Consider the following 57,671-nt stretch of genomic DNA (forward strand, 5'->3'; position numbering starts at 1 on the left):
ACACTAATCAATACGGCTGGAAGTAGCGAAAGGTAGCACAATAATATCAAATCCATTCGGAGACCGATAGGGAAAAGATATCCGTAATTTTCGGTGGCAACCACACGTTCTTTGAATAGAAAAAATAAAACGATTCGACTTAGCATAGTGATGCATAAACCAAGTAACAAAAAGTTTATAATTGGTCGTAAGTGGGCTATTTTTTTCAAGAGAAATTAAAATTTAGTGGCGCAAAAATAAGACAAATCTTAAAGGCTAATGAGTCAACGGTTATTTTTTAAAGTAAGTATCCAAAATATTTTGGGCAGCAGCAAATGGGGAGAGGGTATTTTGCGCTACCGCTTCTTTGTTTTTTTCCAATAGCGGAACAATTTCTGGATGATTATAAAAATGGTTTTTCAAATACTCATTGATAGTCTCCAGCATCCAATATTGGTTTTGTGCAGCTCTTTTTTCAAAAAAATACTGATTGCTTTGAGTGGTTTTTATATAGCTTAAAATGGTTTCCCAAATGGTTGAAATGCCTTCTTTTGTTAGGGCACTACACGTTGAAGTAGTAGGTGTCCAACCCGATTTTTTGGCTGGGAAAAGATGCAAAGCACGGTTGAATTCCACTTTTGCCAAATTTGATTTTCGGATATTGTCGCCATCTGCTTTGTTGATGACTATCGCATCGGCCATTTCCATAATGCCTCGTTTGATGCCTTGTAATTCATCGCCAGCTCCAGCAATTTTTAGCAATAAAAAAAAGTCGACCATACTGTGCACAGCGGTTTCGCTTTGACCTACACCTACAGTTTCAATAATAATGGTGTCAAAGCCAAAAGCTTCGCACAAGGTGATGGTTTCTCTGGTTTTTCGAGCCACACCGCCCAAGGTTTCCCCAGATGCCGAGGGACGAATAAAAGCATTTTTATCTTTAACCAATTCTTCCATTCGGGTTTTGTCGCCCAAAATACTTCCGTGCGAAATGGTGCTGCTAGGGTCGACAGCGAGAACAGCCACTTTTCTACCTAAACTCGTTAAGTGTTTTCCAAAAGCTTCTATAAAAGTACTTTTTCCAACACCGGGAACTCCTGTAATACCTATTCTAACGGATTCTTTTACGTGTAACAAACACGAATTAATGACTTCGTTGGCTTGACTCAAATGCGTAGGGTTAGTGCTTTCCACTAGCGTAATTGCACGGCTCAAAGCGGTAATATTACCAGTCAAAATCCCTTGAACTAATTCCGTAGGAGTTGGTGTTTTTTTTCGAAACGATTGAATGGTGTTAGCCGCTACAGCACTAACACTTTCGGGTGAAGCAATACCCGGAATTTCGTGAAGCGCTGATTTTTTTGGATTCGTATTGGCCAAGATAAAGTTGTTTTGAGAGTAAAATTAAATAAAACTTATGATTTTTATTGTTATTGAATTTTTTTTAATTGTATTTTTGAGAAACTAAAATTAAGTGTCACAATGAATAACAAATTTTATTTAATTTTAATTGCTTCTTTAGTCTTAGGTCTTTTTGTTAAAGGTGCTAGTCAATTGTTTCATTTTGATTGGAATCATTTAAACTCTACAGCATATAATTTAGGAAGTTATACTGGATTGTTTTCGAAAACCTTTATTGGATTAGCACTCCTTGTAAGAATAGTAAATTATAAAGACTAAATATGTTTGTTTGTAAAATCATTTATAAACAAACCCTATGATTAATTTTATTAGCATCGTTGTTTTTTTTATTCTCGGATTAGCACTTCAGCGACTGCCTTCTATCCCAAAAACAACTCCGAAAAAACTCAACTGGATTGTTATTCAAATCTGTCTTCCGGCTTTGGCTTTGTATTACATTCCAAAGATTCAGTGGAATGCTCAATTGTTATACCCAATTCTAGTCGCTTGGATTATTTTTCTCTTATCTTGGTTAGTGTTTGCGCTTCTTGGGAAACATTTCGGTTGGTCCCGAAAACTCACTGGTTGTTTAATCATCTGTAGTGGTCTAAGCAATACGTCCTTTCTCGGATTTCCTATTATTACAGCCCTTTATGGCGAGAGCGGAATGAAAACTGCCATCTTAGTCGATCAGCCGGGTTCCTTTGTGGTGCTATCCACTTTAGGAATATTGGTAGCAACCTTGTATTCCAAAGGGCAAACAAGCGGGCTACAAATTGTAAAAAAAATAGCTTTTTTTCCGCCTTTTATCACCTTTGTCATCGCTTGCTTAATGAATTGCTACGATTATGAATTGCCCGCTTTCTTTCAACAAGGACTCAAAATTATTGGCGCGGGGGTTACGCCTTTGGCATTGGTTTCGGTGGGCTTGCAGTTACAATTTGATAGCAAAAGCAAGCATTGGTCTTTTTTGAGACTAGGACTTTTTTATAAATTACTTATCGCTCCAGCATTTCTTTTTTTGCTGTATGTGGTGTTATTGCAGCAACGTTCAGAGATTATTCAAGTAGCTTTGTTAGAATCCGCTATGGCGCCTATGATTACTGGTTGTATTTTGGCCGCAAGTCACGGATTAAAACCAAAATTATGCAGTATGATGATTGGTTTTGGGATTCCTATTTCCTTTTTCACCCTTCTTTTTTGGTACTTTTTAGTGCAAAATATCTAATGTTTTAGGAGCGAAACAGTTGGCTTTTTCAGGAGGCAGGTTTCCCGCTATCCACTATATCTCCTGCCTTGTTCGGTCACAAGTCAGGAGGATACCGTTCCTATCTGGGCTAGTTAGAAGCAAAGGGCTTTTGAATTAGCAAAATTATTCATTACTATAATCATCAGCCAGCCTTGTTGAATTTGGAATCAGTTGGTTGATTTTGGCATATTGCAAGAGCATAATTGTTTTGGCATCTTTAATTTCCCCAGTTTCAATCATCAAATACGCTTGTTCAAACGGAATTTCAATCACATCAATCTCTTCATGTTCTTGGTCCAATCCACCGCCACTACTTACTCTCATGCTAATATCGTATTCGCCAACAAAAAAATACAAAATTTCAGTCACAGCTCCAGGTGACATATAAGACTCAAATACTTTTCGTACAGACGAAAGACGATAACCTGTTTCCTCTTCGGTTTCACGAATGATACAAGCGACTGGGTCATCTTCGTCAAGTAAACCAGCGCATACCTCGGTTAGCATCCCAGTAGGGTTACCGTTCATATAAGTCGGTAATCGAAATTGTCGGGTCAAGACCACAGTTCCTTTGTGAATGTTGTACAATAAAATGGCGGCTCCGTTGCCTCTGTCGTACACCTCTCGTTTTTGAGTATCCCATGTGCCATCCTTTTTTTGATAATCAACAGTGACCCTGTTCAAAATATACCAATTGTCGGATAGTAATTCGGTCTTTTGGATTTTGTATTTCGGATTTGACATAGCTTTTATGGTTTTCTACTTCTATTGGTTAAGTCTTTGAATGTTGTTCCCCAATTATTATTGTTATTGTCGTTAACTAGTCCATTTTCGGTCAATAAAGCATCTTTATCATTGGCTTCTTTTTTCCAAACCCAAGCACAAACTGATAGTCCTTTTTCATAAACAAGGTCCAGAAAAGGCTTTGGATTCATTAAAACTCCTGCATTCATAGGTGCAGTTTCTCCTATAATTATCGGAATGTTTTTATTTCTCAATTGGTTCAACCGATTTTCAATTGAACTATTGCTATCCAAAAGCCATTTTTCATACGCATGAATATCAAATAAGATATTGGATTTTCCGTTAAGGAATTCATTGCCCTTATTTAATAATACACTTTCGTCTTGCCCTTGTTCCGCACAAGGCACAACGACAATATTTTTATTTCCTGTAGACCGAATTATTGCTACTAATTCATTCATGTCCTGAAGCCAAACTTGGTCGGTATAGCCATCAGTTCTGTCGTATCTGTAGGGTTCATTCCATACTTCAATCCATACATCGGGCTGGTCTTTAAGGTAAGTAGCCCATTCTTTTAATCGGGTCTTGTATTCATTCCACCAATTGGTTTGTTGTGGACTTTTCCCAGTAAAAGCGGTGTTTTGGGTGCCATCCCAACCAAAAGCGCAAATAATAGTAACTCTTTTATTTACCCTATTATCTGCTATGATATTTTCAAGCGAATATAAATAGGCTCCTGTCGCATCTTTTATTGGGCTACCCATAAGTGGTGTCTCTTTTGTATTACCTATAAATTCTCTAATAATATCTAATTTCCAGGTATTCATATCTGTACTTCCTACCCCAAATACATGAAATGCATTCGTGCCAATAAGTTGTATTGGATGCTGGTCCAAAAGAAGCTTAGTTCCCGCAATACTATATTTTGTACTGCTGACTGTAGTTGTTTCTATATCATCTTTTTTGCAAGAAAAAGCAATAAGAACCAGAAGTAGTATTAATTTTTTTTTCTTCATATTGCAAAATAGAGTTGGAATAAAAAACGCTCTGAAAATCTCAGAGCGTTCGTTGTTATTTTAAAATAGTTTGCTTTCTGTCTGGTCCAACAGAAACTATTTTTATCGGTACTTCAACCTCTTTTTCTATAAATTCAATGTATTCTTTCAATTCTTTTGGTAATTCCTCATAAGTAGTCATTCCAGTCAAATCTTGTGCCCATCCTTTGAATTCTTGGTAAACAGGAGTTACATTTTCAGGCTCAATATTGTATGGGAAATGCGCAATTTCTTGTCCTTTGTATTGATATGCAGTACAAACTTTTAAAGTATCAAAACCAGAAAGTACATCACCTTTCATCATCATCAATTGGGTTACACCGTTTACTTGAACGGCATATTTTAATGCTACTAAATCCAACCAACCACAACGTCTTTGTCTTCCAGTTACAGATCCAAATTCATTACCAATTTTTGCCATTGTTGCACCAACTTCGTCAAACAATTCAGTAGGGAATGGTCCACTACCTACACGAGTAACATAAGCTTTGAAAATTCCGTACACTTCTTTGATTTTGTTAGGAGCAATACCTAAACCTGTACAAGCTCCAGCTGCCGTAGTATTAGATGAAGTTACAAATGGATAAGTTCCAAAATCAACATCCAATAGAGAACCTTGAGCACCTTCACACAAAATAGATTTTCCTGCTTTTTGTGCTTGGTGTAAATATTCTTCACTATCAATAAAATCTAATTTTTTTAATTCTTGAATAGCTTCAAAAAATTCAGCCTCCATTTCAGCCAAGTTGTATTGAATAGCTACATCATAGAACTTAATCATTTCTTCGTGTTTGTCAGCTAGCGCTCTGTAACGATCTGCGAAATCTTCTAACTCGATATCTCCAACTCTAAGACCGTTTCTACCTGTTTTGTCCATATATGTTGGACCAATTCCTTTCAAAGTAGAACCAATTTTTGCTTTCCCTTTTGATGCTTCAGATGCTGCATCTAGTAAGCGGTGAGTTGGTAAAATTAAATGTGCTTTTCTAGAAATGATTAACTTAGATTTTATGTCTAAATTAAATTTTTCTAAACCTTCAATTTCTTTTTGAAAAACAACAGGATCAATCACTACACCATTGCCTATAATGTTTACAGAGTTTTTATGAAAAATACCAGAAGGAATAGTTCTCAAAACGTGCTTAATTCCGTCAAATTCTAGTGTGTGTCCAGCATTTGGTCCTCCTTGAAAACGGGCAATGATATCATAATTAGAGGTAAGTACGTCTACGATTTTTCCTTTTCCTTCATCCCCCCATTGTAATCCTAATAATAAATCTACGGTCATTATCTGTATTATTTGTTGTTAATTAAATGTAATTGGACAACTTATAAGTTGCCCAATTTTTTTATTTTTATGTTATTCTGTTTTCTTTTTGTTACCATACAAATACAGCGAATGGTTCGTGATTTCTATGTCAAAAATTTCTTCTATCGTCTTTTTGATTGATTGAATTCTTGGGTCACAAAACTCTATTACTTCTCCTGTATCGGTCATGATGATGTGGTCGTGTTGTTTATCGAAATACGATTTTTCGTAATGCGCTTGATTTTGTCCAAACTGATGTTTGCGCACCAAAGCACAATCTAAAAGTAATTCTATAGTATTGTATAAAGTGGCTCTACTCACACGATAGTTTTTGTTTTTCATTTTGATATACAAGTTTTCGATATCAAAATGTTCTTCACTATCGTAAATTTCCTGAAGGATAGCATAACGTTCAGGTGTTTTTCGGTGTCCTTTATTTTCAAGATACATTGTAAAAACATTTTTTACAATTTCTTGATTTTTATTGTTTTCTGTGGAGATGAGTGTCATATCTGGCAAAGATAAATTATTTTGTTTAAAGATTAAAGGCCCTAGTTTTAAAGTTTGTGATTAATTATAAATCAAAACAGTTTTAGGTATTGTAAACTCTAGTAACTTTTTCTATTCCGTCAATTTTTTTAATGTTATTAATCATTTTTTTCAAAATAGTATTGTTTTGGACCACTACTGCTACTTGACCATGAAACAGCCCTGCATTGGTGCTTAATGAAATACTTTGAATATTGACATGCATATTGTTTGAAATCACTTTTGTAAGTTGATTGGTCAGTCCAAGGACATCCATTCCTGTGATATCCAAAAGTGCTTTGAACTCCTCTTGGGTAGAATCTATCCATTTGGCACTCATGATTCTATAAGCATAGTTGGATTGCATTCCAATAGCATTAGGACAATCTTTTTTATGCACTTTTATTCCTTCATTAATTGTTACAAAACCAAAAACATCGTCACCAGGAATCGGATTACAGCATGGGGCAAGTTTATAGTCTAGTTTGTCATGTTCTGTTCCAAAAACCAATAAATCATAATTGTTGTTAATCTCAGGTTTGTGGATATCAACATCAGCTGTATTTTTTTGATTACGTTTGATTTTGTTCTTGAAGAAATTGATGATGGTATTGCTTTTCTTAGCCGCAAAATCTTTCAATTGTTGATTTTCAATAGCACCTATTCCTACTCTGTAATACAAATCCAAACTCGTTTTGAGCTTGAAGAAATTCACCAACTCGTTAGTAACCGATTCGCTCAGGTTGATTTTTAAATGTTTTAACTTACGGGTAAGAATTTCTTTTCCTTCTTCACCAATTTTTTTAGTGTTTTCGTTGAGAACGTTTTTAATTTTTGTTTTAGCTCTTGAAGTGGTCACATAATCCAACCAGTTGGCAGTTGGTTTTTGATATTGTGAAGTAATGACTTCTATTTGGTCTCCACTTTTTAGTTCGTAATTCAGTGGAACTAGTTTTCCGTTGACACGTGTTCCTCGGGTTCTAATTCCTAATTCTGAGTGAATACTAAAGGCGAAATCCAAAGAAGTAGCACCTTTGGGTAATGATTTGATTTCTCCTTTTGGGGTGAACACAAAAATTTCTTTTGAGTACAAATTCATTTTGAAATCTTCGACAAAATCTACTGCATTCGTCTCAGAATTTTCTAAAGCTTCTCTTAGTAAATTAAGCCAAACGTCTAAACCGCTTTCTTCAGTAGCGCCATTTTTATACTTGTAGTGTGCTGCATATCCTTTTTCTGCAATTTCGTCCATCCTTTCACTTCGCACCTGCACTTCAACCCAGCGCCCTCTTGGTCCCATAACAGTAATGTGTAAAGCTTCATAGCCTGTAGATTTTGGCGATGAAATCCAATCTCTCAAACGGCTTGGGCTTGGTCTGTAATGGTCGGTAACAATCGAATAGATTTTCCATGCCAAAAACTTCTCTTCATTTGGCTCTGATTTGTATACGATTCTGAGTGCAAATTTGTCATAGACTTCATCAAAACTTACATTTTGTGCACGCATTTTTCTACGAATAGAGTAGATAGATTTTGGTCTGCCTTTGATTATATAATCAATTCCTTCTTTGTCTAAGGAATCTTTTAAAATATCTGAGATATCTTTAATGTAAGCATCTTGCTCTTCTTTAGTCTCTTTTATTTTGCTAACAATTTCATTGTAAATCTCGGGTTCGGTATATTTTAAACCCAAATCTTCTAACTTGGTTTTGATGTTGTATAATCCCAAACGGTGAGCCAAAGGAGCGTAAATGTAAAGCGTTTCGGAAGCGATTTTGGTCTGTTTGTCCTCGCGCATTGAGTCCATAGTCTGCATATTGTGCAAACGGTCAGCAAGTTTAATCAAGATTACACGTACGTCATCATTCAAAGTCAGAATCATTTTTCTGAAATTCTCAGCTTGAATAGAGGCGTTTAGGTCTTTTTGAACCAAAGAAATTTTAGTAAGTCCTTCGACCAATTGCGCAACTTTTGGATTAAAAAGTTTTTCAATGTCGTGTACTGTAATGGGAGTATCTTCTACCACATCATGAAGCAATGCAGCAGCAATAGAGGTGGCACCTAAACCAATTTCCGAAGCTACAATTTTGGCCACAGCAATAGGGTGGAAAATATAAGCTTCTCCTGATTTTCTTCTTTGGTCTTTGTGTGCGTCTACGGCTACATCAAAGGCTTTTCGAATCAGTTTTTTATCGGTAGGTGTTAAGGTTTGGTAGCTGATACGCAATAATTCTTTATATTCTTGCGCAATCGCTTTGTTTTCTTTTTCTATTTCTAATTCTGTCATAACGGCATGGTTCAATTTCTAAAACTAAGCAATAAATACCAGATTTGCAAGGCGAAATTGACTAATAAAGTTTATTTAAGAGCTTTTAAAAGTAATTTGTCCGATAAAAAAATACCATCATTTTTTATCGGACAAAAATAAAATATTTGTTGACGACTAATTGACTCTTTTGAAGTCTAAGTCTTGAAAATCATAACTAAAATCCGTTAATTCTGAAATTGGTTTCATTTTGATGCCAATCGTTTTTCCTGAAGCATCATTTTCTAAGAATAAATGGGCATCGGCATTAAAAAAGGCATTGTTCCATTTTACTACCAAATTGCCAGATTTATAAAAGAAAACTTCGCCAGCCAATTGTGGAGAACGTTTCGATTGAAAGTAAATTTTTCCTTTCTTTTCTGAAAGTTCAATAGTGCCAAACCAATTGTCTTTGTAGGTTCCAAGAACAGACTTCCAATCGGTTTTTACTTTGTCTTTCTTGTTCTTTGCTACAGTAGTCCAGACTTCTTCGGTTACTTTGTCGGCAGTAGCAACATTGGCTTTGATTCGATTATGATACAGCGTTACATAGTCTTGAGCAGGAATGCCTAAATAGCTATCTTTAATTGTGTTGGTTATGGCGGTAAATGCGGCACCTTCTTGTTGATTGGTCAAAACTACTATCCCTAATTGCAACTCAGGAAGTAAAGTAACTTGAGTAACATTGCCTTCTAATCCTCCAGTATGAGATGCTTGTTTGTAGCCTTTAACATCATTCAAAAACCAGCCCAATCCGTAACCATTAAAATGGGTGTTGTAGGGCGGGCGAGTTACTGCTGGAATGATGGTTTGCAATTGCCACATTTCATTCTGCTGCGCTTCAGAGAATAATGCTTTGTTTTCTGGTCCGTATTTCCCTTTATTGAGTTGTAAAAGTACCCATTTACTCAAGTCATTTACGCTAGAATAAATACCTGCCGCTCCATCAAATAGTTGGTTGGTATAAGGCTTGATTACTTTTAGTTGGCCATTTACAGGAACGTGAGGAGTAATAACGTTTGTAGTGTCTTTTAACCTTTTGTAGGAGGCTACACTATAGTTCATTTCTAGTGGTTTCATCATACGTTGTTCAACAAAGTCAGCCCAACTCAATTGACTTACTTTGTGAATAATTTCGCCAGCCACGATGTACAAAAGATTGTCATAATCAAATTTGGTTCTAAATCCAGAAACGGGTTTTAAGTACTGCAAATTTTCGATGATATCTTTTGAAGTAAAATCGCTTCCGTCAGGCCAAATCATTAAATCGCCTGCTCCAAGTCCTAAACCGCTTCGATGGGTTACTAAATCTCGAATCGTAAATTCGTTCGTAACATAGTCGTTGTACATTTTAAAATTGGGCAAGTACTGAATTACCTTATCGTCCCATTGTAGCTTTCCTTCTTCAATAAGCATCGCTAATGCAGCTGTGGTAAAGGCTTTACTGTTGGAAGCAATCCCGAATAAGGTGTTGCCATCCACTTTTTCTTTGGTCAAAATCGATTTTACGCCATATCCTTTGGAGTGGATTACTTTGCCATCTTTCACTACTGCCACGGCAATTCCAGGCACATTGAAGGTTTGAATGGCTTTCTCAGTAACTTGGTCAATTTGCTCTGAGGTAATTTGAGCAAAAGTGCTGAAACTAAATACAGAAAGTAAGAGCAGCAAAAAATAATATTTTTTCATGTTGTTAAGTGTTGTGTTGTTCAATAATCAATCAATATTTTTTTTAAAATCCTCTTTGTCGTTTGGCCTCGAAAATCAAAATAGCCGCTGCAACCGAAACGTTCATAGAATCAATTTCACCTTGCATCGGGATAATGATGTTTTGTGTAGCTGCATCACGCCATTCTTGTGTCAATCCTGTAGCTTCTGTTCCCACTACCAAAGCTGTTGGAGTGGTGTAATTTTCAAGATGATAGCTATTGGAGTTTTGTAAAGTAGCGCAATAAAAACTAATATTTCTTTCTTTCAAAAAGGCAATAATTTCAGCGGTACTGCCTGTGGCGATTTGGTTGGTAAACAAACAACCGACGCTCGAACGAACGATATTAGGGTTGTACAAATCACTTTTCGGATTGGCAATGATTACGGCGTCCAAATTAGCAGCATCTGCCGTTCGTAATAATGCGCCAATATTGCCTGGTTTTTCTGGAGCTTCTGCTACCAAAATCAAAGGGTTTTTCGAAAGCTTCAAATCCGATAATAAAGTCGATTTGGTTTTGGCTACAGCCAAGACACCTTCAGTTGAATCTCTGTAAGCTAGTTTTTCATAAACGGCTGAAGTAATTTCTATTAGTTCAGCATTTGGAGCCAATTGTTTGGTTTGGTTTTCTGAACAAATTTCGGGAACAAACAATAAGGTTTCAATTTCGTATCCGCCTTTTATGGCAATGCTAATTTCTCTTTGCCCTTCAATCAAGAAAGTGCCCGTTTGCTTGCGAGCTTTGGCTTTTTCTTGCAATAAAACCAAGGATTTGATATACGGATTCTGTATGGAAGTAATTTGTTTCAAGCTTTTTTTTAATGACAAATATACATAGAGTATTACTTAGATTAAACTTGAATTGGCATATTTAAAGAATACTGCATTTATTTAATAAGTATTTCTTTAATTTTGTTTTCTTCAAAAAGAAACAAGATTGTTTAAGTGATTAACAAATAAAAGAAGCGTGTTTTATTTACTAGATATTATTGGGACTATGGCTTTTGCTTTATCGGGAGCACTTACGGCAATGAACAAAAGATTGGACCCTTTTGGGATATTGATTATTGCCTTTGTCACGGCAGTAGGTGGAGGAACGCTGAGAGATGTTCTTATTGGTAGAACTCCCGTGGGTTGGATGCTCAATCTCAATTATGTTTATGTAATTTTCATTGGCTATATTTTGGCGATTCTTTTCAGAAAAAGATTCGATAAGTTGCGTAAATCATTGTTCCTTTTTGATACTATTGGTTTGGGAGTCTTTACGCTTATTGGTCTAGAAAAAGGAATTAGCATTGGTTTGCATCCTATTATTTGTACCGCTTTGGGAACAATGACGGCTTGTTTTGGTGGGGTCATTCGAGATATTTTGTGTAATGAAATTCCAGTTATTTTCAGAAAAGAGATTTACGCTACGATTTGTATTTTGGGAGGTATTGTTTTTTTTATGCTAAAAAGAGGCAACTTTCCAGATGAATTAATTCAGTTAGTAACATCTTTGGTAATTATCATTGTTCGATTGTTGGTGGTCAAATTCAATTGGTCGTTGCCTACATTGGATTTAAAATTGAAATAAAAGTGAAAAATTATAGTGTAAGGCCTTATCAAGAAAGCGATTATGAGCTTTGGAACACCTTTGTGAGTGCCGCTAAAAATGCTACATTTTTGTTTCATAGGGATTTTATGGAGTACCATAAAGAGAGATTTGACGACTTTTCATTGTTAGTATTTGATAAAGTTAAATTGGTCGCAGTCTTACCCGCCAATAGAGTAGATAACAAGGTATATTCACATCAAGGATTGACATACGGCGGATTGGTGTATGCTTCCAAATTAAAAATAGAAAAGATAGAAACGATTCTGGATTTGTTGTTTGATTTTTTCAAGAGCAAGCGGATAGAACATTTTTATTTACATCCAATTCCAACGTTTTATTTAGGACAAGGCAATGCAGCAATTGACTTTTTTTTGATGAAAAAAGGAGCGCAATTGTACCGAAAAGAAATGAATATGGTCGCACATTTGCCTCAAGAGATTCCAATTTCTAAAAGTAAATTAAAGCATTTTAGACGGACAGAAGTATTAGGATTGAGAGTAGTAGAAGAAACTAATTTTCAGCCTTTTTGGGAAAAAATTCTAGAGCCAAGATTAGTAGAAAAATACGATGCAAAACCAGTTCATAGCTTAGCAGAAATTCAATTGCTTCACGAAAGTTTTCCCAAAAATATCAAACAATTTTCAGCTTATTTAGAGGATAAAATTGTCGCAGGAATCACCATTTTTGAATTTGAAAACGGAGTAAAATCGCAGTACGGTGCCACTTCCAAAAAAGGTGAAAAATACCGCGCCTTGGATTTTTTATTCATTTCTTTACTAGATATTTTTCAAAAAAGAGGTAAACTTTTTTTTGATATGGGAATTGTAAATGACTCTGGCGAAAAAGGATTTCATAGCGGCTTATTACAGCAAAAAGAAGAATTGGGTTGCACGGTATGGAGTCAGGATTTTTATAAAATCACCTTAAAATGATACGATTTTTAGACTTAAAAAAAATAAACGAGCGATATGAAACGGCATTTCAAGACACATTGAAATTGGTTTTGGAGCGTGGTTGGTATATTTTAGGTAAAGAAGTCGAAACCTTCGAGAATAATTTTGCGACCTATTGTAAAGCCCAATATTGTGTGAGTGTGGGCAATGGTTTGGATGCTTTAATTTTGATTTTTAAAGGCTATATCCAATTAGGTAAATTGCAAAAAGGGGATGAGGTTATTGTGCCAGCCAATACTTATATTGCAAGTATTTTAGCTATTCTAGCTGCTGATTTGGTTCCTGTTTTGGTCGAACCCAAATTAGAAACCTACAATATTAACCCTGATTTGATTCCAGAAAAAATAACGCCAAAGACCAAAGCTATTTTGGCGGTTCATTTGTATGGTCAATTGGCTGAAATGGAACGAATTAATGCTATCGCCACAGAACATAGTTTGATTGTTGTGGAAGATGCGGCTCAGGCTCACGGGATTGAAAGAAATTCCAATTTTGAAATTCCAAATTCCAAAACCGAACTATGGGCTGTTGCCTACAGTTTTTATCCGAGTAAAAATTTAGGAGCTTTGGGCGATGGAGGAGCGGTTGTTACCAATGATGCTCAATTGGCGAAAGTGATACAATCCCTTCGTAATTATGGTTCCGAAACAAAATATCAAAACGAGTTTATCGGTGTTAATTCAAGATTGGATGAAATTCAAGCTGCTTTTTTGAACCTGAAATTATCTAATTTAGATACAGATAATGATAAGCGAAGAAGTATTGCCAAACGCTATTTGACCGAAATAAAAAACGATAAAATCATCTTGCCATTTTGGGATTTTTCAAAGAATCATGTTTTTCATCTATTTGTGATTCGAACTTCAAGAAGGGCTGAATTACAAGTCTATTTACAACAACACGGCATCGAAACTGCGATTCATTATCCGATTCCACCACACAAGCAAAAGGCTTTGGAGCAAATGAATGCACTCTCGTTTCCCATCACTGAGAAGATACACGAGGAGGTTTTGAGTATTCCGCTACATCCAGCTCTAGAGGATGAAGAAGTTAGTGCTATTATCAATGCATTAAACCAATATTAATGAGTATTTTTTCTAAAATAAAAGTATTTTGTTTTGTGAACTTACGCATCATTAAGTACAAATTGTTATCGGATTGTAAGAGAGTTTCAGGAAGCCCAGTAAAACATCATCCTTTATTGCTAAAAGGAGAAGGACAGATTTCATTTGGGAAAAATGTGCAAATTGGTGTTTTTTCTTCACCCAATTTTTATTCTCATTACACCTACTTAGAAGCCAGATACAGAGAATCAGAGATTGTAATCGGCTCAAATGTTGCCATAAATAATGCTTTTTCGGTTGTTGCTTACGCAAAAGTAACCATTGGTAATGAGGTGCTAATTGGAGTCAATTGTTCTATTATGGACAATGATGGACATCAATTGGCTTTTGATAAACGAAACGAATCTCCAGTTGGGCATTCTGTTGTTATAGAAAATAATGTTTTTATTGGTTCTAATGTAACAATCCTTAAAGGAGTAACTGTTGGAGAAAATGCAGTGGTAGGAAATGGAACTGTAGTGACTCGGAATGTGCCAAAAAATGCAATTGTTGCGGGTAATCCTGCTCGTATAATAAGAATGTTGCCACATTGAAATTACTAAAAGAAAATACGCTACTCAGAGTGTTAACTCTAAATTCCTTCTCAATGGGAACTACTTTTGTATTGGGATTTATCTCGAACAAGGTGGTTGCGGTTTTTTTAGGACCTTCTGGAATGGCCATATTGGGCAATTTCAGAAATCTGGGTGCGATGCTAAAGTCTGTTGCAACGCTTGGTATTAGTACTTCTTTGGTAAAATTAGTAGCTGAGAACAAAGAAAATAAAAAAGCACTTTCGGAATTGTATGCTACTTTTCTATCCGTTTTTTTTATTATTTCTTCTTTATTAGCCATTGGGGTTTTCTGTTTTGCGGAGACTATCGGACAGCTTTTGTTTCATTCCAGCCAATGGACTACTCCAATCCGAATAGTAGGTTTGTCTTTGCCTTTGGTCTTGCTTAATACGTTTTGGTTAGCCATTTATAATGGTTTGGAACAGTTCAAAACTATTGTTTTGGTGCAATTGGTTTCTTCTGTTTTGGTTTTTTTGGTTACCATAAGCTTGATTTATTTTCATTCCATTAGTGGTGCGGTATGGGCGATTGCTTTAAGTGAATTATTGATGGTTCTTGCTACTTTAGTTTTTGTAATAAAAGACAAACGCCTTTTTCAATTTCATTTTCGGTTTTTTATTAAAAAAGAATACGCGACGGCCATTCAAAAGTTTTCTGCAATGGCTTTACTTACGGCCATTATTGCTCCGTTGACACTGCTTTTGATACGGAATGCAATTACTGCAAATTATTCTTTAGCAGAAGCTGGTTTTTGGGAAGCCACCACCAAATTATCTAGTTTTTATATGCTTTTTTTTACTTCGGGATTATCATTGTATTATATGCCAAAATTAGCGTCATTGTCAACCGAGGACGCTTTTAAACACGAAGTAAAGGTGTACTTTTCGTCTTTTGTTCCTTTGTTTTTAGTAATGTTGTTGGTTTTGTTTTTTACCAAAGAATGGATTTTGAAGTGGGTATTTACCCCTGAATTTTTGAAGTTACAATCGGTATTGATTTGGCAATTTTTAGGCGATTTTTTTAAAATACTAACTTTAGCTTTTGGCTACCAAATTTTGGTCAAAGCACGACTCAAAGTTTATTTTTTTCTTGAAATAACTTTTAACCTGAGCTATTTACTAATATCACTGTATTGGATAAAAACTCGGGGATATGAAGGAGCGATTCAAGCGTATTGCTACGCTAGCGCCTTAGGTTTTGTATTGATTTTGTTAGTGTTTAGAAAACTCTTTTTACCGAAGAGTTAAAGTTTCCAAGCCGCAAGATATTGTTCTGCGATTTTTGTATAATGATGTTCTTTTTCTATGAATGCTCTTGCTCGTTCTCCCATTTCCTTTAGTTTGCTTGGGTTTTCGATTAAATGGGATAATTGGTTCACAAGGTAATCTTTATCTGGTATTGTGTGAATTGCTACACTTTCATTTAAACCATAATAATTGATAAACGCCTCGCTAGCGCCCGTAAAAACTACTTTTCCTTTTGCCATAGCTTCCAAAGCGTTATACCCTTGGTCCATAGCATAGATTTGGTCCAGCACGATATGTGCTTTATTGTACAGGCTGATGTAGATTTCATAGGGTTGGTTTTCGCAAATAGAGATACGAACTTTGTTACCGTATTTTTTCTCAATTTCGGCCAATGCTTTTTCAAAATAAGGTATTCCTTTTTTAATGTAACTCCCTCGATTAATACCTAAGAAAATCACGATGGGTTCAAGATTGCTTATGGCTTCAAAAGGAATCTTTTCACAATTGACTGGATTAGGAATCAAGGGGGCATTGAATCCCATACGTTCCATCGGAATTTTATAATCCATATCGGAAGTCGTCATCGATTGACAATTTTGTGCTAACCATTCGAAGGTTTTTCGGTACTGAGGTTTGGTGTATTTTAGAGGGTAATAAAAATGATTTTTGAGTGTAGCATCTTCAAAAAAAGGAGTCAAAATAGAATAGGGCAATTCTTTTTTTAGCAAATAATCAATAATTGGCGTTTCGTCTCCGCAAACTACTAAACTTCGGTTTTTTACATTTTGAAATAACTTGCGATATAGAAATCTCGAAACCCAAGGAAAAGTGGCTAATGCATCTGAATTGATGAGTTGCACATGGTCAAATTTATTAAGTTTTGGAAGTAAAAAGTAAAAACGAATCGCATGTTCTATCTGCTCCATTTCAATTCGAGTTACACTGTAAATAAGGTTTCTTATTTTCTTAAAAAACCAATTACAATTGGTGATTTTGGCTCGAAACGAATAATCAGAAGGGAAGTTTTTGAAAGCATCACCCGAGGCTACAAGTACGACTTCATGACCCAATGCCACCAAGCCTTCTTTTAAAGAATTGTGCAACCTGCTGTATTCACCAATCAAAAGTATTTTCATTTACAAACCCTATTTTTCTATATTTGTGTAAATGTAAGAACAAATTGAATATTCGCTATACAAAAGAGGTTGTTGAAATTATAATTGCAACGATGAATAGGGATTCGTTGGATTTTTTGATTCCGATGTTTCCTTTTGCGCATTTTGCTGATTTTTCAATTTTAATCGTCAATCAAACCGATGAAAATGCTATTTTGACCTCCGATTTTCCTACTGTCAAAGTCATTAATTCCTTTGAAATAGGGCTGTCTAAAAGTAGAAATTTGGGATTGAAAAATTCCCGAGGAGAAATTTTAATTTTGGTAGATGACGATGAAGTATTTGCACCTGATTTTATAGAAACAATTGTCGCTGCTTATGAACTGTTTCCTGATGCAGCAGTGATTAGTTTTCAGATTGAAAACGAAAATAGGAAGTTGTTTAAAAAATACCCAAAAAAGAGTCAAAAGTTTTTAAAACCATTGACTTTGTTTTCTGTGATGTCTATTGAAATAACGATAAATAAAGCCATTTTGGATGTCTCAGGAACTGAATTTGATGCTCATTTTGGATTGGGAACAACCTTTGAAATGGGTGAAGAAGCCATTTTTTTGATGGATTTGTATCGTCAGCAACAGCAAATTTCATTTGTACCCAAAGTAATTGCTGCCCATAAAACCCAAACCACTACTGATAAAGTAGATTTTTTACAACGATATTACATTCAAGGCGCTTTTTTGAAACGTGTTGGTATGAAAAATTGGATTTTTCGCGTTTTGCAAAAAATGTTTTATGATGTAAAACAGCAAAAAATAAGGCTAAAAGAAACACCCAAAGCCATTCAATTTGCGTTTAATGGGCGCAAAAAATATTTAGAACTTACCCAATGAAAACTACTCTTAAAGACCTAAAAACGATTGCAATTCCAGTGGTAGAAGACACCCGTGGGAATTTAGGATTTATTCAAAATGATATCCTAACTTTCGATTTTAAGCGAGTTTATTACCTTTTTGATGTGCCAAGTTCAGCATTTAGAGGAGGACATTCGCATATTGTTCAGCAAGAAGTTTTGATTGCTTTAAGCGGGAGTTTTGAAGTGGTGTTGGATGATGGCTTGGATAAAAAAACAATTTTACTCAATAAACCTTCGGTTGGATTACTGATTCCGACAGGGATTTGGAGAGAGTTGCAAAATTTTTCTTCGGGTTCTGTTTGTTTGGTTTTGGCATCGGATGTTTTTGAAGAATCGGATTATATTCGAGAATATCCACAATTTTTGGCTTCCAAACAATGAAATTGCTTTATCTGATTCCGTCTGTCAATAATGCGGGAGGTGTGGCCAAAATACTTGCTCTTAAAACGCATTATTTTATTGAAAAATGGGGTTATGAAATCCACGTAGTTACCCAAAATGAAGGCCATAAAAATCCTTTTTTTGATTTTCATCCTACTATTGTTTGGCATGATATTGAGCGAAAAGGGCAATCGTTGAAGGCTATTTTTCAATATAAAAAGCAACTTAAGGAAGTAGCACTTTCTTTACAACCCGACTGCATTGTTGTTGCAGACAATGGATTGAAAGCCTATTTGGTTCCATTTCTTTTAAACAAAAAAGTACCCATTGTATTCGAATGTCACGGGTCGAAATACCAAAAAGAAGCGCCGTTTTCTATTTCCTTTTTGAGCAAAATGAAATACAATTGCACCCTTTGGTTTAAAGAATGGGCAGCCAAACGATTTGATGCTTTCGTTGTTTTGAATGCTGAAAGCGCCAAAGAGTGGCCTGCATCAAATTGTACAATTATTTCCAATCCCTTAGTAATTAGAACTGCAGAAAAAAAGCAAGTCAGTTCTAAACGCGTAGTGGCAATTGCCAGAAATGCTTATGAAAAAGGATTGGACCGTTTGCTGGTGATATGGCAGCAAGTGGCTAAGCGTCAACCCGAATGGGAACTTTGTATTTATGGCGTTTTGAATCCCGAAACCCAATTGCTTCCGTTGGCTCAGACATTAGGTATTGAAAATAGCGTTACGTTTTATCCACCTGTTGTGGCTGTTGAGACGGTTTATTTAGATAGTGCTGTGTTTGTGATGACTTCGCGTTATGAAGGATTGGGTTTGGTGCTGCTTGAGGCTATGGCTTCTGGTTTGCCTTGTGTGGCTTACGATTGTCCAGTAGGTCCAAGGTCAATTATCACTGATGGTGTAAATGGCTTTTTGGTTGAGGATGGGAATGTTGATGCATTTGTTGAGCGATTGCTTTTGCTTTTTCAGGATGAAAAAATGAGAAAAACTATGGGTGAAAATGCTCAAAAAAGCATAGCTAACTATGAGCTAGATACTATTATGAATCAATGGAAGGCCTTGTTCGATAGTTTGATTATACAGCGTTAGTTTGCAAGTGACATAAATAACCCAATTTGTACCAATCGAAAAGGAGTAAAGATGGTTTTTTTGAACACAAATTTTGGCTGACTTTCTTTTTCGTTTTTTGAAACAACCAACTGAGCAGCCCCGCTAATTTTAATTTTTCCACTAATAAAAATACGCGAGCAATCTTGCTTTCTTTGGTATCGATGATTTGATGGCGGACTAAAAACAACAAGTTTTTTTGCGCCATTTCTGTTTTGGCTAAAAATGCTGTTGAAGTTTCTATATTAAGATGAAAAGTAGGGTTGTCAAGATGGAATACTGTAATGTTGTGTAAAGCTAAATTGGTGAGAAAACAAAAATCTTCATATCCATATTCTTTTAGAGATTCTGGAAACGGAAACTGTGTAGCGATTTCTTTTTTGATTAATAAATTAGAAGTTAAAGCGCTGCTATTAGGTTTTTTATTTCTGATGTTGCAAGGAAGTGCTTCTCTTTTTTGGCCATACACCCAGCGTAACAATTGTGAGTTGTGAGGCTTTTTGGGATGATATATAATGCCTCCAAAAACCAAAGATGACATCGGTTTTTGTATAAACGAAAGGTAGTTTTTGATAAAAAAAGAATCTCTAGGAAAGGTGTCACAATCCAAAAGCAGTAACCAGTCAAACTGTGCTTTTTGAATCAGTAGGTTTCGATTGTTTCCTCTACCTAAATTGACTTTGTTTTTAGAAAAAGTGCAATAGGGTAGCTGCTCGATAGCAAGATTTTCTTCTATATGTGATGTAGAACAATCGTCTTGGCAAAGGATTTCGAATTGAATTCCGGCTGCAACGCATTGTTTGTGTACTTCCAAAACTAATGGAAATACAGCATAATTGTATACCGGAATAAGAACAGAAAGCATTATACCGTGCGCTGAACTACCTCAAAAATTTTGGTGTCCTCACATTTTAAGGTTTTTGAAGGATACTTCATTAACAAAGCGTAATCGTGAGTGGCCATGATGATGGTTTTGCCAAGCGCATTGATGGTTTTTAGTACCTCAAGTACTTCAGCACTGGTTTGTGGGTCTAAGTTTCCAGTAGGTTCATCAGCAAGAATGAATTCTGGGTCGTTAAGCAAAGCTCTAGCAATAGCAACTCTTTGTTGTTCTCCTCCAGAAAGTTGGTGTGGCATTTTGTTGCCAAAATCTTGCATGCCAACTTTGGTAAGCACTTCTTCGATTTTGTTATTCATATCGTTCAAATCTGTCCAGCCTGTAGCTTTGAGTACAAACAACATGTTGTCATTTATGGAACGGTCTGGTAAGAGTTTGAAGTCTTGAAAAACGATTCCGATTCTTCTTCTTAAAAAAGGAATTTCTTCTTCGGTTAAGGTTTCTAAATTGTAATCTACAATATGTCCAGTACCTTCTGTTAAAGGTAAGTCACCGTATAAGGTTTTGAGTAAACTACTTTTTCCTGAACCTGTTTTTCCTATTAAGTAGATGAATTCACCATGTTTTACTTCTAAATTAACATCGGATAAAATGGTTCTTCCTTCTTGATAAATGGTTACGTTGTTTAAAGCTAATACGGTTTGTGACATGATTGAAGTGATTTATTGCGTAAAAGTAAGAAGTTAGCCTTTGTATTCAAAATAAATTCGAAGCTAATGAGCTAAAATCATCAGTTTGATTGTTGCTTCTCTGTGTAATGCTAATAGCGAGAGGCTTTAGTTTGTTTTGTAAAGTAATTTGGGGAAGTTTAAGTAGAATTTTAATGCTTCCAAAAAAGCGCTAATGTTGGCTTTTAACCCTGATAGAAACGGCATCCTTTTGTGAAGCGATAGCGAAACAAAAGATATAGTGTATAGCAGGACGATGTATACAAAAAAGCCTTTTTTTTCTGTTCCTAATTACGATTCTCGATTGGAGTGAGATAATAAAATGTTGTTTCTTCTCGTTTGTAATACGATAAATATGATATATTTGAATCATCAAAAAAATAGCACAATGCGTACCTTTTATTGGCTCCTAATTCTACCTTTTTTACTTTGTTTTTCTGGTGTTTTTGCACAAAAATCTACTGTTTATACTCACGATTTGCAGCGTTTTGATACAGCAATGGATTTGTATACGAATAAGCAATATGCTAGCGCTCAACTTGTTTTTGAAAAAGTACAGCAGAATGTTTCTAATGAGGATATCAAAGGGGATTGTGCGTACTACATTGCAAATTGTGCTATCAGAACAAACGCCAATAATGCTGAGGATTTGGTGGCATTGTTCGTAAAAAAATATCCTACTAGCTCTAAGCGCAATCAGGCTTATGTTGAAGCTGCACATTACTATTTTGAACAAAATAATTACCCAAAAGCTTTGTATTGGTTTGATAAAGTGGAAGCTGACGAACTTACAAAACAAGAATTGGAGCGTTTTAATTTTCAAAAAGGGTATAGCTATTACACCACGAGAAAGAAAAAAGAAGCTACAAAATACTTGAATATGGTTTTGAACTCGGCAGAATACGGTGCTCAGGCTAAGTATTATCTAGGGTTTATGGCGTATGAAGGTGATGATTACAAAGCGGCGACTAAGTATTTTGACGAGGTTTCGGGCGAAGAAAAATACAAAGAGAAGTTGTCGTATTTTCAGGCGGATATGAATTTTAAGTTGGGCAATTTCCAAAAAGCGATTGATTTAGGGGTGAAAGCAATGGCACAATCGAATGAAATGGAGTTGTCTGAATTGAATAAAATTATTGGAGAGAGTTATTTTAATTTAAAAAATTACGAGAAAGCGATTCCTTATTTGTCCGAATACAAAGGGAAAAAAGGCAAATGGAATAATACCGATTTTTACCAATTGGGTTACGCATATTACCAGCAGAAGCAATATGAAAATGCCATTGCACAGTTTAATAAAATCATTGACGGGAAAGATTTTGTGGCTCAAAATGCGTATTATCATTTGGGAGAATCGTATTTGGATTTAGGACAAAAAACGCAGGCATTGAATGCGTTTAAGAATGCTTCTGAAATGGATTTTAATACCGAGCTTCAGGAAGATGCCACACTTAATTATGCTAAGTTGAGTTATGAAATTGGAAATTCTTACGAAAGTGTGCCTTCTATTTTGTTGGCTTTTTTAGATAAATACCCTCGTAATCCTAATGTTGCTGAGGTAGAGCGTTTGTTGATAGATTCTTATATCTCCTCTAAGAATTATAAAGAAGCATTGGTTTTGTTAGAAAGAAATAAAACGGCTGAGAATAAATTGGCTTATCAAAAAGTGTTGTTTTATAGTGGACTAGAGTCTTTTACTGCTGTCGATTATGCAACTGCTAACAAATTATTTAATCGTGCAATAAATGAGTCAAAAGACGCAAATATCACCGCAAGAGCTACTTTCTGGAAAGCCGAATCGGATTTTATCTTAGAAGATTTTAAATCGGCTTTGGCAGGTTTTAAACAATTTGTTGTTTTGCCTAGTGCGCCAACTACGGTGGAGTTTAAAAACAGCAATTATAATTTGGGCTATTCTTGTTTTAAATTAAAAGACTATGAATCGGCAGCGAGTTATTTTCAAAAACAAATCGATACTAATACAGAAGATAAAGCTCGTTTGGCAGACGCTTACTTGCGTTTGGCAGATTGTAGATTTGTGGGGTCAAAATATTGGCCAGCCATTGATAATTATGTAAAAGCCATTGAGCTAAAAAGTGTAGATGCAGATTATGCCTATCTTCAAAAGGCATTGGCATATGGTTTTTTAGGAAAGAATGACAAGAAAATAATAGAGTTAAAAGCTTTCTTGGAGCGTTACAAACAATCTGTTTACAGAGATGATGTGCTATTCGAATTGGGAAATACTTACGTAGCTGACAAAAAAGACGAATTAGCTATAACTACTTATAACCAGTTAATAACCGAATTTCCAGATGGAACCTTTACATCCAAAGCATTGCTGCGACAAGGTTTAGTGTATTATAATGATGATAAAGATGATTTGGCGTTAACCAAGTTCAAAAAAATTGCAACCGATTTTCCCAAAACACCAGAGGCACTCGAAGCAGTTGCTTCGGCTCGTTTGATTTATGTAGATAGCGGGAAAGTAAATGAATATGCGACTTGGGTACGTACGTTGTCATTTGTATCGGTAACTGATGTAGAATTAGATAATGACAGTTATGAAGCCGCCGAAAAACAATTGCAGCAAGGCAATACGAAGCAAGCGATAGCTGGGCTAAATGCATATGTGACCTCTTTCCCTAATGGCGTTCACGCTTTGAAAGCTAATTATCAGTTGGCGCAAGCGTATTATGATGAAGGTGCTGTAGGGAAATCTATCCCTCATTTTGATTTTGTAGTACAACAAGCACGTTCCGAGTACACAGAGCAATCGTTGGTTCGCTTGGCTCAAATTCATCTAAAGGACAAAAGAGCCGATTATGCTATTCCAGTATTGTTGCGTTTAGAAACAGAATCTGATATTGCACAAAATAGGTTTTTTGCTTTGTCTAATTTGATGAAATTGTATTATGAAACGAAAGAATACCCCAAAGCAGTTATTTATGCAGAAAAAGTTTTAGCCGAAGCCAAGATTGAAGAAATGGTGAAAAGCGATGCGCAAATAATTATTGCACGAAGCGCTATTCAAGCTGGAAACGAAACAAAAGCAAAAGAAGCTTATGCGAGATTATTGCCTATTGCTAAAGGGGAATTAGCCGCTGAAGCAATTTATTATGATGCTTATTTTAAAAATAAAGAAGGGAAATTTGAAGCTTCAAATGAAGCGGTTCAAAAATTAGCCAAAAATTATTCTAGCTATCGTTATTTGGGAGCCAAAGGATTGGTCGTTATGGCTAATAATTTTTATGGTTTGAAAGACAGTTTTCAAGCGACTTATATATTAGAAAGTGTCATCAAAAATTTCACTGATTATAAAGATGTGGTTGCTGAAGCACAAACAGCATTGGATACCATAAAAAAAGAGGAAGCTAAAACGAACTCTTCTATTTCAAAATAAAGGCAATCAAAAAGCATTTGTTTTCTATCACTTTTATTAGTTGAAAAAATAGTTCAAATGCAATTATGGAGTTGTAAAGACTCCTAGAAAATCCTACTAAAAATTAGTACAAAAGAGTAAAATAATATGAATTTACACGATAAAATAAAGTATTTTCCAATCAATAGCATCACCAGTATCATTACACTGTTTTTTGTTTTCTCTTTGGGAACCGCTCAAGAAAAGAAAGGAACCATTGGGGCAGAAGAGGTAAATGTTGTGAAATCTTTTTCACCTACAGTATCCGATGCATTCAAGATTAAAGAGACCCCGCTGCTTGATGATAAAGAAAATGCTCAAAAAGAGACAGTAAAATATTCCGTTTTGCCTTTTCCTGTAGCGTCTACTTTTACTCCTGCAAAGGGAGTTGCTGCTAGTGTGGAAAAAGCCAAAGCACAACGCTTGTTCGAAAATTATGCTTCATTGGGTATTGGAAATTACGGAACGCTTCAAGGTTCGTTGTTTGGGTATAAAAAATTACAAGCTAGAGATTTTATAGGAGCAAGTTTTCAGCATCATTCTTCTCAAGGCGGTATAAATGATGTGCTACTCGATGACCATTTTTATGATACCAAATTAGATTTATTTTATGGAGTAAAAGAAAGTGATTATTCTTGGGATGTTGCTGGTGGTTTTCAAAGTCAAACCTATAATTGGTATGGATTGCCAGCTGATTTCGGAAGTTCTTTAACTCCAAGTGAGCGTAACGATTTAATCAATGGAATTGCTCCAGAACAAAAATACAATACCATTACGCTATCAGGAAATTTTGCTATGGACGAAAGTATGTTAGATGAAACAAAAATGAAATTTCATCATTTTACGGATGCTTTTGGCTCTTCAGAAAATCGATTTTCAGTGCAGCCTATTTTTGGATTGGACCTTTGGAACGAAGCAGTTACTTCTTCTATTATTTTGGATTATGTGGGTGGTTCTTTTGAAAACAATTACGTAAAAACCAATACAGATGCCATTGAGTATCGTTTTGTAAATTTAGGTTTAGCACCACGATTTGCCATTGCAGAGAACGATTGGACGTTACAAATTGGAGCGAGCTTGTATTATAGTTTGGCACCAATAACTAGTAATAACAAATTATTTTTTTATCCAAATTTTCAAGCGACTTACAAAGTTGTTGGCGATTTGATGATTTTTTATTTAGGTGCGGATGGAAGCTTAAAACAAAATACCTATAGAGATTTTGTGAACGAAAATCCGTTTCTTTCACCAACTTTATTAATTCAGCCCACAGATTCCAAGTACAATCTTTTTGCTGGATTAAAGGGGAAATTGGCGAATTCAGTTAGTTACAATGTTAGCGCGTCTTACTTGAATGAAGGGAACAAAGCCTTGTTCAAAGCAAATAATTATACAGAAAACAGTGCCAATGAGCCATACGCTTTCGGAAATTCATTAGGTATTGTCTATGATGATGTCAAAACGATGAGCCTTTTTGCAGAATTAAAAGCCGATTTTTCAAGAAACGTGGCCTTCGGAATCAATGCTACTTTAAATACCTATACGACAGATGTGCAAGCAGAGGCTTGGAATTTGCCCACAATGAAAATCAATTCGACATTAGATGTTGTCATTACAGATAAATGGTTTGCAGGCGCCAAAGTCTTTTTCGTAGGCGAGCGAAAAGAGAATCAATTCAACACGGATTTGGTTACCAATTCTACTAGTATTACTTTACCATCTTATTTTGATGTAAACTTGAATGTAGGTTATAAATACAGCGAACGCATTACTGCTTTTTTAAAAGCCAACAATATTGCCAACCAAGCCTATCAAAAATGGCTCAATCTTCCCGTTCAAGGATTTCAAATTGTAGCGGGAGCGAGTTATAAATTCGATTTTTAATGGTATACCGCAATGGCGCGATGGCGCAAAAAAAATCAAATGAAATCTCGTGACATAGCGTCAGAGGTAAAATAAATAAGAAGTAAAGAGAGGATGATAAAGTTTCAATTTTTTATAAGTAATAATTTCTTAGCGACATAGCGCCTTAGCGGTAAATAAAAATGACCTTCAAACAAAAAATACACGCCTACTACCTACAATTAGTGCAAGACCGCATCGATGCCTTTCGCGATATGATTGCCGCATTGACCGAAGATTCAAAAAATGACGCCAAAGGGTCCGCAGGCGACAAGCATGAAACCGCACTTTCTATGATGCATCTTGAGCAAGAAAAATTCAACCACAAACTCCAAGAAGTTTTAGGACAAAAAGCGGTGTTAGACAAAATCGATTCCACCATTATCCCCGAAACCATAGTCGTGGGGAGTTTAGTCGTTGCCAATGGTATTTACCTGTACCTTAGTTTAGCCTTGCCCAAAATCACCATCGAAGGCACAAACATCATCGCGCTTTCGCCTCAATCGCCTTTGGGTAGTAAATTAATGGGTAACAAAGTAGGATTCGAATTCGAAATCAACACCACCAAATACACCATTCAAGAAATATATTAAAAGCAGTAATTGAAGTAGGAGCAGTAAGCATTTGGCTTTCTTGGCTTCATCTTCCCGTAATCCGCTATATCTTTGCTGTCTCGTTTTTTTACAAGACAGCAAAGGATGCCGCTCCTCCCGGGGCTAGCAGGGATTATTTTGGATATTTTGGAAAGAAGGGAAAAAGTAGTTGAAGCTGCAGTTCGGTTATTTTTTTTGCAACTATTGAATAGGAATGGGCTTTAGCCCGTTCTTTAAAATGAGTTTGGTATAGGCTTTAGCCAAAAATGGACTTTAACTTCGGCTAAAGCCTCTAAATCTCTATAGTTTTATCAATAAAGCCCAAGGATTGTTTTAAAGTTTTTGCTTTTGAAAAGCCAATCATTCTATAAATAGTAATGGTAAAAGTAGCGTGACTTTTTCGCGTTTACGAATAGGCAACATGATTTGAAATGATGAGAAGTTTGAGATTGCCCTATTATGCTTGAGAAGTTTTATTCATATTCGAGACATCCTTTAGATTTGTCCTCTGAAAAATAAAAAGAATTAATAAAAATATCTTCTCCATGAAGATGACATAATTATTATCAATATTAATGTTAGTGCAAATACAAATAAAGTGCCAACAACGTGATTTCCCGCGCCATTTGAAAATGTCTCATCTTTTGTCTCTTTAAAATAAAAAGATAATGACTTGGGAGGTTTTCCAGTTAATAATGAATAGCACTTATTAAAAAAAAATCTAATAAATCCTCCAACAAGTTCAAGTATTCCTCTACCAAAAAATATTTCAAAAAAATCCATATTAAATTTACTTAATTGTTTTTCGCTCTACGAAGTATCCTGACTCGTTTCTATTTATACTTTTTTCTATTACGTAAACATACTAAAAGTCTCATGACTTTTTCTGTAAATATTTTTAAAAATTTAGGCTATTTATGGATTTGTATTATTAAAGTAAACGCTTTGTAAAATCTACTTATAGTCAACAACTTCATTTTTAGCAATAAGACTAAAAGCATTTTAAACTTTACTTTTCCTTATCTTAGCAAGACCAAACCCAATCTCAAAATTATGAAATCGCCACTAACAACAAGTTTGTTGAAAACAAACACCGATAAGTAAAAGGCGATACCATATATGACCTCTAAAAAACAAAATTTACATATATGAAATCAATTGCTCTGTTTTTTGTATCCCTATTCCTGTTTTCTTGTACGTCTAACACACAGAAAGAAGTGGATACGCTTGTGACCAACGCGACCATTTATACCGTAAACCCTGCCTTCGAAAAAGCTTCTGCTATGGCGATTAAGGATGGAAAAATTCTGGACATTGGTAATACGGACTCGCTTTTAAAAAAATATACTTCCAAGACTATTTTAGATTACAAAGGAAAATTTATCTATCCTGGATTAATAGATGCCCATTGTCATTTTTATGGGTATGGACTAACCTTGCAAGAAGTAGATTTAAGAGGTACGAAAAGCTTCGAAGAAATAATTGCACGACTGAAAGCTTTTCAAAAAGCAAAAAATCCAACATTTATTGTTGGTAATGGCTGGGACCAAAACGATTGGGCGGTGAAGAAATTTCCATCCAAAGCTGCGCTCGATGCCGCTTTTCCAAACATTCCTGTGGTGCTCAACCGCATTGATGGGCACGCTATTGTGGTCAATTCCAAAGTGCTGCAAATGGCAGGAATTACCGCCAAAACAAAAGCGGAAGGCGGACAAATTGAACTTCAAAATGGTGAACCAACCGGAATTCTGATTGACAATCCTATGGAATTGGTATTTAAAATCATTCCAAAACCCAGTCGAAAAACACAAATCGCCGCGCTTTTAGATGCCGAAAAAGTAATGTTTGATTATGGCTTGACTACTGTGAACGACGCTGGATTGGACCCAGATATTATTCATTTGATAGACAGTTTGCAAAAAGCGGGAAAAATGAAAATCAATGTCTATGCGATGATTACGGCGAATCAAAAAAATATGGATTTGTATTTCAAAAAAGGAATCTACAAAACCAATCAACTGAATGTGCGTTCATTCAAAATGTATGGCGATGGCGCTTTGGGGTCCAGAGGCGCTTGTATGCATAAACCGTATTCGGATAGTCCTAAACAATTTGGAGCTTTGTTGTCTCCAGTGCCTCAATTGAAAGCAGTAGCTCAACAAATTGCCAATTCGCCTTTTCAACTCAATACGCACGCCATCGGAGATTCGGCCAACACCGTTTTGCTTAAAATCTACAAAGAAGTATTGACAGGTAAAAAAGACCGTCGCTGGAAAATTGAACATGCACAAGTAATTCAGGAATCCGACTTTGATTATTTCAAACTCGGAATCATTCCTTCCGTTCAGCCTACACACGCCACTTCGGATATGTATTGGGCAGGTGATCGTTTAGGGAAAGACCGTTTGAAAAATGCCTATGCGTATAAAAAGCTACTTCAAAAAGCAGGTACAATAGCCCTAGGAACTGATTTTCCTGTGGAAGAAGTCAATCCAATGCTTACGTTTCACGCTGCAGTAGTACGTCAAGATGTAAAAGGATTTCCTAAAAATGGTTTCCAAATCGAAAATGCTTTGTCTCGCGAAGAAACCTTAAAAGGAATGACGCTTTGGGCCGCCTATTCTAATTTCGAAGAAAACCAAAAAGGAAGTTTGGAAGTCGGTAAATGGGCGGATTTTGTGGTTTTTGATGCCGATTTGATGCAAGTAGAAGCTAGTCAGATTGTTAAGATGAAGCCTTCAAGTACTTTTATTAAAGGAGCAAAACAAAAATAATCGTACTTAGGTAATGCTTGCGATTTACAGATTTTAAGCGTTTCTTCTAATTGTTTCTGTTTTATATTTCATATTTTATTTAAAAATCCATTTTTGATTATAATTTATAACTAAAAGTGGATTTTGTGTTTTCTATTTATATCTGTTATAGCATCTTTGCTTCATCAAATTAAATAATAAGAATAAAGAAATAAATAATTATGTGCGGAATTGTATGTGCCTTTGACTTAAAACAGAAATCAGAAACCCTAAGACCTCAAGTTTTAGAAATGTCTAAAATTATCCGCCACCGTGGACCAGATTGGAGTGGAATCTTTAGTAATGAAAAAGCGATTTTGTCTCACGAACGTTTGGCCATTGTAGATCCAGCTTCAGGGAAACAACCATTGTTAAGCGAAGATGGCAATTTGATTTTGGCTGCCAATGGCGAAATTTATAACCACCGCGATTTACGCAAACAGTTTGATGGTAAATATCAATTTAAGACCGAAAGTGATTGCGAAGTAATTTTGGCTTTATACAAAGAAAAAGGAGTTGATTTTATTGACGAAATGAATGGAATTTTCGGATTTGCTATTTATGATGTTGAAAAAGACGAGTACTTCGTAGCTCGTGATCATATGGGAATTATTCCTTTATATATAGGATGGGATCAACACGGCACTTTTTATGTAGCTTCTGAATTGAAAGCATTAGAAGGCTATTGTACAAAAATAGAGTTGTTTCCTCCAGGACATTATTTGTCAAGTAAAGATGGTGAGTTTGTACAATGGTACAAAAGAGATTGGACAGACTATGAAGCGGTAAAAGACAATGAAACTAGTATTCCAGCGATTAAAGAAGCTTTAGAAGCTGCGGTTCACAGACAATTAATGAGTGATGTGCCTTATGGAGTGTTGCTTTCAGGAGGTTTGGATTCGTCAATTACATCGGCGGTAGCCAAAAAATACGCTCAAAAACGTATTGAGTCAGACGATCAAGTAGATGCTTGGTATCCACAATTGCACTCGTTTTCTGTTGGTTTAGAAGGTTCACCAGATTTAGCTGCTGCTCAAAAAGTGGCAGAACATATTGGAACGATTCATCACGAAATTAAATTTACCATTCAAGAAGGATTGGATGCCGTTCGTGATGTGATTTACAATCTAGAAACGTATGATGTTACTACTGTAAGAGCGTCAACTCCTATGTGGTTGATGGCAAGAGTCATTAAATCAATGGGAATTAAAATGGTATTGTCTGGTGAAGGTGCCGATGAGTTATTTGGAGGTTATTTGTATTTCCATAAAGCGCCGAATGCAAGAGAATTTCACGAAGAGAACGTTCGTAAATTAGGGAAACTTCATATGTACGATTGTTTGAGAGCGAATAAAAGTTTGGCTGCTTGGGGAATTGAAGGACGTGTACCATTTTTAGACAAAGAGTTTATGGATGTAGCGATGCACATTAATCCTCAAGATAAAATGATCAACAAAGAACATCCAATGGAGAAATGGGTGGTTCGTAAGGCTTTTGAAGACATGTTGCCTGAAAGTGTAGCTTGGAGACAGAAAGAACAATTTAGTGATGGTGTGGGATACAGTTGGATTGATACTTTGAAAGCAGTTGTTGCTGAAGAAGTAACTGACGAACAATTGGCTAATGCTAAATATAAATTCCCTTTGCAAACACCAACTTCAAAAGAGGAGTATTACTACCGTTCTATTTTTGCAGAACATTTCCCAAGTGATGCAGCGGCTTTGTGTGTTCCTCAAGAAGCTAGTGTGGCTTGTAGTACCAAAATCGCCTTAGAATGGGATGAAGCTTTTAAAAACATGAACGATCCATCAGGTAGAGCCGTGGCCAATGTACACGACGATGCCTATGTCAAAGCATAGTTATTATTTGAATTTGATTATTAGTTGTAATGTTGAAAACACGCTCTTTTTAGGGCGTGTTTTTTTTATTGGGATATAAACCATAAATGTTGATAACTTAAGCGCTTAAAAAGGCATTTTGGACCTAAATTCCTTTCGGCTTTTGTATATTTGCGTGTTATACAAAAAATACATTTTTAGAATAAATATATATGAGCGAGGAAATCAATAAGAACAATTATTCGGCAGACAGTATTCAGGCATTAGAAGGAATGGAGCACGTAAGAATGCGTCCATCAATGTATATTGGAGATGTAGGTGTACGTGGTTTGCATCATTTAGTGTATGAGGTGGTAGATAACTCTATCGATGAAGCAATGGGAGGTCATTGTGATACCATTAGTGTAGCTATAAATGAAGATGGTTCTATTACAGTTGAAGACAACGGTCGTGGAATTCCAGTAGGGATTCATAAAAAAGAAGGCGTTTCAGCACTTGAGGTAGTAATGACCAAAATTGGAGCTGGAGGTAAATTTGATAAAGATTCTTATAAAGTATCTGGAGGTCTTCACGGTGTTGGGGTGTCTTGTGTGAATGCTTTATCTTCTCACTTGAGAGCAACCGTTCATAGTAGTGATGGTAAAGTGTATGAGCAAGAATACGAAAGAGGAAAAGCTTTATATCCAGTAAAACAAATTGGGGATACTACTAAAAGAGGTACTATAGTAACTTTTTATCCTGACCCAACCATTTTTACACAAACTACGGAGTATTCATACGATACGCTTTCTGCTCGTATGCGTGAATTGTCTTTTTTGAATAAAGGGATTTCAATCACATTTACAGATAAAAGAGAAGTTGATAAAGATGGTAATTTCCTTGGAGAAGTATTTCATTCTACCGAAGGATTAAAGGAATACATTCGTTATTTGGATGGAAACCGTGAGCCGATTATCACACACGTAATCTCAATGGATCACGAAAAAGGAGAAATTCCTGTTGAAGTAGCTTTGATATACAACACAAGTTATTCTGAAAACATATTTTCGTATGTAAACAATATCAATACACACGAAGGAGGAACGCATTTGCAAGGTTTTAGAAGTGGTTTGACAAGAACGCTTAAAAAATATGCCGATGCCTCTGGTATGCTCGATAAATTAAAGTTTGAAATTACTGGAGATGATTTTCGTGAGGGGTTAACTGCTATTATTTCTGTAAAAGTAGCCGAGCCACAATTTGAGGGTCAAACAAAAACCAAATTAGGAAATAGAGAAGTAGTTTCTCCTGTAAGTCAAGCGGTAGGAGAAATGCTAGAGAATTATTTGGAAGAGAATCCAAATGATGCTAGAATCATTATCCAAAAAGTAATTTTAGCGGCTCAAGCGCGTCACGCAGCTAAGAAAGCTCGTGAAATGGTACAACGTAAAACCGTTATGGGCGGTGGAGGTTTACCTGGTAAATTATCCGATTGTTCAGAACAAGATCCGGCAAGATGTGAAGTGTATCTTGTCGAGGGAGATTCGGCTGGTGGAACAGCAAAACAAGGACGTGATCGTGCGTTTCAAGCTATTTTGCCTTTGAGAGGTAAGATTTTGAACGTGGAGAAAGCAATGCATCACAAAGTTTTTGAAAACGAAGAGATTCGAAATATATTTACAGCACTTGGTGTAACTGTAGGAACAGAAGAAGATAGTAAAGCGCTTAATATTTCTAAACTACGTTATCATAAAGTAATTATTATGTGTGATGCCGATGTCGATGGTAGTCACATTGCTACCTTAATATTAACCTTCTTCTTCCGATTTATGAAAGAGTTAATTGAAGAAGGACACGTTTATATCGCAGCACCACCTTTGTATCTTGTTAAAAAAGGGAATAAGAAAGAATACGCTTGGAATGATGTTCAGAGAGATCAAGCTAACGAAAGAATGGGAGGTAGTGCCTCTATTCAACGTTATAAAGGTCTTGGAGAAATGAATGCTGAGCAATTGTGGGAAACAACTATGGATCCTAACTTTAGAACATTGCGTCAAGTGAATATTGATAGTTTGGTAGAGGCAGATAGAATCTTCTCTATGTTAATGGGAGACGAAGTGCCACCAAGAAGAGATTTTATTGAAAAAAATGCTGTTTATGCCAAAATAGATGCGTAAATTAGGGGATTGATTATAAGAATCAATTTTACATATAAATAAAATTTAAAAAAAAATGAAAGTTACCATTGTAGGAGCAGGAAATGTGGGAGCAACCTGCGCAGATGTAATTGCTTATAGAGGAATTGCAAGTGAAGTAGTATTATTGGATATTAGAGAAGGATTTGCCGAAGGAAAGGCAATGGATATTTCTCAATGCGCAACTAATACTGGATTTAATACAAAAGTTTCAGGTAGTACAAATGATTACACTAAAACAGCTAATAGCGATGTTGTAGTTATTACTTCAGGAATACCAAGAAAACCAGGGATGACAAGAGAGGAATTGATTGGAATCAACGCTGGAATCGTAAAAACAGTAGCTGAAAATGTTTTAGCTCATTCACCAAATTGTATTGTAGTAGTGGTTTCGAACCCAATGGATACTATGACATATTTAGCTTTAAAAGCTACAGGTTTACCAAAAAACAGAATCATTGGAATGGGTGGAGCTTTAGATAGCTCTCGTTTTAGATATTATTTATCAAAAGCATTAGACGTTCCTTCTAATGACATATCAGCAATGGTAATCGGAGGGCACGGAGATACAACTATGATTCCATTAACTCGTTTAGCATCATATAATGGTATTCCAGTGTCACAATTTGCTTCTCAAGAAGTATTGGATAAAGTTGCTGCAGATACTATGGTTGGTGGAGCTACTTTGACAGGATTACTAGGTACATCAGCTTGGTATGCGCCAGGAGCTTCTGTAGCTTACTTAGTGGATAGTATTTTGAATGATCAAAAGAAAATGATTGCTTGCTCTGTTTTCTTAGAAGGAGAATACGGCCAAAACGATATTTGTATCGGTGTACCATGTATTATTGGTAAAAATGGTGTAGAGCAAATCATCGATATCAACTTGAATGAAGCTGAGAAAGCAGCATTTGCTAAAAGTGCTGAAGCGGTTAGAGGTATGAATGCTGATTTGAAAACAGTATTGGCATAACCGTTTTTTATCATTAAAAAAAAAGACTGCACTATTGCAGTTTTTTTTTTGAGATTAATTAATAAAAAAATTGGTTAATCATTTCGTTAATGATATATTTGCTCGGTTTAAAAAAAATGATATAATGCACAGTTGATTTTTTTGTTTTAAAAAAACGATGTCAAGGCTTATTTTATTGAGGTTTAAAACAAAAAAGAGTAATTAAAAAATAATTAATTTTTAGTAATAATGCAGAATAAAGGACTTATTAAATTTTTCGCAATTCTATTTGCATTGGTAAGTATTTACCAACTTTCTTTCACATTTGTCTCTAATAAGATTCAAAGTGATGCTAAATCTTTCGCTGGTGGTAACACTGAAAAAGAAGTAAAATATTTAGATTCCATAGGGAAAGAAAAGGTGTTTAATCTTGGAATCACAGATTACACATACAATGAAGTTAAAGACAAACAAATCAATAAAGGTCTTGACTTAGAAGGAGGAATTAACGTAATTCTTCAAATTTCTGTAAAAGACATTTTGAAAGGATTGTCTAATAACTCAAAAAATCCAGTATTCAATAAGTCTTTAGCTGATGCTACTGCTAATCAACAAGGGAATCAAACGTATTTAGATGCCTTCTTTGAAGCTTTTGAAGCTAATGCTAATGGAACTACAAAGTTAGCTTCTCCTGAAATTTTCGCAAACAGAAGCTTGCAAGGTGATGGTGGTGTTGATTTTCAAATGACAGATGCTCAAGTTCAAAAAGTAATTAAAAGAAAAGTAAACGAATCTGTTGAAAGTGCTTTTGGTGTTTTAAGAGAGCGTATCGACAAATTTGGTGTTACTCAACCTAATATTCAAAAAATTGGTGAGTCAGGTAGAATCCTTGTAGAGTTACCAGGGGCTAAAGATGTTGATAGAATCAAAAGATTATTACAAGGAAAAGCAGAATTGCAATTCTGGGAAACCTATAAAATTGAAGAGATTGGTAACTTCTTGGTTGCTGCTAATGACGCTTTAAAGAAAACAGAAGTTGCAAAAGTAGAAACTAAAAAAGTTGCAAAAGATAGTTTAAGTGCTTTATTGACTGACGAAAAAGATTCTACTGCAACAAAAGCAGGAAAAAATCCTTTGTTTGATAAAATTATTGCGCAAGGTGGTGGGCCAGTTTTAGGAATGTTTTCTCCAAAAGATACGGCTGTTGTTAATGGTTATTTAAAAAGACCAGACGTAAGAAATTTATTAGCTGGTGAGCAACGCTATGCTAAATTTGTTTGGGGTAAACCAACAACTATTCAAGATGCTAAAGCAAAAGATAAAAAAATCGATGCGGTTGAGTTATATGCTTTAAAAGGAAATAGAAATGATGCGCCTTCAATGGCAGGTGGCGTGGTAACAGATGCTACTGATACATTTGACCAAATGGGTAAACCAGCAGTTTCTATGCAAATGAATAGCAAAGGAGCCAAAGAATGGGAAGAATTAACAGGAAGAGCTTATACTTCAAAAGGATATATTGCTATCGTACTGGATAATGTGGTTTATTCTGCACCAGGAGTATCTAGTGGACCAATTGCTGGTGGAAGATCTGAAATCTCTGGTAACTTTGATATTACAGAAACTAAAGATTTAGCTAACGTTTTAAGAGCAGGTAAATTGCCAGCTGCAGCTGATATTGTTCAATCTGAAGTAGTAGGACCATCTTTAGGTCAAGAAGCAATTGATAATGGAACAACCTCTGCATTGGTTGGTTTGTTATTGGTGTCACTTTGGATGTTAGTGTATTATGGTAGAGCTGGTTGGTATGCAAATATTGCATTGGCGGTTAACTTATTATTCTTGTTTGGAATTTTAGCAAGTTTAGGTGCTGTACTTACTTTACCAGGTATTGCAGGTATTGTTTTAACAATGGGTACAGCAGTAGATGCGAATATCATTATCTATGAAAGAGCTAAGGAAGAACTTCGTTCTGGAAAGACTTTAAATGAGGCAGTAATTGCTTCGTATAGCTGGAAAGGTGCAATGCGTTCTATCGTTGATGCTAACGTAACACATATTTTGACTGGTGCTGTTTTATTCATTTTTGGTTCTGGACCAATCAAAGGTTTTGCTACTACATTATTAATAGGTATTATAACTTCTTTGTTTACATCTATTTTTATTGCTAGAATTTTTATTGATAGAAATATTGCAGGTAAAAATGATTTATCATTCGTTACTAATTTCTCTAAAAACTTCTTTACGAATTTCCATTATAACTTCTTAGGAATTAAAAAATGGTCCTATGCATTTTCAGCTATTGTAACCGTAGTTTCTATTATTTCTATCGCTACTAATGGTTTTGATCAAGGTGTGGATTTTGTTGGAGGAAGAACGTTCCAAGTTCGTTTTGATAAATCTATGAAGCCTGAAGAGATTAAAGAAGAATTAACTGCAATCTTTGGAAGCGCTGAGGTTAAGATTTTTGGTCAAGACAATCAGTTGAAAATTACAACTAAATATAAAATTCAAGAAACGGGTATAGCAGCTGACGAAGAAGTTAATAAATTGCTTTATGCATCTTTGAAAAAGTATTATTCACCTGATGTTACTTATGATAAGTTTGTTAATGCTTATGAAGGGAAAAAATTGGGTATTGTTTTAGCTTCTAAAGTTGGACCTACTGTAGCAGAAGATATCAAAACGAATGCTTATTGGGCGGTTTTAGGTGCAATGCTTATTGTTGGATTGTACTTAGTAATTAGTTTTAGAAAATGGCAGTACAGTTTAGGAGCTATCGCTGCTGTTGCGCATGATGTTATCTTTGTATTAGGTATCTATTCATTGTGTTACAAATTCATGCCATTCGGAATGGAGATTGACCAACACTTTATTGCGGCAATCCTAACAGTTATTGGTTACTCTATGAATGATACTGTAATTGTATTCGATAGAGTTCGTGAATTCTTAGACGGTAAAACTAAAGGTAACTTTAGTGAAATTGTAAATAACTCTATTAATTCTACTATGTCAAGAACAATTAATACGTCATTAACAATGATTGTAGTATTGTTAATCATGTTTGTATTTGGTGGAGAGTCAATTAGAGGATTTATCTTCGCTATGTTGATTGGTATTATAGTTGGAACATATTCTTCATTATTTATTGCAACTCCAGTATTAGTGGATTCTATCTCTATTGCTGATAAAAAAATAATCGAAGAAAGACACAACGAGAATAAATAAGTTATAGTCTTTTTATAACTAAGGGCGCATTGTATAATGCGCCCTTTTTTTTGTTTATATATTTAGGTTTATAGTTGTGTTTTCTAAAATAGGAATTGTTGATCAGTTGCGTGAGGGATGGCAGTGGAGCTCTCCCGATTTTTCATCGGGAAGCGGGAACGTACAGCCCGACCCGGAATTTTTATGGAGGGTCACGCCCAAAAATAACTTTTGTTTTATATTTACTTTGAGGGTAATTTATTAGATTTGTTTTGAAGTATTTTTATAAAATTGTCTTCCATTTTAAATTAATTTCACATATATGAAAAAAGTAATTTTAAGTACTATGATTGTTTCTTCTTCTTTGCTTTCGTATGGGCAATCCGCGATAAAGTATCCTGCCACTAAAAAGACTGACAAAGTAGATGTTTATTTTGGTAATTCTATTCCAGACCCTTTTAGATGGTTGGAAGATGACCGTTCAGCCGAGACTGCCGAATGGGTAAAAGAGCAAAACAAAGTGACCTTCGATTATTTAGCAGCGATTCCTTTTCGAAATACGATTAAAGCACGTATGGAAAAACTTTGGAATTATGAAAAAGTTTCAGCTCCTTTCAAAGAAGGAGATTATACGTATTATTATAAAAATAATGGATTGCAAAACCAATCAGTATTGTATAGAAAAGATGCTAAAGGGGCTGAAGAGTTGTTTTTAGATCCCAATACTTTTTCTAAAGACGCCACAACTTCATTGGATGGTTTGAGTTTTTCTAAAGATGGTTCTTTAGTGGCTTATTCTATCTCAGAAGCGGGAAGTGATTGGAGAAAAGTTATTTTTATTGATGCTAAAACGAAGCAGAGTATAGGTGAACCTTTAGTGGATGTAAAGTTTAGCGGTTTGTCTTGGAAAGGTAACGAAGGGATTTTTTATTCTAGTTACGAAAAACCAAAAGGAAGTGAACTTTCGGCAAAAACAGACCAACACCGCTTATTCTTTCATAAGCTTGGAACCAAACAAGCCGAAGATGCTATTCTATTTGGTAACCAAGAAAAACGCAGATATGTTGGTGGCTATGTATCGGATGATAATCGTTATTTGTTTATTTCTGCAGCTAATTCTACCTCAGGGAATGAATTGTACTTTAAAGATTTGTCTGTTGCAAATAGCCCTATTGTTGCAATTCATAAAGGATTTGAATATGATGTAGACGTATTGGATAATGAAGGCAGTAAATTGTTTATTGTTACCAATTTAAAAGCGCCTAACAAAAGAATTGTTACTGTAGATGTAGCAAACCCAGGTGTTGAAAACTGGAAAGATTTGATTCCAGAAACCGAGCAAGTATTAAATCCATCGACTGGTGCTGGATATATTTTTGCTAATTATATGAAAGACGCTGTGTCTGTTGTCAAACAATTTGATTATAAAGGAAAACTAATCCGTACTATTGCCTTGCCAGGTGTTGGTACAGCTTCAGGTTTTGGAGGAAAAGCCAAAGATAAAGAGTTGTATTTTTCATTTACCAACTACGTTACACCAGGAACCACTTATACCTTCTTCCCTGAAAGTGGTAAGTCGTCTGTTTATGTTAAGCCTAAAGTTGATTTTGTTTCTGAAAATTATGAATCTAAACAAGTATTTTTTACTTCAAAAGACGGAACCAAAGTTCCGATGATTATTACCCATAAGAAAGGATTGCAATTAAACGGAAAGAATCCAACTATTTTGTATGGTTATGGTGGATTTAATGTGAGTTTAACACCAAGTTTTAGCATTGCCAATGCAGTTTGGTTAGAAATGGGCGGAATTTATGCTGTTGCCAATATGCGTGGAGGCGGTGAATACGGTAAAAAATGGCACGATGCGGGAACCAAAATGCAAAAACAAAATGTATTTGATGATTTCATTGCGGCGGGTGAGTATTTAATTGCTCAAAAATATACTTCATCAGATTTCTTAGCAATTCGCGGTGGTTCTAATGGTGGTTTATTGGTTGGAGCTGTAATGACACAAAGACCAGACTTGATGAAGGTTGCACTTCCGGCAGTAGGTGTTTTGGATATGTTGCGTTACCATACGTTTACTGCCGGTGCAGGTTGGGCGTATGATTATGGCACAGCTGAAGATTCCAAAGAAATGTTTAATTATTTAAAAGGTTATTCACCAGTACATAATGTTAAGTCAGGAGTAAAATATCCTGCTACATTGGTAACAACGGGAGATCATGATGATCGTGTAGTTCCGGCGCACAGTTTTAAATTTGCAGCTGAATTACAAGAAAAACAAACAGGCAGTAACCCCGTTTTGATTCGTATTGAGACCAATGCCGGTCATGGTGCTGGAAAACCAGTTTCTAAAACCATTGAAGAAGCTGCCGATATTCAGGCGTTTACTTTGTTCAATATGGGATTTAAATCCATTCCTAAATAATACAAATTTTTAGTTTACTTTTGAAAGCATTCCTAGATTCATAGGAATGCTTTTTTATTTAACCCAATTATGTGCATGCGATTATTTATTTCTTTTTTATTTCTCCTTTGTAGTAATCTTATATGGTGTCAATCGAGTAATGATAGTTGGAAAGTAGGTTTTTCTTATGGAACAGGAAATGCTTTTAAAAACACCGATTATACGTATACCAATTCCAGTTATAAAGTGTTGTTTTATAAAAAATGGGGGACTTACAAGGGAATTGATTTTTCTTTTTTCTTTGGCCCAGAATACAATCACGCTTCTCATCAATTGCTGAATTTTTATTTTGTAAAACCTGAAACGCCAAATTATGAAGCCAAACGAGACGCTTTTATGCAATTAAAAACCATTAACGAAGTTGTTTTGCATTTAGGAATGACGGTTCAAAAAAAGATCAGTAAACGAAGTGCTATTTACGTTTTAGGAAGCATAAGTCCTATGCTTACAGATACCGAGACCGAACGCTTGTCTAAAGGTTTTGCTTTTTGTGATATTTTAGCACTAGGGTATACTTTAGAGTTAAAACATTTTTTACTAGATATAAGGCCTAGTTTTCGACACACTTCCAATGCGGGTTTGAATACTTCCAATGCGGGTTTTAATACTAAAAATATAGAACTAGGAATTGTTTTTCCATTATAAAAAAAGCGCTACTTAAAGAAGTAGCGCTTTTTTCAAAAATATAGATTAAGCTTCTTTTTTGGCTTTAAAAACAAAAAACAAACCAATAAGGATAAATGGTATGCTCAACCATTGTCCCGTTGAAAGAATGTTGCCCAATTCGCTTTCAAAACCGCCTTGACTTTCTTTTACCGACTCAACAATGATACGAACTGTAAATAAAAGTACTAGAAACAATCCGAACAAAAAGCCTGATTTCTTTCTCGCTTCTGTTTTCCAATACAAGAAAAACAAAATGGCAAAAACGAAGATGTAACAAAATGCCTCATACAACTGAGTTGGGTGTTTTGCAGGAACTTGTGCTAATAAATTGGCAAATCTAGGATCTGTTGCAATCGCAGTATAGGCTTCATTTGGATTGGCAATTCCAGTAGCATTTACAACGTCTCTTGGGCTAAATTGATCTCTCAAAAAGCGAATCCCAAAAGAAGAGGTGGTTTCTTTTCCGATAATTTCTGAATTGAAAAAGTTACCCAAACGTACAAAAATAGCACCACTAGCCACAGGAATTACTACGCGATCCAAAATCCATAATTGTGGGCGTTTCAATATGTTTTTGCTGTAGAAATACATAGCAATTACTATAGAAATAGCAGCACCATGACTGGCTAAACCTGTAAAACCTGTAAATTCCCAACCCTTGATGAAACCCAAAAGGTTTCCATTGACATTTTCACGAATTGGAAGTGCAATTTCAACTAGATGATTGCGGTAATATTCCCAATCATAAAAGAAAACATGACCTAATCGTGCCCCAAGTAAAGTGGCTAAAACTGTCCATATAAAAAGCGAATCCAATTTGTCTATCGGTTCTCCTTCGCGTTCAAAAATATGTTTCATGATGTACCAACCCAATCCAAAAGCTACTACAAACATTAGGCTGTAATATCGAATCATAAAAAAGCCTAAATCTAATCCTTCAGATGGATTCCAAACCAAGTTCAAAGCGTGTGTCATGTGTAATTTTTTTTGTAAATATAAACTTTAAATGTAATCAAATTGAAAACGTTTAATTACTATTTGTGTGTGCATTTTTTTTCAGGAACAGGGTCGTAGCCTTTTCCTCCCCATGGATGACAACTCAAAATCCGTTTCAAACCCAAATAAGTGCCAAACAAAAAGCCATGTTTCTGCAACGCTTCTATCATATAGCTCGAGCAAGTGGGCTCGTACCTGCAGGCGGCTGGTGTAAAAGGGGAGATGGCTCCTTGATAAAAGCGTACCAAAAGAATTAATGGGTAGGTAAAAAATTTATTTAACATCATCTTTTGTTAGTCAACTACTAATTAGGAGCAGGTAAATAAGGCATTTTCAGTAAGTATGGGTCCTGCTGTCCGTTATATCTTTGCCTTTTTACAGAAAAAAGGCAAAGGATGCCACTCCCATCGGGGCTAAAAGGATAGAAAGTGATTTTTTGGAAACTTTAAACTTCTAATTTCTCACTTCTAATATCTAATTTTCTGTTTTATAAACTAAAAGTAGTGCCTTCTTTTCCGTCCTTTAATTGAATACCCAGAGCCAATAATTGGTCTCTAATTTGGTCCGAAAGCGCAAAGTTTTTGTTTTCTCTGGCTTGCTTTCTCATGTCAATCAATAACTGAATGGCTCCTTCTAGTTTATCGTTACTGCTATCCGAAATTTTTTCATTTTCAAGACCCAAAACCTCAAATACAAATGCTTCTATAGCGGTTGTAAATGAAGCCAAATCTTCTGCTGTTATAGTTTCCTTACCATCTTTGATGACATTAATATAGCGAACGCCCTCAAACAAATGCGCAATTAGGATAGGTGTGTTAAAATCATCATTCATCGCATCATAACACAATTGTTTCCAATCTTCAATCGCAACAGACGATTGAGCGCTTGTAGGTAAGTCTTTCAATAACGAAAGGGCTTCCATTAATCGTTTGTATCCTTTTTCGGCTGCCACAATAGCATCATCCGAAAAATCAAGTATGCTTCTGTAATGTGCTTGTAACATAAAGAAACGCGTCACCGAAGCAGAAAACGGTTTGCTCAAAATAGTATTGTCTCCAGTCAAAATCTCTCCTGGTAAAATATTATTTCCAGTCGATTTTGCCATTTTCTTACCGTTTAAAGTAAGCATATTAGCGTGCATCCAATAATTTACAGGTGTGTGTCCTGTGCACGCTTCATTTTGAGCGATTTCACATTCGTGATGTGGGAATTTCAAATCCATTCCACCACCGTGAATGTCAAAATGATTACCCAAGTATTTAGTACTCATTGCAGTACATTCTAGGTGCCAACCTGGGAATCCATCACTCCAAGGCGAAGGCCAACGCATAATATGTTGTGGTTCCGCTTTTTTCCATAAAGCAAAATCTTGAGGATTTCTTTTATCGGATTGACCGTCTAAATCTCGAGTATTAGCCAACATATCTTCGATGTTTCTGCCACTCAAAATTCCGTAATGATGGTCTTCATTAAATTTTACCACATCAAAATAAATAGAACCATTGGCTTCATAAGCAAAACCATTATCTATTATTTTCTTGATAATTTCAATTTGCTCTATAATATGTCCAGTAGCTGTAGGTTCAATACTCGGAGGTAAAAAATTAAAAGCACTCAAAATACGATGAAAATCAACAGTATAACGCTGTACTACTTCCATCGGTTCCAATTGTTCTAATCTCGCTTTTTTAGCAATTTTATCTTCTCCTTCATCTACATCATCCACGATATGACCTACATCGGTAATGTTACGCACATAGCGAACTTTGTATTCCAAATGCAATAAATACCTGAATATTACATCAAATGACATAAAAGTTCTCACGTTCCCCAAGTGAACATTACTGTAAACTGTGGGGCCACAAACATACATTCCTACATTTCCTTCGTGAACGGGTACAAATGGTTCTTTTTCTCCAGATAGAGAATTGTATATTTTGAGGGGTTGATGATTGTATAAAGGCATTTCTTTTTGTTTAACAGTTTAACGGTTTAATGTTTAACGTTGAATTATTGATTGCAAACTTATGAATCGTGATTGCTTATTTGAAAAAAGTAAAAAATCTGTTGTCTATCGATTAACTATTTAACCGATTGAACAAAAAAACATAAACTCTTAGAATTTCGTTTCTAATTTAATGTAATCCAAGAATTCTCTTCTGGTTTGTGCTTCTTTGAATTTTCCACCAAATTCTGAGGTTACCGTACTACTTTCGATATCTTTTATTCCTCTAGAATTTACGCAAAGATGTTTGGCATCTATTACACAAGCAACGTCTTCTGTTCCTAATGCTCTTTGAAGTTCTTGAACAATTTGCATTGTCAAACGCTCTTGTACTTGAGGTCTTTTTGCATAATATTCAACAATTCTATTCATTTTAGACAAGCCAATTACAGTACCATTAGAAATATAAGCCACGTGTGCTCTTCCTATAATAGGTAACAAATGATGTTCACAGGTAGAATATAAGGTGATGTTTTTTTCAACCAACATCTCACCATATTTGTAGTTATTATCAAAGGTTGAGGCTTTTGGTTTTTTATTTGGATTTAAACCGCCAAAAATTTCTTTTACGAACATTTTTGCTACACGATTTGGGGTGCCTTTTAGGCTATCATCCGTTAAATCCATACCCAAAGTAAGCAACATATTTTCTACATCTTTCTTGATGCGTTCAATTTTTTCTTCATCCGAAATAGCAAAAGCATCTTCTCTTATCGGATTATTAGCGTTGGTACTAATATGATTATTTCCTATTTCGTCGTGGAATTCTTCGTTATTTGTCATTAAAAATTACTATTTGTTGGGTGTGTATTTTTCAAGGGGTAAAGATAAATAATAAATAGTAACAAATTCAATCGCTTGAGGGAATTAATTGCCTTGTTTTTCTTAATATTTCGGGTGTAATTTTAACAAAAAAAGACAATAACTCCTTTGAATTATTGTCTTTTTATACTTCTATTTTTTGTTTCTAAGAACGTTGGTTGTATTCTTTTATTGCTTCTTTTAGAATGTGAACCGCTTTTATGAGCTCTTCTTTACTTAAAACATAGGCAATACGAACTTGATTTAAACCCACGCCAGGAGTAGAATAAAAACCAGCCGCGGGAGCTACCATAACAGTTTCTCCATTAAATTCATACGTTTCTAAAAGCCATTGTGCAAAATCATCGGCATTGTCTATAGGGAGTCGGGCGATACAATAAAAAGCGGCTTTTGGGCTTTTTACTAGTACTCCATCTATTTTGTTAAGTTCATGGATTAAAATGTCTCTTCTTTCTTTGTACTCTGCAATTACTTCGTCAAAATAACTTTTTGGAGTGTCTATAGCGGCTTCACAGGCAATTTGTTCAATTGTAGGTGGGCACAAACGAGCTTGTGCAAACTTCATAGAAGCGGCAATAACTTCTTTGTTTTTGGTTACCAAGCAGCCTATTCTAGCGCCACACATACTGTATCTTTTGGAAACTGAATCAATCATAATGACATTTTGTTCAATTCCTTTTAGGTTCATTACAGAGAAATGTAGGTCTTTCTCGTCGTAAATAAATTCACGATATACTTCATCAGCAATGAGGAAGAGGTCATATTTTTTAACCAATGCACCAAGCTGATTTATTTCAGATTCAGAGTAGAGGTATCCAGTAGGATTATTGGGGTTGCAAATTAATATTGCTTTCGTTTTACTGGTAATAGCTTTTTCAAATTCTTGAATCGTTGGAAGGGTAAAACCACTTTCAATATTAGAAATTACCGGAACAACTCGTGCGCTTGACTCAGCCGAAAAAGCACTGTAATTAGCATAAAAAGGTTCAGGGATAATTATTTCGTCTTCGGGGTCCATGATGCTTCCTAAGGCAAAAAGTAAAGCTTCAGAACCTCCTGTTGTAATCATAATGTCCTCAGTGTCTACTGAAACATTTTGATTTTGATAAAATTTGGCTAATTTTTTTCTATAGCTTTCATAACCAGCAGATGGTCCATATTCAATAATATCTAGTTGTATATTTTTGATAGCTTCAATAGCGAGTTCGGGGCTTTTTATATCGGGTTGACCAATGTTTAAATGATAGACTTTGCGTCCTTTTGATTTTGCCAAATCTGCAAAAGGGGCTAATTTTCGAATTGGCGATTCAGGCATTTTTTTACCTCTGATTGAAATACTAGGCATGTTTTTTATAATTTGGTGCAAAATTGCATTTTTTTTTCCAAATTAAATGTAAATTTAAGTCCTATTTGTTATCAAATTCTAACAAATATGTTGGATTTTTTGTAATATTACCGAAACCTTTTTTAATGAGAATAGCTCTTTTTTTTCTATTATTTTTTCTAGGACAGTATACTAATCGTGCGCAAGAAGGGTTTCAATTTTTAGCCAATCAAACTCAAGTTGAGATACCATTTCAATTAATCAATAATCTCATTTTTGTGCCCATTACCGTTAATGGTATTGAGCTTAACTTTTTATTGGATACAGGAGTAGAGGAGACTTTATTGTTTAGTTTGGATGATAAAAAGGAATTGAATTTGTATAATGTTGATAAAATTCAACTACGGGGTTTGGGCAGTAATGAGTCTATTGAAGGATTGAAGTCTTCTAATAACTATATGTTTGTTAGAGGATTGGTTTCTTCAAGGCAAAGTTTTTATATCATTTTAGACCAAAACTTTAATCTCTCCGCACATATTGGTATCCCTGTAAATGGGATTATTGGAACACAATTTTTTAAAAACAACTTGGTAGAAATTGATTATATCCGAAAAAAAATAAAGGTTTCAAAACCAAATGCCAAATACCAGAAAGAATTGGATAAAAAATTTGTCAAGATTCCTATTTCAATCGAAAAAGCCAAACCTTACTTCAATGTTCAGTTGAAAATGCAGGATACTTATATTCAGTCAAAGATGTTGATTGATATAGGGAATAGCGATGCAATTTGGGTTTTTCAAAATTATACGGAAGGGATTAATGTACCTAAAAAGAATTTTGACGATTTTTTAGGAAAAGGATTTAGTGGAGATATCGAAGGCAAAAGAGCTAAAATAAGTGAATTAAAAATGGCTGATTTTAAGTTTACTACTCCAATTGTTGCTTTTCCGGATTCGAGTTCGTTGAAACACGTTAAAATGGTTGATAATAGAGTAGGTTCTATTGGTGCTGAAATCTTTAGGAGATTTAAAGTTGTTTTTGATTATGAAAGAGGGACGATATATCTCAAGAAAAATGGAAATTTCAAATCTCATTTTAAGTATAATAAAAGCGGTATTGAGATTGAGCAAAATGGATTGAAATGGGTAGAAGATTATGTGAAACTTGAAAATAATCTTTTGAAACCAGACGGCTCAAGTAATGAAGAATTTGGAAAAGTAATTAATAATTATAAATATAAATTCGAGTTAAAACCGAATTATGTTATTGCAAACATTCGCAAAAAATCAGCTGCCGAAAGATGTGGTTTGCGAGTAGGAGATGAGCTTGTTTCTGTTAGCGGCGTGCCAGTCTTTAAGTATTCGCTTCAAAAAATAAACAATCTTTTTATGGTGGAAGAAGATAAAAATATTACCATAGTGGTTTTGAGAGATAATAACAAATTAAAGTTCACTTTCAGGTTAGAAAGTGAACTTTAAAATAGCTTTATATAACCTCTCCTTTGATTTTTAAGGCAACTCTACCATTCTCTTGATTTACTGCATTGGTTTCAACAGTGATGGTTTTTCTGATAGGTCCCGGAGTCATATTGTATTTTACTTCTATTTTGCCATTTTGTCCAGGCTGAATTGCCGAAGTTGGTTTACTCAAAATGCTACACTCTTTGGTAGATAGTATATTGATGATTTGCAAAGGTGCATCCCCTGTATTTTTAAATTCAAAAGTACGAATACCGTTATCCGCATTTTTACTCACTTTGCCGTAATCGATAGTGTTATCGGGTGCCGAAAATTGGATTTTTGGGCCACTTTGGCTGTAGGTTGTAATGGTAAAGAGCGCTGTGGCTATTACAATGATAAGATTTTTCATATAATTGGACTTTGTTTGGGTTGAGTAAATATAGTTTGTTTTAATTAGAGTACAAATTATTAATTCGCTTTTTATACTCTACTTTATTAATTACTTTTGCCAACGGTACACTTACAAATATCGAACCAAAAACTAAATGTGGTATTGTTTACTTTCTTTGAGTTTGATATTCAATTACCTAAAAACATACAATTACTAATAAAACGTATCTATTATAAAATGAGTATTCCTGCACAATTTGACGCTAAAACCATTGAGAATAAATGGTATGCTTACTGGATGAAAAACAATTATTTTCATTCGGAACCAGACCATAGAACTCCTTACACCATTGTAATTCCACCTCCAAATGTTACAGGAGTTTTACATATGGGACATATGTTGAATAATACGATTCAAGATGTTTTAATCCGAAGAGCTCGTTTGAAAGGTTTTAATGCTTGTTGGGTACCTGGTACAGACCACGCATCGATTGCTACTGAAGCAAAAGTAGTGGCTAAATTAAAATCAGAAGGCATCAATAAAGCCGATTTAACTCGTGAAGAATTTTTGAAACACGCCTACGATTGGACAGATAAATATGGTGGAACCATTTTAGAACAATTGAAACAATTAGGTTGCTCTTGTGATTGGGATAGAACCAAATTTACAATGGATCCAGATATGTCGGCATCTGTTATCAAATCTTTTGTGGATTTGTATAACAAAGGAATGATTTACCGCGGCTACCGAATGGTAAATTGGGATCCTGAAGCGAAAACTACTTTGTCTGATGAAGAGGTAATTTACGAAGAACAACAAGGGAAATTATTTTTTCTAAAATATAAAATTGAAGGGTCAGAAGATTTCTTGACGGTAGCGACTACGCGTCCTGAAACGATTTTTGGAGATACTGCAATTTGTATTAATCCAAATGATGACCGTTTTGCTCATTTAAAAGGAAAGAAAGCGATTGTACCTATTTGTTGTCGTGTAATTCCAATTATCGAAGATGAGTATGTAGATGTGGAGTTTGGTACGGGTTGTTTGAAAGTTACTCCAGCACACGATATGAATGATAAGACGCTAGGAGAGAAACATAATTTAGAGATTGTTGATATTTTCAATGAAGATGCTACTTTAAATAGTTTTGGTTTACACTACCAAGGAAAAGATCGTTTTGTAGTTCGTACCGAAATTGCTCAGGAACTAGAGTCAATAGGTGCTTTGGCTAAAACAGAAATTCATTTAAATAAAGTAGGAACCTCTGAAAGAACTAAGGCGGTAATCGAACCAAGATTGTCTGACCAATGGTTCTTAAAAATGGATGATTTAGTAAAACCAGCGATTAAATCGGTTTTAGAAGATGGAGATATTAAATTGCATCCTTCTCGTTTTAACAATACATATGCGCATTGGTTGAACAACATTCGCGATTGGAATATTTCCCGTCAATTATGGTGGGGACAACAAATCCCTGCCTATTTCTATGGTGACGGTAAAGAGGATTTTGTAGTAGCTGAAAACATTGAAGAGGCTTTAGCGTTAGCCAAAGAAAAAACTTCTAACTCCTCACTTCTAACCTCTGACCTTCGTCAGGATCCAGATGCTCTTGATACTTGGTTTTCTTCTTGGTTATGGCCAATGTCTGTTTTTGGTGGAATAATGGATCCTGAAAATGAAGATTTTAAATACTATTATCCGACCAATGATTTGGTTACAGGACCAGATATTTTATTTTTCTGGGTTGCCAGAATGATTATTGCGGGTTATGAATATGCTGGTGAAAAACCATTTACGAATGTGTATTTAACAGGTTTGGTTCGTGATAAACAACGTCGCAAAATGTCGAAGTCTTTGGGGAATTCTCCAGAGCCTTTGGAATTAATTGAAAAGTTTGGTGCTGATGGTGTTCGTGTAGGATTGCTTTTGAGTGCTTCTGCAGGAAACGACATTATGTTCGACGAAGAATTATGCAATCAAGGAAAAGGTTTTTCTAACAAAATTTGGAACGCTTTCAAATTGATCAAAGGTTGGGAAGTTTCTGAAACGATTCCACAACCCGAATCTTCAAAAGTTGCCATTGAATGGTACGAAGCAAAGTTGCAACAAGCGCTAGCCGAGATTGAAGACAATTTTGAAAAATATAGAATTTCAGATGCTTTGATGGGAATTTATAAATTGGTTTGGGATGATTTCTGTTCTTGGTTCTTAGAAATGATCAAACCTGCTTATCAACAACCAATTGATAAAGCTACGTTTGATAAAGCCATCGAAATGATAGAAAACAATATGAAATTGTTGCACCCATTTATGCCTTTCTTGACAGAGGAAATATGGCATTTAATCGCGGATAGAACCAAAGAAGAAGCATTAATCGTTTCGACTTGGCCAGAGATTAAGCCATTCAACGCTCAATTAATAGCTGATTTCGAAAATACAATCGAAGTAATTTCTGGAATTAGAACCATTCGTAAAGACAAGAACATTCCGTTTAAAGATACTATTGAATTGAAAGTGGTGAACAATGATAAAGCTTCTACGTATTTCGATGCAATAGTAACTAAATTGGGGAATATAACTTCATTAGCATATGTTTCAGAAAAAGTGGATGGTGCTTTGTCTTTCCGTGTAAAATCTAACGAATATTTTATTCCGATTACTGGAAATATTGATGTAGCAGCCGAAATTGCGAAATTGACCGAGGAATTAAACTATACCAAAGGCTTTTTGAAATCGGTACAAGGAAAATTAGCTAACGAAAAATTTGTAGCTGGTGCACCTGAGAAAGTAATTGAAATGGAACGTAAAAAAGAAGCTGATGCCTTAGCAAAAATTGCTACTATTGAGCAAAGTTTGGCGGGATTAAAATAACATCTGTTAAAAGTATAAAACCAAAAAAAACCAATGTTGAATTACCAACATTGGTTTTTTTATGGATTACTAATTACTGATTACAATTTGTATTTCAAGATTGCCATAACTTGTGTTGGCGCAATTGGGTTTACACTATAGTTTTCGTGTACGGTGTAGTTCAATTCGTTGGTGATGTTCGATACTTTGCATAACAAAGAGATTTTGTTCCAATCATATCCTACAGAAACATCAACGGTAGTGTATCCTTTTAATGGAATGTCACGGTCTTCTATGGTAATGTTATAGCTTTTAGGAGTTGTAGCTGGTAATTTTTCAGTCCACACATAACGGTCATTCCAACCTCCTAAGCGGTCTCCTACATAGTTAGCCATAGCGCCAAAGCTTAATCCTTTCAATACACCGTAAGGTAATTTATAGAAGAAGCTTAAGTTAGCAGTATGTTTTGGTGTTCTCGCTAAAAGATCGCCTACCACAAGGCTTCCATTACTTCCTGATGATTTTGAAATTTTAGTCTCATTAAAACTATAACCCGCCATCAAGTTTAATCCTTCAACAGGTCTAGCCGTGATGTCAATCTCAACTCCTTTTCCTTTTGTTCCACCTACTAACTCTTTTATATTAGTATTTACGTTGGGTGTAACTCCATCAGCAGCAAATAGAACGGTTTGTGCTAGATTATTGTTTGTGATTTGGTAAACTGTTAGATTGGTACTAAAAAGTCCTTTCATAAAGTCTTTTTTGATCCCTATTTCGTATTGATCAATGATCGAAGGATCAAGCGGTTGTAAGTCTACTGTAGTTCCTGTGTTTGGCGTAAATGAGTTGGAGTAGCTAGCAAACAATGACATGTTTTTGTCCGGTTGAATTACTAAACCTGCTTTAGGTGAAAAAGCTCTGTTGAGTGTTTTTGCTCCTGTTGAGGTAATTCCTGTAGAAAAAACTTTAGTTTCAACCTTTGCTTCTTGCCAAGACCATCTAATTCCTGCTAAAACTTTAATGTAGTCTGTAATCGAAACTAAATCTTGAGCATAAACTCCAAAACGTTGGGTGTTTGTAGTTGCTAGTTGTGTAGCTTTTGAAAAAGGAACGTCTTTGCTTTGTGTACTATAACTATAATTTAAAAGATTAATTGTGCCATAATCACTTAAAGAAAAACTAAAAGTATAACTAGGTGCCATTGAATCTTCGTAGTCAACTCCTGTAAATAATTGGTGCTTAATTTTTCCAGTATTAAAAGTTCCTTGTAGGCTTAATTGATTTCCAAAGATGTTTTCAGCGGCATCAGCACGAGTTAATCCACGTTTCCAATTTACTTCTTTTACACCCGATGTATTTGTTGTGTAGGCTAAATTAGATAATTGAGCCGTAGATAGTTGTGTTCTTCTGTACGTTTGGTATGATGAATTGAAATTTAATTTCCAATTGGTATTAAAATCGTGATTTAGCAACACAGAGGCACTTGATGATTTGGTATTCCCATTAGACCAAATTGCTCCAAAATACTGATTTCTTGGCAAGTCTAAAATTTCTTTTCCAACGATTCCAGTTCCGAAATCTGGAGTCCAATCTGCACTTAAATAATCTCCTTGAAGTGTGATTTGAGTTTTGTCTGACAATAAAAATAAGAAAGATGGATTGATATAAATACGATCATTTTTTACATAATCTCTAAAGCTTTCTGAGTTTTCATAAGAAGCATTAAAGCGGTAAGCAATAGATTTATTCAAAGGACCATAAACGTCAATCGACGGTTTGTAGTAAGCGTAACTACCCATTTGCATTGAGAATTCACCGCCTTCAGTGAATTTTGGGGTTTTGGTTACCAAATTTAAAATACCTCCAGGGGCAACGTTTCCGTACAATAGTGCTGAACCTCCTTTAAGGAATTCTACTTTTTCTAGACCAGATACCTCTGGAATCGAACCAGCATTATAACGAAAGCCATTTTTGAACATATTGTTGGCAGACATATCGTAACCTCTAGACCAAAAGGATTCTTGAGCACCACCACGTGCAGAACCAACATAAATTCCGTTGGCGTTTTTGATTACATCACTCAAGCGGATGGCTTGTTGTTGATCAATGATTTCGGCGCCAATTACTTGTACACTTTGCGGCACATCCATTGGTTTTAATCCTGAACGAACAGCTGATACAGGTTGTCTTTGTTTGTTTGAAGTCACAATAACTTCTTTTAAGGTGCCACCTTTTTTATTTTTTACAGTATCAATTTCAAAATCGAAGGATTCTATAGTTGATTTTTTATCGTTTGCAGTAGCGCTTGCTTGATGATTGTCTTGTGCGTTACTTCCGAAGTAGGCTAAAAGTAGTGCGGGGAGGAGTATATATTTCATTTGTTTATTTGGAATAATTAAAAATAACGATGCAAATATAAAACCCTCCTTTGGAATCACAAAGCTTATTTAGATTAAATATTAATAAAAATAACAAATAATTTGAAAGTGTTTGTTTGTCAGTAAATTATCAAACTTTTCGATTAGTAAAATTTTGATGAGATTCGGTCTTCTTCTTATAAATGAATAGAAGATTTCTGTGGTTTAGGCGGTATGGAATTGAAAACAGCTATAGTTTAGCCTTCAATTTCTTTTTGAAGTTTTTGGACCGAATCACTTTTCCGTTATCGGTAATCATAATGCAGCTGTAGTCCGCGAATTTTTCGAGTAAAAGCAATCCTTGTTGTTGTCCTAAAACCATTAGTGAAGTGCTCAAACCATTGGCAGTTTCGGCATTGGGGCCAAAAATGGTTACGCTACACAAACCCGTAGCAGGATATCCCGTGGCGGGATTAATGATGTGCGAATAGCGTTTGCCATTAAAAACGACATATTTTTCATAACTCCCCGAAGTGGTTACGGCTTCTTGCCTTAAGGGAACGATTGCCATAATTTTTTCGGGTCGAAAAGGGTTTGTGATGCCAATATTCCAAGCTTTGCCATTAGGCTGCGTTCCCCACGTACTCATATCGCCAGAGCCATTAATGATTCCAGCGGGAATGCCTTTGGCGAGCATCATAGCGCGACATTTATCGGTGGCGTAGCCTTCGCCCAAAGCGCCAAAACCAATTTTCATTCCTTTTACTTTCAAGAAAATAGTCGATTGAACGGAGTCTAAAATGATGTTTTGGTAGCCCACTTTTTCAACCGATTTTTTAATGGCTTCTGCCGATGGCATCTCGGTCATCGACCCGTCAAATTTCCAAATCCTATCCATAGCCGCAAAACTAATGTCAAACGCACCCTTGGTAATCCTAGAAAATTCAAGCGCTCTTTGGGTCAATTCAAATACTTCTTTGTCGACTTTTACAGGGCGAATACCCGCATTTTGATTCACTTCCGAAACTTGAGAAGTGGGTTTCCAGTCCGAAATCAAATGCTCAATTCGGGTGATTTCGGCAACAACAGCATCGATATTTTCTTTTGCCGTGGCCGAATCTTGGGCTACAATCGTAATGTCAAAACGCCCGCCCATAAGCAAAGTCGTTTTTTTTCGTAGCACCTGACTGTGACACGAAACACCCCAAACGAGTAGCAAAAAGAAAAGATTTTTAGTTGACATAACGTTATGCTATTAGCATGTAAATATATTGATTTTGGGCGTGCCCCTCCCGAAAAAGGTCGGGTCGGGCTGTACGTTCCCGCTTCCCGATGAAAAATCGGGAGAGTTCCACTGCCATCCCTCACGCAAGCGTTCCTAAAGAAAATTAGCGTTCCACTATTCGAATTGTAGTTAAAAGCGGAATGATGTAAAGCACTAAAACTATCATAGACACTCCTTATTTTTTATATTCCTGCAAGGTCTTTTTTTGACCTTGCAGGTATTTCAATTAAACAAAGAGACCTACAAGGTTTTGAAAATCTTGCAGGAAATTGTTACAATACGACTAATCTTTAAGTTGCCTCTGCCTCTTCTTTGGAGAGGGTCGGGAGAGTCTTTCTAATAACAATCAGTCAAAATTTGACCTTTGCCTTTATAATCTGAAACGCTTGTATTGGATTCCTCTAAAAGGATTTCAAGCACTTTTTCTACATCTTTTTGCATCGCCAAAGAGCCACAAATCATAATAACGCCATTTTCATTCAACAGCGCTTTGAAAAAAGCGGCATCACGTTCTACCAACTGTGTTACACGACAGCCGTTTGCTGTTCTAGATAAGGCCAAATTAAAGCTTTTGAGCTTTTGTTGGTCCATCATTTCTTGGGCTAGTTTTGTATAACTGGCAACGCTTTTTGTCTCGATTCTAAAACCGCAATACAAATGCGTTTCCGTTTTGGGCGTCGACTCTTGAATCATTCCTAAGAACGGCGCAATTCCAGTTCCATTAGAAATTAAAGCAACTTTGGTCGCTTGTTTCGGGAAGTGAAAAGCGGTATTCGTGATTACTCGGGCTTTTATTTTGGTACCTATTTCAAGTTGATTCAAATAACCCGAACCTAATCCGTATTCGTGTAATTTGACAACCAATTGTAGTTTTCCGTCGTGTTTACCGATGGAGTATAAACGTTCTCTACTGTCGTTAGCAGGATAAATGGCTAACAAATCTCCCGATTGGAATTTGGTTGTCCAAGGCGTTTTGAAGCTGACCAAAAAAGTGTCTTCGTCCGTGGACACTTGTGTTTTGGATACAACTTCAAAAGTCTGTAAATCTTTTGGTATTGCATTGTATAGCGATGGAGTTGTGGCAAGCGGTAAGGAAGTTGCGGTATTCCATAACTGAATCCAAGCCACAAATTCTTCTGTTGATTTGTCGTTTATGGTATGTAACGGCACTATGGTTTCGCTCCAATTTTGTTTTGCTAATGCAGCTTCTACATCATAAGCAAAACCACAAAACTCCGTATAGGATTTAGACCCAAAACCAATAATTGCGGTTTTGATTTTTTGCTTTTGTGTAGTTTTACTCAATAATTCAATAAACTGATTCGCATTAGATGGAGCATCGCCCATCCCGTGAGTTGCGGCAAAAACTAGCAATTGTTCTGCTTTTGGAAATAGGGTATAGGAATTCATCTCGGCTAGATACGCCTTTTTGCCAAGAGCAATAAATTGCTGTTGCACGGCATTGGCAAATCGCAAGGTACTTCCGTTTTCGGAACCTACGAGTAGAATGATTTCGCTGTCTTTGGCCTTGAACTTGTTTTTGATGCGACTGGCTCTGCGTCGCAACGTCATCGCAAATCCAGAATAAATGAAGAACAATAGATTAATACTAGCCAAACCAAGAATTACAGCCCATAAAATGCTGGTTCTTCCGGTGTGTAAATCGAGACTTAGGTCTTTCAATTGTGTAGTGGTGGCTATTAATTTTTCGGTAACTACAGCTCCAGTTATTTGATGTACTTCTATTTCTTTGTCTTTTAGATGAATGATAAAGTATTCTTCAGGATCATCCGAAAAAGGAAATTCTATTTTGGTGACATCGGACAAAAGTGTGGTGTTGAATATAGAAGTATTTTGTTTTTTGGACAAAGGCTGGGCTACCGTTTCGGTTGCTGAAGCATCGTTTTCTATAAAAAAATGAAATTTTTCTAGTGTAAGATAAGCCCCAGTAAGAGCAATGATGAGCATAGGCAACAGCGCTAATCTTCCAGTAATAATGTGATAATATTGGGCGAAGTTTTCTTTTACAACTTTTGAAAATACACTTCGAATGCTTCTTTGACGATTAATGATTAATGCCAAGCCAGAAAGTGCAATAAGCGCCAATAAAAATGAAATAAAACCTACTATAAATCGTCCGGTTTCCTTTAAAAACAAAGAGCGGTGCAAAGCTGTAGTCCATTGAATGAATTCGCTTTTTGGGGTTGGTTTCCCTAGAATTTTACCATTGGTTGGGTCTACATAAGCATTTACGTCATTGCCTTCTTGATCTATTCCTTCAAGAAGAACAAATTGATTGTGATCCACACTTACTGCTGTTATTTCAGGATAGGTTTTTCGTAAAATAGGAAGCGTTTCTGCTAACGTTATTCTGTCGAAATTACTGACTTGGTAAGAAGGTATTTTTTCTTGAATGGCATCTACAGCTAGAATGGTACCCGTAACGGCTGCTAGGACTAAAAAAAGGGAAGAGAAAATCGCTAGAACCAAATGTGCGTAGCGCCAAAAGGAAAGAGTCATAGAAAAAGGACTTTTAGTTTTTATGATGTACAAATTGAAAAAAACGAAGTCAAATAAGACAAAGGTTGTGGTTCCTCAATCTTAAATGACTTTGCCTATTTTTTACAAGATGTTTTAGATTTTATTGAATCGTACGTAGCGGATATATCCTTTGCCATCTGTTTTGGCAGCCAATCCTTCTGTAGTTAATGGAATTTCGGCGTCAGCAACATAGTATTTGTTATCTTCTACAGCACTTTCAAAACGAAGTTTGTAGCCTTTATTGATTTTGGCATCTTCTATCTCGATGGTGGTAATGCTGCGGTCTCCACCAGTTACAGAAGCTCCAGTTTTGGCACTAATGTTTTCTTGTTTTTTCGATTGGAATTTATGCCACTCTTTGATGGTTTTGTACCATTTTTTGTCGTCACCCATTACGTAAAGTGTTTTCTCATATTCTCCTTTTGGATTGATTAACGACACTACAATATAGGCGCCTTCCCCTACATAGTTAGACATTTGCAACATACATTTGTATTTGCTTGTTTGAGCGGTCGCTTGAAAAGATAAAAAACTGATAAGGGTAAGTAAGCTTATTTTTAAGAATGATTTCATTATGAGGATAAATTATGAATTTTAAGTGACGTGATTTGAGTTATGAGTTTTGAATTATTTTGGCTATTCACTAGTTACTAAGGACTAATCATTAAGGGCTAGTTCAACTATTTCAAAAACTCTAAATCTGTTTTCTTTTTGGTTAATGTTTCGTTTTCTTTTGCTAATGTATATGGGGTTTCGTCAAATTCTGTTTTACTGTCTTT

At 35.5% G+C, this 57,671-nt stretch carries 45 protein-coding genes (2 of these 45 running past the window's edge); 22 read left to right on the forward strand and 23 right to left on the reverse strand.

Annotation, left to right across the window (positions count from 1 at the left end):
* Positions 1–209, reverse strand: the start of a protein-coding gene (locus ACSVH9_RS01110; protein WP_438062095.1) for an LTA synthase family protein. The gene continues 1,720 nt to the left of window position 1, outside the view; only the first 209 of its 1,929 coding nucleotides appear in the window; the start codon lies at positions 207–209; its stop codon lies beyond the left edge, outside the window.
* Between the two features lie 61 nt (positions 210–270).
* Positions 271–1,359, reverse strand: a complete 1,089-nt coding sequence (meaB, locus tag ACSVH9_RS01115; RefSeq protein ID WP_438062096.1) for a methylmalonyl Co-A mutase-associated GTPase MeaB — start codon at positions 1,357–1,359, stop codon at positions 271–273.
* Positions 1,360–1,461: 102 nt separating this feature from the next.
* On the opposite strand from meaB, the gene ACSVH9_RS01120 reads away from it, so the two are divergent.
* The gene (locus tag ACSVH9_RS01120; RefSeq protein WP_438062097.1) at positions 1,462–1,659 is read left to right on the forward strand and encodes a hypothetical protein; all 198 of its coding nucleotides are present in this window, start codon (positions 1,462–1,464) and stop codon (positions 1,657–1,659) included.
* A gap of 37 nt (positions 1,660–1,696) precedes the next feature.
* Entirely contained in the window at positions 1,697–2,608 is a 912-nt protein-coding gene (locus ACSVH9_RS01125) for an AEC family transporter (protein ID WP_438062098.1), read from the forward strand.
* Positions 2,609–2,752: 144 nt separating this feature from the next.
* Here the strand turns inward: ACSVH9_RS01125 and nudK are convergent, their stop codons facing one another.
* The 7 genes from nudK to ACSVH9_RS01160 form a co-directional block, all read right to left on the reverse strand.
* Complete coding sequence (gene nudK / locus ACSVH9_RS01130; protein ID WP_438062099.1) at positions 2,753–3,373, reverse strand: GDP-mannose pyrophosphatase NudK; 621 nt, start codon at positions 3,371–3,373, stop codon at positions 2,753–2,755.
* Between the two features lie 5 nt (positions 3,374–3,378).
* Entirely contained in the window at positions 3,379–4,389 is a 1,011-nt protein-coding gene (locus tag ACSVH9_RS01135) for a cellulase family glycosylhydrolase (protein ID WP_438062100.1), read from the reverse strand.
* Between the two features lie 55 nt (positions 4,390–4,444).
* Complete coding sequence (locus ACSVH9_RS01140; RefSeq protein ID WP_315140097.1) at positions 4,445–5,716, reverse strand: adenylosuccinate synthase; 1,272 nt, start codon at positions 5,714–5,716, stop codon at positions 4,445–4,447.
* 72 nt (positions 5,717–5,788) lie between these two features.
* The gene (locus tag ACSVH9_RS01145) at positions 5,789–6,247 is read right to left on the reverse strand and encodes a Fur family transcriptional regulator (RefSeq protein WP_159683011.1); all 459 of its coding nucleotides are present in this window, start codon (positions 6,245–6,247) and stop codon (positions 5,789–5,791) included.
* 82 nt (positions 6,248–6,329) lie between these two features.
* Positions 6,330–8,552 (reverse strand): RelA/SpoT family protein, encoded by a 2,223-nt coding sequence (locus ACSVH9_RS01150; protein WP_438062101.1) that lies wholly within the window; start codon positions 8,550–8,552, stop codon positions 6,330–6,332.
* A gap of 156 nt (positions 8,553–8,708) precedes the next feature.
* A complete protein-coding gene (locus tag ACSVH9_RS01155) occupies positions 8,709–10,259 on the reverse strand; it encodes a serine hydrolase (protein WP_438062102.1) in 1,551 nt (516 codons plus the stop codon).
* A gap of 43 nt (positions 10,260–10,302) precedes the next feature.
* Positions 10,303–11,088, reverse strand: a complete 786-nt coding sequence (locus ACSVH9_RS01160; protein WP_438062103.1) for a TrmH family RNA methyltransferase — start codon at positions 11,086–11,088, stop codon at positions 10,303–10,305.
* A gap of 157 nt (positions 11,089–11,245) precedes the next feature.
* Between ACSVH9_RS01160 and ACSVH9_RS01165 the strand changes: the two genes are divergently transcribed.
* The 5 genes from ACSVH9_RS01165 to ACSVH9_RS01185 are packed head-to-tail and all read left to right on the forward strand — an operon-like array spanning position 11,246 to position 15,753.
* Positions 11,246–11,854 (forward strand): trimeric intracellular cation channel family protein, encoded by a 609-nt coding sequence (locus ACSVH9_RS01165; RefSeq protein ID WP_438062104.1) that lies wholly within the window; start codon positions 11,246–11,248, stop codon positions 11,852–11,854.
* 2 nt (positions 11,855–11,856) lie between these two features.
* Entirely contained in the window at positions 11,857–12,807 is a 951-nt protein-coding gene (locus ACSVH9_RS01170) for a FemAB family protein (RefSeq protein ID WP_438062105.1), read from the forward strand.
* Positions 12,804–13,913, forward strand: a complete 1,110-nt coding sequence (locus ACSVH9_RS01175) for a DegT/DnrJ/EryC1/StrS family aminotransferase (RefSeq protein ID WP_438062106.1) — start codon at positions 12,804–12,806, stop codon at positions 13,911–13,913. Before ACSVH9_RS01170 ends, ACSVH9_RS01175 begins: the two co-directional genes overlap by 4 nt.
* A complete protein-coding gene (locus ACSVH9_RS01180) occupies positions 13,913–14,485 on the forward strand; it encodes an acyltransferase (RefSeq protein ID WP_438062107.1) in 573 nt (190 codons plus the stop codon). The genes ACSVH9_RS01175 and ACSVH9_RS01180 overlap by 1 nt, the downstream gene beginning before the upstream one ends.
* 53 nt (positions 14,486–14,538) lie before the next feature.
* Positions 14,539–15,753 carry an O-antigen translocase gene (locus ACSVH9_RS01185; RefSeq protein ID WP_438062108.1) on the forward strand — a complete coding sequence of 405 codons (1,215 nt, stop codon included), beginning with the start codon at positions 14,539–14,541 and terminating at the stop codon, positions 15,751–15,753.
* Here the strand turns inward: ACSVH9_RS01185 and ACSVH9_RS01190 are convergent.
* Positions 15,750–16,889: a glycosyltransferase family protein gene (locus tag ACSVH9_RS01190; protein WP_438062109.1), complete on the reverse strand. Its 1,140-nt coding sequence runs from the start codon at positions 16,887–16,889 to the stop codon at positions 15,750–15,752. The two genes, ACSVH9_RS01185 and ACSVH9_RS01190, sit on opposite strands and share 4 nt — an antisense overlap.
* A 44-nt stretch (positions 16,890–16,933) precedes the next feature.
* On the opposite strand from ACSVH9_RS01190, the gene ACSVH9_RS01195 reads away from it, so the two are divergent.
* From ACSVH9_RS01195 to ACSVH9_RS01205, 3 genes are read left to right on the forward strand one after another with little or no spacing between them, the layout of a single operon-like run.
* Positions 16,934–17,758 (forward strand): glycosyltransferase family 2 protein, encoded by an 825-nt coding sequence (locus ACSVH9_RS01195; protein WP_438062110.1) that lies wholly within the window; start codon positions 16,934–16,936, stop codon positions 17,756–17,758.
* Positions 17,755–18,162 (forward strand): sugar 3,4-ketoisomerase, encoded by a 408-nt coding sequence (locus ACSVH9_RS01200; RefSeq protein WP_438062111.1) that lies wholly within the window; start codon positions 17,755–17,757, stop codon positions 18,160–18,162. Before ACSVH9_RS01195 ends, ACSVH9_RS01200 begins: the two co-directional genes overlap by 4 nt.
* Positions 18,159–19,262, forward strand: coding sequence for a glycosyltransferase family 4 protein (locus ACSVH9_RS01205; RefSeq protein WP_438062112.1), 1,104 nt, complete (start codon positions 18,159–18,161; stop codon positions 19,260–19,262). Before ACSVH9_RS01200 ends, ACSVH9_RS01205 begins: the two co-directional genes overlap by 4 nt.
* Here ACSVH9_RS01205 and ACSVH9_RS01210 read toward each other — a convergent pair.
* Both ACSVH9_RS01210 and ACSVH9_RS01215 read right to left on the reverse strand, forming a co-directional pair.
* Positions 19,249–20,145 carry a glycosyltransferase family 2 protein gene (locus ACSVH9_RS01210; protein ID WP_438062113.1) on the reverse strand — a complete coding sequence of 299 codons (897 nt, stop codon included), beginning with the start codon at positions 20,143–20,145 and terminating at the stop codon, positions 19,249–19,251. The genes ACSVH9_RS01205 and ACSVH9_RS01210 overlap by 14 nt on opposite strands.
* Positions 20,145–20,828, reverse strand: coding sequence for a cell division ATP-binding protein FtsE (locus ACSVH9_RS01215; RefSeq protein ID WP_300978402.1), 684 nt, complete (start codon positions 20,826–20,828; stop codon positions 20,145–20,147). Before ACSVH9_RS01215 ends, ACSVH9_RS01210 begins: the two co-directional genes overlap by 1 nt.
* 406 nt (positions 20,829–21,234) lie before the next feature.
* On the opposite strand from ACSVH9_RS01215, the gene ACSVH9_RS01220 reads away from it, so the two are divergent.
* From ACSVH9_RS01220 to ACSVH9_RS01265, 10 genes are all read left to right on the forward strand, one after another.
* A complete protein-coding gene (locus ACSVH9_RS01220) occupies positions 21,235–24,249 on the forward strand; it encodes a tetratricopeptide repeat protein (protein WP_438062114.1) in 3,015 nt (1,004 codons plus the stop codon).
* A gap of 126 nt (positions 24,250–24,375) precedes the next feature.
* Positions 24,376–26,151, forward strand: a complete 1,776-nt coding sequence (locus ACSVH9_RS01225) for a TonB-dependent receptor (protein ID WP_438062115.1) — start codon at positions 24,376–24,378, stop codon at positions 26,149–26,151.
* A 161-nt stretch (positions 26,152–26,312) separates the two neighbouring features.
* A complete protein-coding gene (locus tag ACSVH9_RS01230) occupies positions 26,313–26,762 on the forward strand; it encodes a hypothetical protein (protein ID WP_438062116.1) in 450 nt (149 codons plus the stop codon).
* Positions 26,763–27,910: 1,148 nt separating this feature from the next.
* Positions 27,911–29,536 carry an amidohydrolase gene (locus ACSVH9_RS01235; protein WP_438062117.1) on the forward strand — a complete coding sequence of 542 codons (1,626 nt, stop codon included), beginning with the start codon at positions 27,911–27,913 and terminating at the stop codon, positions 29,534–29,536.
* 200 nt (positions 29,537–29,736) lie between these two features.
* Positions 29,737–31,413 (forward strand): asparagine synthase B, encoded by a 1,677-nt coding sequence (asnB, locus tag ACSVH9_RS01240; protein WP_438062118.1) that lies wholly within the window; start codon positions 29,737–29,739, stop codon positions 31,411–31,413.
* A 191-nt stretch (positions 31,414–31,604) separates the two neighbouring features.
* Positions 31,605–33,548 (forward strand): DNA topoisomerase (ATP-hydrolyzing) subunit B, encoded by a 1,944-nt coding sequence (gene gyrB, locus ACSVH9_RS01245; protein ID WP_438062119.1) that lies wholly within the window; start codon positions 31,605–31,607, stop codon positions 33,546–33,548.
* A gap of 55 nt (positions 33,549–33,603) precedes the next feature.
* Positions 33,604–34,539, forward strand: a complete 936-nt coding sequence (gene mdh / locus ACSVH9_RS01250; RefSeq protein ID WP_159683078.1) for a malate dehydrogenase — start codon at positions 33,604–33,606, stop codon at positions 34,537–34,539.
* A 228-nt stretch (positions 34,540–34,767) separates the two neighbouring features.
* Entirely contained in the window at positions 34,768–37,746 is a 2,979-nt protein-coding gene (gene secDF, locus ACSVH9_RS01255) for a protein translocase subunit SecDF (RefSeq protein ID WP_438062120.1), read from the forward strand.
* 301 nt (positions 37,747–38,047) lie between these two features.
* A complete protein-coding gene (locus ACSVH9_RS01260; protein WP_438062121.1) occupies positions 38,048–40,156 on the forward strand; it encodes a prolyl oligopeptidase family serine peptidase in 2,109 nt (702 codons plus the stop codon).
* A gap of 75 nt (positions 40,157–40,231) precedes the next feature.
* The gene (locus tag ACSVH9_RS01265) at positions 40,232–40,840 is read left to right on the forward strand and encodes an acyloxyacyl hydrolase (RefSeq protein WP_438062122.1); all 609 of its coding nucleotides are present in this window, start codon (positions 40,232–40,234) and stop codon (positions 40,838–40,840) included.
* Positions 40,841–40,885: 45 nt separating this feature from the next.
* Here ACSVH9_RS01265 and lgt read toward each other — a convergent pair whose 3' ends face one another.
* The 5 genes from lgt to ACSVH9_RS01290 all read right to left on the reverse strand — a co-directional run bounded on the left by lgt (position 40,886) and on the right by ACSVH9_RS01290 (position 46,029).
* Positions 40,886–41,836 carry a prolipoprotein diacylglyceryl transferase gene (gene lgt, locus ACSVH9_RS01270; protein ID WP_438062123.1) on the reverse strand — a complete coding sequence of 317 codons (951 nt, stop codon included), beginning with the start codon at positions 41,834–41,836 and terminating at the stop codon, positions 40,886–40,888.
* A 59-nt stretch (positions 41,837–41,895) separates the two neighbouring features.
* Complete coding sequence (gene yidD / locus ACSVH9_RS01275) at positions 41,896–42,141, reverse strand: membrane protein insertion efficiency factor YidD (RefSeq protein WP_438062517.1); 246 nt, start codon at positions 42,139–42,141, stop codon at positions 41,896–41,898.
* 203 nt (positions 42,142–42,344) lie between these two features.
* On the reverse strand, positions 42,345–43,823 hold the full coding sequence (cysS, locus tag ACSVH9_RS01280; RefSeq protein ID WP_438062124.1) for a cysteine--tRNA ligase: 1,479 nt from the start codon (positions 43,821–43,823) through the stop codon (positions 42,345–42,347).
* A 150-nt stretch (positions 43,824–43,973) separates the two neighbouring features.
* The gene (gene folE / locus ACSVH9_RS01285) at positions 43,974–44,645 is read right to left on the reverse strand and encodes a GTP cyclohydrolase I FolE (RefSeq protein ID WP_298295000.1); all 672 of its coding nucleotides are present in this window, start codon (positions 44,643–44,645) and stop codon (positions 43,974–43,976) included.
* A 184-nt stretch (positions 44,646–44,829) separates the two neighbouring features.
* Positions 44,830–46,029: a pyridoxal phosphate-dependent aminotransferase gene (locus tag ACSVH9_RS01290; RefSeq protein ID WP_438062125.1), complete on the reverse strand. Its 1,200-nt coding sequence runs from the start codon at positions 46,027–46,029 to the stop codon at positions 44,830–44,832.
* 125 nt (positions 46,030–46,154) lie between these two features.
* Here ACSVH9_RS01290 and ACSVH9_RS01295 point away from each other — a divergent pair, with 125 nt between their 5' ends.
* A complete protein-coding gene (locus ACSVH9_RS01295) occupies positions 46,155–47,486 on the forward strand; it encodes a PDZ domain-containing protein (protein ID WP_438062126.1) in 1,332 nt (443 codons plus the stop codon).
* Positions 47,487–47,493: 7 nt separating this feature from the next.
* On the opposite strand, the gene ACSVH9_RS01300 is transcribed toward ACSVH9_RS01295, so the two are convergent.
* Positions 47,494–47,877, reverse strand: coding sequence for a DUF1573 domain-containing protein (locus ACSVH9_RS01300; protein WP_064714611.1), 384 nt, complete (start codon positions 47,875–47,877; stop codon positions 47,494–47,496).
* A gap of 219 nt (positions 47,878–48,096) precedes the next feature.
* On the opposite strand from ACSVH9_RS01300, the gene ACSVH9_RS01305 reads away from it, so the two are divergent.
* The gene (locus ACSVH9_RS01305) at positions 48,097–50,730 is read left to right on the forward strand and encodes a valine--tRNA ligase (RefSeq protein WP_438062127.1); all 2,634 of its coding nucleotides are present in this window, start codon (positions 48,097–48,099) and stop codon (positions 50,728–50,730) included.
* Positions 50,731–50,810: 80 nt separating this feature from the next.
* Here the strand turns inward: ACSVH9_RS01305 and ACSVH9_RS01310 are convergent, their stop codons facing one another.
* From ACSVH9_RS01310 to ACSVH9_RS01330, 5 genes are all read right to left on the reverse strand, one after another.
* Positions 50,811–53,087 (reverse strand): TonB-dependent siderophore receptor, encoded by a 2,277-nt coding sequence (locus ACSVH9_RS01310; protein WP_438062128.1) that lies wholly within the window; start codon positions 53,085–53,087, stop codon positions 50,811–50,813.
* A gap of 229 nt (positions 53,088–53,316) precedes the next feature.
* Positions 53,317–54,309, reverse strand: coding sequence for an FAD:protein FMN transferase (locus tag ACSVH9_RS01315; protein ID WP_438062129.1), 993 nt, complete (start codon positions 54,307–54,309; stop codon positions 53,317–53,319).
* A gap of 378 nt (positions 54,310–54,687) precedes the next feature.
* Positions 54,688–56,871, reverse strand: a complete 2,184-nt coding sequence (locus tag ACSVH9_RS01320) for a PepSY domain-containing protein (protein ID WP_438062130.1) — start codon at positions 56,869–56,871, stop codon at positions 54,688–54,690.
* A gap of 114 nt (positions 56,872–56,985) precedes the next feature.
* Positions 56,986–57,465: a DUF2271 domain-containing protein gene (locus ACSVH9_RS01325; RefSeq protein WP_315171575.1), complete on the reverse strand. Its 480-nt coding sequence runs from the start codon at positions 57,463–57,465 to the stop codon at positions 56,986–56,988.
* 107 nt (positions 57,466–57,572) lie between these two features.
* On the reverse strand, positions 57,573–57,671 hold the final stretch of the coding sequence (locus tag ACSVH9_RS01330; protein WP_438062131.1) for an ankyrin repeat domain-containing protein. 1,416 nt of this gene lie beyond the right edge of the window; only the last 99 of its 1,515 coding nucleotides appear in the window; its start codon lies beyond the right edge, outside the window; its stop codon occupies positions 57,573–57,575.

Origin of the sequence: Flavobacterium sp. RSSB_23, assembly GCF_051547145.1 — a bacterium.
Classification (GTDB): domain Bacteria; phylum Bacteroidota; class Bacteroidia; order Flavobacteriales; family Flavobacteriaceae; genus Flavobacterium.

Bases quoted from the DNA above. Each gene is read 5' to 3' on its own strand.
- ACSVH9_RS01120 (WP_438062097.1), top strand. From the start codon at position 1,462: ATGAATAACAAATTTTATTTAATTTTAATTGCTTCTTTAGTCTTAGGT.
- ACSVH9_RS01125 (WP_438062098.1), top strand. From the start codon at position 1,697: ATGATTAATTTTATTAGCATCGTTGTTTTTTTTATTCTCGGATTAGCA.
- nudK (WP_438062099.1), bottom strand. From the start codon at position 3,373: ATGTCAAATCCGAAATACAAAATCCAAAAGACCGAATTACTATCCGAC.
- ACSVH9_RS01135 (WP_438062100.1), bottom strand. From the start codon at position 4,389: ATGAAGAAAAAAAAATTAATACTACTTCTGGTTCTTATTGCTTTTTCT.
- ACSVH9_RS01140 (WP_315140097.1), bottom strand. From the start codon at position 5,716: ATGACCGTAGATTTATTATTAGGATTACAATGGGGGGATGAAGGAAAA.
- ACSVH9_RS01145 (WP_159683011.1), bottom strand. From the start codon at position 6,247: ATGACACTCATCTCCACAGAAAACAATAAAAATCAAGAAATTGTAAAA.
- ACSVH9_RS01150 (WP_438062101.1), bottom strand. From the start codon at position 8,552: ATGACAGAATTAGAAATAGAAAAAGAAAACAAAGCGATTGCGCAAGAA.
- ACSVH9_RS01155 (WP_438062102.1), bottom strand. From the start codon at position 10,259: ATGAAAAAATATTATTTTTTGCTGCTCTTACTTTCTGTATTTAGTTTC.
- ACSVH9_RS01175 (WP_438062106.1), top strand. From the start codon at position 12,804: ATGATACGATTTTTAGACTTAAAAAAAATAAACGAGCGATATGAAACG.
- ACSVH9_RS01180 (WP_438062107.1), top strand. From the start codon at position 13,913: ATGAGTATTTTTTCTAAAATAAAAGTATTTTGTTTTGTGAACTTACGC.
- ACSVH9_RS01185 (WP_438062108.1), top strand. From the start codon at position 14,539: ATGGGAACTACTTTTGTATTGGGATTTATCTCGAACAAGGTGGTTGCG.
- ACSVH9_RS01190 (WP_438062109.1), bottom strand. From the start codon at position 16,889: ATGAAAATACTTTTGATTGGTGAATACAGCAGGTTGCACAATTCTTTA.
- ACSVH9_RS01200 (WP_438062111.1), top strand. From the start codon at position 17,755: ATGAAAACTACTCTTAAAGACCTAAAAACGATTGCAATTCCAGTGGTA.
- ACSVH9_RS01205 (WP_438062112.1), top strand. From the start codon at position 18,159: ATGAAATTGCTTTATCTGATTCCGTCTGTCAATAATGCGGGAGGTGTG.
- ACSVH9_RS01210 (WP_438062113.1), bottom strand. From the start codon at position 20,145: ATGCTTTCTGTTCTTATTCCGGTATACAATTATGCTGTATTTCCATTA.
- ACSVH9_RS01215 (WP_300978402.1), bottom strand. From the start codon at position 20,828: ATGTCACAAACCGTATTAGCTTTAAACAACGTAACCATTTATCAAGAA.
- ACSVH9_RS01220 (WP_438062114.1), top strand. From the start codon at position 21,235: ATGCGTACCTTTTATTGGCTCCTAATTCTACCTTTTTTACTTTGTTTT.
- ACSVH9_RS01225 (WP_438062115.1), top strand. From the start codon at position 24,376: ATGAATTTACACGATAAAATAAAGTATTTTCCAATCAATAGCATCACC.
- ACSVH9_RS01230 (WP_438062116.1), top strand. From the start codon at position 26,313: ATGACCTTCAAACAAAAAATACACGCCTACTACCTACAATTAGTGCAA.
- ACSVH9_RS01235 (WP_438062117.1), top strand. From the start codon at position 27,911: ATGAAATCAATTGCTCTGTTTTTTGTATCCCTATTCCTGTTTTCTTGT.
- asnB (WP_438062118.1), top strand. From the start codon at position 29,737: ATGTGCGGAATTGTATGTGCCTTTGACTTAAAACAGAAATCAGAAACC.
- gyrB (WP_438062119.1), top strand. From the start codon at position 31,605: ATGAGCGAGGAAATCAATAAGAACAATTATTCGGCAGACAGTATTCAG.
- mdh (WP_159683078.1), top strand. From the start codon at position 33,604: ATGAAAGTTACCATTGTAGGAGCAGGAAATGTGGGAGCAACCTGCGCA.
- secDF (WP_438062120.1), top strand. From the start codon at position 34,768: ATGCAGAATAAAGGACTTATTAAATTTTTCGCAATTCTATTTGCATTG.
- ACSVH9_RS01260 (WP_438062121.1), top strand. From the start codon at position 38,048: ATGAAAAAAGTAATTTTAAGTACTATGATTGTTTCTTCTTCTTTGCTT.
- ACSVH9_RS01265 (WP_438062122.1), top strand. From the start codon at position 40,232: ATGCGATTATTTATTTCTTTTTTATTTCTCCTTTGTAGTAATCTTATA.
- lgt (WP_438062123.1), bottom strand. From the start codon at position 41,836: ATGACACACGCTTTGAACTTGGTTTGGAATCCATCTGAAGGATTAGAT.
- yidD (WP_438062517.1), bottom strand. From the start codon at position 42,141: ATGTTAAATAAATTTTTTACCTACCCATTAATTCTTTTGGTACGCTTT.
- cysS (WP_438062124.1), bottom strand. From the start codon at position 43,823: ATGCCTTTATACAATCATCAACCCCTCAAAATATACAATTCTCTATCT.
- folE (WP_298295000.1), bottom strand. From the start codon at position 44,645: ATGACAAATAACGAAGAATTCCACGACGAAATAGGAAATAATCATATT.
- ACSVH9_RS01290 (WP_438062125.1), bottom strand. From the start codon at position 46,029: ATGCCTAGTATTTCAATCAGAGGTAAAAAAATGCCTGAATCGCCAATT.
- ACSVH9_RS01295 (WP_438062126.1), top strand. From the start codon at position 46,155: ATGAGAATAGCTCTTTTTTTTCTATTATTTTTTCTAGGACAGTATACT.
- ACSVH9_RS01300 (WP_064714611.1), bottom strand. From the start codon at position 47,877: ATGAAAAATCTTATCATTGTAATAGCCACAGCGCTCTTTACCATTACA.
- ACSVH9_RS01305 (WP_438062127.1), top strand. From the start codon at position 48,097: ATGAGTATTCCTGCACAATTTGACGCTAAAACCATTGAGAATAAATGG.
- ACSVH9_RS01310 (WP_438062128.1), bottom strand. From the start codon at position 53,087: ATGAAATATATACTCCTCCCCGCACTACTTTTAGCCTACTTCGGAAGT.
- ACSVH9_RS01315 (WP_438062129.1), bottom strand. From the start codon at position 54,309: ATGTCAACTAAAAATCTTTTCTTTTTGCTACTCGTTTGGGGTGTTTCG.
- ACSVH9_RS01320 (WP_438062130.1), bottom strand. From the start codon at position 56,871: ATGACTCTTTCCTTTTGGCGCTACGCACATTTGGTTCTAGCGATTTTC.
- ACSVH9_RS01325 (WP_315171575.1), bottom strand. From the start codon at position 57,465: ATGAAATCATTCTTAAAAATAAGCTTACTTACCCTTATCAGTTTTTTA.